The sequence below is a fragment of the Actinomadura chokoriensis genome (assembly GCF_039529475.1).
Lineage (GTDB): Bacteria > Actinomycetota > Actinomycetes > Streptosporangiales > Streptosporangiaceae > Spirillospora > Spirillospora bangladeshensis.
The window spans coordinates 1-56,222 of sequence record NZ_BAAAMW010000009.1 but is presented as its reverse complement, the minus strand read 5'-3'; the positions used below and the strand labels follow the sequence as shown (position 1 = coordinate 56,222).

The window sequence follows — 56,222 nt, the reverse complement described above, 5'->3', positions numbered from 1 at the left end:
GTCGTCGTCTTGCCGTTGGTGCCGGTCACCGACACGATCGGGATCCGCGACGGCGTCCCCGCCGGGTACATCAGGTCGAGGACGTCGCCGGCGACGTTGCGGCCCGCCCCCTCGTGCGGCGCCAGGTGCATGCGCAGCCCCGGCGCGGCGTTGACCTCCAGGATCCCGGCCGCGCCGCGCTCGGCGGGCGGCGGCGAGCCGATGTCGGGCAGCCGCAGGTCGATGCCGCACACGTCCATCCCGACGGCCGCGGCGGCGCGCACGCACAGGGCGGCGATGTCGGGGTGCACGTCATCGGTCACGTCCCGGCTGGTGCCGCCGGTGGACAGGTTCGCGTTGCGGCGCAGCCACACCCGCTCCCCGTCGCCGGGCACCGTCTCGGGGCCGTGCCCCTGCCGCGCCAGCAGCGCCAGCTCCGTCGGGCCGAGCACCAGCCGGGTCAGCGGCCGGTCGTGGCCCTCGCCGCGCGCCGGGTCGGCGTTGACCCGCTCCACCAGCGCCGCGACCGTCGCCGCCCCGTCGCCGGTGAGGCAGGCGGCGGTCAGCTCGGCCGCCGCCGCGACCCGGCCGCCGACCACCAGGACCCGGTAGTCCTTGCCGGGGATGTAGGACTCGACGAGGACCTCGCCCTCCTCCCCGGCCGCCGCCGTGAACGCGGCCAGCACCTCCGGCGGCTCGGTCAGCTCGATGTGGACGTTCTCGCCCTGGTGCCCGGCGAGCGGCTTGACGACCACCGGCCCGCCGATGCCGCGCAGCGCCTCCAGGGCCTCCGCCGGCGACGCCGCGACCCGCCCCTCGGGGACGGGGACGCCCGCGTCGGCGAGCACCCGGTGCGCGAGCCGCTTGTCGCCCGCGACCTCCATCCCGATCGCGGAGGTGGCGTCGGTCATCGCCGCCCACACCGTCCGCCGGTACCGCCCGTACCCGAGCCGCAGCAGGTTGAGGCCGCCGACGCGGCGGACCGGCACGCCCCGCTCCCGCGCTGCGCGCGCCAGCGCCGCCGTGCTCACCCCGAGCCGCTCGCCCTCGTGCGCGGCCGCGACCTCGGCGAGCTCGGCGGAGGTGTCGGGCACCGCCCCGGTGAGCGCGCCCGTCACGATCCGCACGGCGAGCGCGATCAGCCGCTCCACGACCGGGCTGTCCGGCGGCTCGTCCCGCGGGCATTCGAGGATCACGTCGTAGTCGCCGGGCCCGCCCGCCCGGACGGTCCGCCCGAAGAACACCTCGCGGCCGATCAGCCCGGACAGCTGCAGCGTGACGTGCTCGGTGACATGGCCGAAATAGGTGCCGCGCGCCATCGCCTCCAGCAGCCCGCCGGGGCGGCCCGCCGAGCAGTGGTGCTCGGCCAGGCCCGGCAGCGCCTCCACCAGCCGCTCGGCGAAACCGGGATGGTCGGTCGTCTCGTGCCCGGTCAGCGCCTGCAGGTCGAGGCGGGCGATCGCGACGGGACGGGAGAGGTAGGTGTTGGGGCCGCTCAGGCGGCGCACGTGGTCGAGCCGCACGGCTACTCCTCCTCCCCGTCCGGGCCCCGCATGTCGCCGATCGCGGGCAGCTTGTCGTTCATCTGGAACGTGCAGCCGGCGGGCAGCAGGTGCAGCGACACGTCGAACATCGCCATCGGCTCGTCGTCGGAGGCGGCGTAGGCGATGGTGGACTGCCCGGCGTCCACGACCGTGACCACGCCCGTCCCGACGACCTGGAACTGGCCGTCGCCGACGACGATCGCCGTGTCCTCGTCTATCCCGACGCCCAGCAGGCGGGTGTCCAGCGCTATGCCGCTCATCAGCCGCGGCAGCCGGCCGCGCTCGTTGAAATGCATGTCGATCAGCACGTTGTCGAGCAGGCCGAGCCCGGGGCCGACCTTCACGCTGGACGCGGCGACCTCGTGGCCGTGCCCGCCCAGGATCATCCAGTGGCCCATCGCGGTCGCGCCCGCGCTCGTCCCGGCGATGACGAGGCCCTCCTGGTCCAGCCGCCGCTTCAGCAGCTCGTTGGTCTTCGAGCCGACCAGGGTCCGGATCCGCGACTGGTCGCCGCCGCTGAACAGCACGCCCGTCGCCGCGTCCAGCGCGCGCAGCGTCGCCGCGTCGTCGGCCGCGGCCCGGCCGAGCAGCCGCAGCTCCCGGACCGACGGCACGCCGAGCCGCCCGAACACGGCCGTGTACTCGTCGGCGACCTCCTCGGGGACCTCCGTCGCCGTCGTCACGACCACGATCCGCGCGTCCTCGGCCCCGGCCAGCTCGACGAACGTCTCCAGCGGCCCCGACCCGCAGGTCCGGTTCTCCGCCCCACCGATGATCAGCAGCCGGCCCTTGCGTCCGGCACCCCCATGTTTGTCCTTCACACCAGCTGACTACCCTTCGATCACGCCGGGTAGTCGCGCGATCGCGAGGAGCCCCGGCCGGGCCGGCCGCGGCGCTGTGCCATGCTGTGCGGATGAGCGGCAGCCCCGTTCCCCCGGACGTTCCCGCCCGGTCCCCGGCCGGGCCGGCGGCCGCGCTCGCCGCCGCGTCCGCGCACTACCTGCGCGGGGAGCCGATCGACATGTCGGCGCTGGCCGCCGAGCTCGGGGTCGGGCGCGCGACGCTCTACCGGTGGGTCGGCAGCCGCGAGCAGCTCCTCGGGTCGGTGCTCGCGGAGATGACCGAGCGCACCTACGAGGTCGCGGTGCGCGGCGTGGGCGGCACCGGCGCGGCGCGGATCCTCGCCGTCCTGGAGCGCTTCATGCGCGCGGTCGTGGAGGCGGCGCCGCTGAAGGCGTTCACCGAGCGCGAGCCCCGGCTGTTCATCCGGCTGGCCACCATGCCCGGCACCATCGAGGACCGCGCGACCGAGCTGCTGGCCCGCGAGCTGCAGGCGGAGATCGACCGCGGCGCGCTGCGCGTCCCGCTGCCGACCCGCACGCTCGCGCAGGCGATCGTCCGGGTCGCCGACTCCTTCATGTACGCCCACTACCTGGGCGGGAACCGGCCGGAGATCGACCAGGCCCTGGAGGTCGTCGAGCTGCTGCTGCGCCCGTGCGCGCCGGGCGGCGGCCGGGAATCTTCGGGCCCCGCCGGACGCTGAATCTTTGACGGGGGATGACCACTATGTGGCGTCCGCCCGCCATGAGAGGCTTAGTCATTGGACGCATCGTCGAAAGAGGGACGGCCGGGCCGTGAGCGACATCCCCCGCCGCGCGGTGACGCGCACCGCGAAGCTGGCGAGCCTCCCGCTGGGGTTCGCCGGCCGCACCGCCCTCGGGCTCGGCAAGCGGACCCTCGGCCGCCCCGCCGAGGCCGTCGCGCTGGAGGTCCAGCGCCGCACCGCCGAGCAGCTGTTCGCCGTGCTCGGCGAGCTGAAGGGCGGCGCGATGAAGGTCGGCCAGCTGCTGTCGATCTTCGAGGCCGGGCTGCCGGAGGAGATCGCGGGCCCGTTCCGCGCCAGCCTCACCCGGCTGCAGGAGGCGGCGCCCCCCATGCCCGCCGCCACGACCCGCAAGGTCCTCGCCGAGGGCCTCGGCGAGGACTGGCGCGACCACTTCGCCGAGTTCGACGACCGGCCGGCCGCCGCCGCGTCCATCGGGCAGGTCCACAAGGCCGTCTGGCACGACGGCCGCGCGGTCGCGGTGAAGGTCCAGTACCCCGGCGCCGCGCAGGCGCTGATGAGCGACTTCAACCAGATCTCCCGGCTCAGCCGGCTCTTCACCCCGCTGTTCCCCGGCGTCGAGGTCAAGCCGGTCGTCGCCGACCTCAAGCGGCGCCTGGAGAAGGAGCTGGACTACGCCGACGAGGCCCGCGCGCAGACCGCCTTCCACGACGCCTACGCCGGCGACCCCGACTTCGCCGTGCCCGCCGTCGTCGCGCAGGCCGGCAACGTGCTCGTCACCGAGTGGCTGGACGGCACCCCGCTCGCCAGGGTGATCGCCGAGGGCGGCCAGGAGACCCGCGACCGCGCCGGCCTGCTGCTGTTCCGCTTCCTGCTGTCCGGCCCGGCCCGCTGCGAGATGATCCACATCGACCCGCACCCGGGCAACTTCCGGCTGCTGGACGACGGGCGCCTCGGCGTCCTGGACTTCGGCGGCGCCGCCCGCGTCCCGGCGGAGCTGCAGTGGTCGATCGGGCGCCTGCTGCGCATCGGCACCCTCGGCGACCCCGACGAGATCGTCGACGCCCTCTGCGACGAGGGCTTCCTCGTCCCCGAGGCCGAGGTCGACCCCGAGGAGATCGCCGACCTCGTCGCCCCGCACGCCGCGCCGTTCGCGGTGGAGCGCTTCCGCTACTCCCGCGAGTGGCTGCGCGAGCAGACCGCCCGCGGCCTCGGCCTCGCCTCCGACATGCGCCCCGGCGCCCTCGCCCGCGCGTTCCGGCTGCCGCCGCAGTACCTCGCCGTCAGCCGCGCCCTGTCCGGCTGCGGCGGCGTCCTCTGCCAGCTGGAGGCCGAGGGCGCCTTCCGCGCCGAGGCCGAACGCTGGCTCCCCGGCTTCGCCGACGACGGCGAGGACCCCGGGGACCTGCCCGACCAGACCCAGGCCACCGCCTGACCCGGGCCGCCTAGCCCCGCAGGGCGGCGGCCTCCTCCTGCTCCACCTGGAGGTTCCACTCCCGCTTGCCGGACTGCCAGCCGTCCTCGTCGCGGCCGAGGCGCCAGTAGCCGGAGATCGACAGCTGCTCCAGCGGCAGGCCGCGCTCGACGCGCAGGTGGCGGCGCAGCGCCTTGACGAAGCCCGCCTCGCCGTGGACGAAGGCGTGCACCTCGCCGCCGGGGAAGTCGAGCTTCTGGACGGACTCGGCCAGCAGGTCGCCGACCGGGCCGCCGCCGCGGTGCAGCCAGACGATCTCGGCGCCGTCCGGCGCCGCGAGGTCCTGCTCCTCCTCGGGGCCGGCGACCTCGATGAAGGCGCGGACCGGGACGCCGCCCGGCACGCGCTCCAGCGAGGCGGCGATCGCGGGGATCGCGCTCTCGTCGCCGGCGAGCAGGTGCCAGCCGGCCCCGGCGCGCGGCGCGTAGGCGCCGCCGGGGCCGTTGAAGAGGATCTCGTCGCCCGGCCGGGCGCCCGCCGCCCACGGCCCGGCGAGGCCCTTGTCGCCGTGGTGGACGAAGTCGATCGTCAGCTCGCGCGCCCGCTCGTCCCACGCGCGGACGGTGTAGGTGCGGGTCGCGGGCCACTGCTCGCGCGGCATCTCCGCGCGGACCCGCTCCATGTCGAACGGCTCGGGGTAGGCGACGCGGGGCCGCGGGAACAGCAGCTTCACGTAGTGGTCGGTGAACTCGCCAGCGCCGAACTCCGCGAGCCCGGGGCCGCCGAGGACGACGCGGATCATGTGCGGGGTGAGGCGCTCGGTGCGCAGCACCGCCCCCCGGTGGAGCCTGCGTCCCCTGCGCGCCGGTTCCGTCGCCATGCGTCCTCCGATGATCGGGATCACAGTACTTAGGTAACCCTAACCTGCCGGGACGGCCGCTTTGTTCCAGATCCTCGATCGCGGCCCGGCGCCGGGTCACCGTCTGGGGGGCGGCCCGGCGACGCGAACGGTGATGAGAATGGCGCTCAGCATGCGGACCAGCCACGGGGAGCACCGGGACGGGCCGTGGCGGGCGGGCGTGCCCGAGTGGGGCGCCGGCCGGTGGTGCGACGTGTTCGAGATCCGCGACTGGAGGATCCAGCGCGTGTTCATCTACCTCGACCCCGACTACGCCGGCGCCGACACCGCCCGCTACCCCTGGCTCGCCGGTGAGTGACCGGTACCCGCGCGGACCGGGCCGGACGGCCCTCCGAGCAGGGCCGTCTGCGGTACGTTCGGGGGACCTCGCGACCCCCACAGCCGCCCCCGTGCCGGAGGAACGATGTCCGTGCTCGCCCAGTTGCTCACCGCCGTCGCCGACGGCTCGGTGGAGATCGTCGACCTGACCGCACCGCTGTCGGAGCGGACGCCGATCCTCCAGTTGCCCGAGCCGTTCGCCAACACCGTGCCGTTCCGGCTCAGGGAGATCAGCCGGTACGACGACCGCGGGCCGGCCTGGTACTGGAACGACATCGAGACCGGCGAGCACGTCGGCACCCACTTCGACGCGCCCGTGCACTGGGCCACCGGCCGCGGCGGCGAGGACGTCGCGCAGGTCCCGCCCGGCCGCCTGGTCGCCCCCGCCGTGGTGCTGGACGCCTCCGAGCACGCCGCCGGCGACCCCGACTTCCTGCTGGAGATCGACCACGTCCGCGACTGGGAGAAGGCGAACGGCCCGCTCCCGGACGGCGGCTGGCTGCTCTACCGGACGGGCTGGGACGCCCGTTCCGGCGACCAGGACGCCTTCCTCAACGCCGACGAGAACGGCTCCCACACGCCGGGGATCTCCGCCGAGTGCGCCCGGTGGCTCGCCGAGGAGACCCCCGTCCTCGGCCTCGGCACGGAGACCGTCGGCACCGACGCGGGCGGCGCGCACGCGTTCGACCCGCCGTTCCCCTGCCACTCCTACTTCCTCGGCGCGGGCAAGTACGGCCTCACCCAGCTGCAGAACCTGGAGCGGCTGCCCGCCCGCGGCGCCGTGCTGGTGGCGGCGCCGCTGCCGATCGTCGGCGGGTCCGGCAGCCCCGCCCGCGTGCTCGCGCTGATCGAGCGATGAACGTCGCGGAGGCCGTGGGGCGGGCGCTCGCGCGGCTCGGCGCCGACACCGTCTTCGGGGTCGTCGGCAGCGGCAACTTCCACGTCACGAACGCGCTGGTCGCGAACGGCGCCCGGTTCGTCGCCGCCCGGCACGAGGGCGGCGCCGCGACGATGGCGGACGCCTACGCGCGGGTGAGCGGCGGCCTCGGCGTCGTCACCGTCCACCAGGGCCCCGGCCTCACCAACGCCGTGACCGGCATCGCCGAGGCCGCCAAGAGCGGCACGCCGCTGCTGGTCGTGGCGGGCGAGACGGCCGCCGCCGCGGTCCGCTCCAACTTCCGGATCGACCAGGCGGCGATCGCCGCGGCGGTCGGCGCCGTCCCCGAGCGGGTCCACTCGCCGCAGACCGCGCTCGACGACGTGGCGCGCGCCTGCCGGACGGCGGTCGCCGAGCGCCGCACCGTGCTGCTCGGCCTGCCGCTGGACGTGCAGGGCGCCGCCTTCCCGGACGAGGAGTCGCGCCGGTCCGCCGCCCGGCCCGCCGGGTACCGGCCGCGGCCCGCCGGCGCGCCGCCGGTGCCGGTGCCGCCGCTCGTCGCGGTGACCCGGCTCGCCGACGCGCTGCAGGCAGCGCGGCGCGAGGTGTTCGTCGCCGGCCGCAGCGCCCGGCTGTCGGGCGCCCGCGAGCCGCTCGCCGGCCTGGCCGAGCGCTGCGGCGCGCTGCCCGCGACGTCCGCGGTCGCGCGCGGCCTGTTCGCCGGCGACCCGTTCGCGCTGGACGTCAGCGGCGGCTTCGCGACGCCCGCCGCCGCGGAGCTGATCCGCGGCGCCGACCTGATCGTGGCCTGGGGTTGCTCGCTGACCATGTGGACGACCCGGCACGGCGCCCTCATCGGCCCGGACGCCAGGGTCGTGCAGGTCGACGTCGACGCCCGCGCCCTCGGCGCGCACCGCCCGGTCGACCTCGGCCTGATCGGCGACGCCGCCGAGACCGCGCGGGCCGTGCTCGCCGAGCTGGAGTCGCGCGGCCACCGCGCCACCGGCCACCGGACCCCCGAGACGGCGGAGCGGCTCGCCCGCGAGGGCCGCTGGCGGGACGTCCCGTACGAGGAGTACCCGGACGCCAAGGACGGCGGCGGCCCCCGCATCGACCCGCGGACGCTGACGATCGCCCTCGACGACCTGCTGCCCCGCGAGCGCACCGTCGCCGTCGACTCCGGCAACTTCATGGGCTACCCGGCGATGTTCCTGGACGTCCCCGACGGCGACGGGCTCGTGTTCACCCAGGCGTTCCAGTCGGTCGGCCTCGGCCTCGCCACCGCGATCGGCGCCGCCGTGGCCCGGCCCGACCGGCTCACCGTCGCCGCGCTCGGCGACGGCGGCGCGCTCATGTCGGTCGCGGAGCTGGAGACCGCCGTCCGGCTCGGGCTCGGGCTGCTCGTGGTCGTCTACGACGACGAGGCGTACGGCGCGGAGGTGCACCACTTCGGCCCCGGCGGGCACCCGCTGGACACGGTGACGTTCCCGCCGGCGGATCTGGCCGCCATCGGCCGCGGCTTCGGCTGCGCGGCGGCGACCGTCCGGCGCCGGGAGGACCTGGCCGCGGTGGCCGACTGGCTGGCGGGGCCGCGGGACCGGCCGATGGTCGTGGACGCCAAGGTCGCGCGGGGCCGGCCCGCCTGGTGGCTGGCGGAGGCATTCCGCGGTCACTGACCGTGTAGCGCGGCTCTCACTGGGAAGCATCACGCCACGATCATGGACGGGTGCGGAGCGCGCGGCGGCACGGCCGGCGCGGGGCCGCCGGCCCGTCCCGCGGGCGTGCTCGCGTCCGCGGCGGCCGGGCCTCAGGCCACGCACCCCGAAGGAGAAGACGATGCGACGCCCATGGGACTCAGAACTCGCCCGGGAGATGATCGCGGAATTCTTCGGCACGATGATCCTGATCCTCTTCGGCGTGGGCGTCGTCGCCCAGGTCGTCGCGGGGAGCGGCCTCGGCGAGGCGCAGAGTCTCGGCGGCCACGACGCCATCACGTGGGCGTGGGGCTTCGGGGTGACGCTGGGCGTGTACACCTGCGCGCGGATCAGCGGCGGGCACATCAACCCGGCCGTGACCGTCGCGTTCGCCGTCTTCTGGGACTTCCCGTGGCGCAAGGTGCTGCCGTACTGCTTCGCGCAGACGCTCGGCGCCTTCGTCGGCGCGCTCATCGTCCGGTGGAACTACACCGAGATCCTGCACAAGTTCGACCCGGGCCTGACCGCCAAGACGCAGTTCGTGTTCTCCACGATGCCCGGCAACGGGTCGCTGCCGATCCACACCTGGGGCGCGTTCCGCGACCAGATCATCGGCACGGCCATCCTGCTGTTCCTCGTGCTCGTGCTCGTCGACCCGCGCAACGCGCCGCCGCTGGCGAACCTCGCCCCGCTCATCATCGGGTTCATCGTGGTGGCGATCGGGATGGCGTTCGGCTCCGCCGCCGGGTACGCGATCAACCCGGCCCGCGACCTCGGCCCGAGACTCGCGCAGTACATCACCGGATACGAGACGGCGTGGCGGGACCAGTACGGGGACTTCTACTTCTGGGTGCCCATCGCCGCACCCCTGATCGGCGGCCTCCTCGGCGCCGCCCTCTACGTCCTGTTCATCGGGCGCAACATCCCGCCCGAGCCGGAGGTGACCGAGACGCTCGAGCCGCCGCTGAACAAAGATGACATCTGACGGGGTCCCGCCCCCGCCGGCAGAAAGGGCAGAGCAATGGCCGACTTCGTCGGAGCGCTGGACCAGGGCACGACCAGCACCCGCTTCATGATCTTCGACCACGGCGGGAACGAGGTCGCCCGCCACCAGCTGGAGCACGAGCAGATCCTGCCGCGGGCCGGCTGGGTCGAGCACGACCCGACCGAGATCTGGGAGCGGACCCGCTCGGTCGTCCAGTCCGCGCTGAACAAGGCGAACCTGCACCACGGCGACTTGGCGGCGTTCGGCATCACGAACCAGCGGGAGACGGCCGTGGTGTGGAACCGGCGCACCGGCCGCCCCTACTACAACGCGATCGTCTGGCAGGACACCCGCACCGACCGGATCGCGTCCGCGCTCGAGCGCGACGGGCGCGGCGAGACGATCCGGCACCGCGCCGGGCTGCCGCCGGCGACCTACTTCTCCGGCGGCAAGGTCCAGTGGATCCTGGAGAACGTCGACGGGGTCCGCGAGGCCGCCGAGAACGGCGACGCCGTCTTCGGGAACATGGACACCTGGGTGCTGTGGAACCTGACGGGCGGCAGGAACGGCGGCGTGCACGTCACCGACGCGACCAACGCCAGCCGGACCATGCTGATGGACCTGGAGACCCTCGACTGGGACGACCAGCTCCTGTCGTTCTTCGGCATCCCGCGGTCGATGCTGCCCGAGATCCGGCCGTCGTCCGCCCCCGAGCCCTACGGGACCACCACCGCGGACGGCCCGCTCGGCGGCGAGGTGCCGCTGACCGGCATCCTCGGCGACCAGCAGGCGGCGACGGTCGGGCAGGTGTGCTTCGCGCCCGGCGAGGCCAAGAACACCTACGGCACCGGCAACTTCCTGCTGCTCAACACGGGCGAGGAGCTCGTCCGGTCCAAGGCGGGGATGCTCACCACCGTCTGCTACAAGTTCGGCGACCAGCCGACCGTGTACGCGCTGGAGGGCTCGATCGCCGTGACGGGGTCGGCCGTGCAGTGGCTGCGCGACCAGCTCGGCATCATCTCCGGCGCCGCGCAGAGCGAGTCGCTGGCCCGGCAGGTCGACGACAACGGCGGGGTGTACTTCGTCCCGGCGTTCTCCGGCCTGTTCGCCCCGTACTGGCGGTCGGACGCCCGCGGCGCGATCGTCGGCCTGTCCCGGTTCAACACCAACGCCCACCTGGCCCGCGCCACCCTGGAGTCGATCTGCTACCAGTCGCGCGACGTGGTCGAGGCGATGCGCGCGGACTCCGGCGTCTCCCTGGACGTGCTGAAGGTCGACGGCGGCGTCACCGCGAACGAGCTGTGCATGCAGCTGCAGGCCGACATCCTGGGCGTCCCGGTGTCGCGTCCGGTCGTCGCCGAGACCACCGCGCTCGGCGCCGCCTACGCCGCCGGCCTCGCCGTCGGGTTCTGGAACACCACCGACGAGCTCCGCCAGAACTGGAACGAGGACAAGCGCTGGCAGCCCACCTGGGACGAGGAGCAGCGCCGGACCGGCTACGCCGGCTGGAAGAAGGCCGTGGAGCGCACCTACGGCTGGGTGGACGTCGACTGACGCCGTTCCGCACCGGGGGTCCTTCTCATCGCGGCCGGGTTGATCTAGCATCCGGTCGGTGACAGCGCGTCACCGGCCGGGGTGCCCTCCGGCCCAGCCGAGAGGAATCCCCGCATGCCCCCACGCCTCGCCGCAGCCGTCCTCGCCGCCGTCGCCGGTGCGGGGACGCTCACCGCGAGCACCGCGCAGGCCGCCCCCGTCCCGCCGAAGGCGCCGCACCAGGGGAGGGCGGCGGTCGACTTCACCGGGATCGTCGCGCTCAGCAACTGCTCGGGGTCGCTCGTGCGCGGGCCGCGCTCGCGCGACACCGACGCGGCGCTGGTCCTGACGAACGGGCACTGCCTGGAGTCCGGGATGCCGAAGGCCGGCGAGGTCGTCGTGGACCAGGCGTCGTCCAGGACGTTCAAGCTCCTCGACCGGACGGGCCGCGGCGACCTCGGCACGCTCCGGGCGACCCGCGTCGAGTACGCCACGATGACCGACACCGACGTGACCGTCTACCGGCTGGACACCACCTACGCCGCGATCCGGCAGCGGTACGGCGTCACCGCCCTGCCGCTGTCCACGGCCAGGCCGCACGACGGCACCGAGATCCGGGTCGTCTCCGGCTACTGGCGGAAGATCTACGGCTGCACGATCGACGCGGCCGTGTACCGGCTGCGCGAGGCCGGCTGGACGTGGAAGGACTCCCTCCGCTACACGCCGGAGTGCGAGACGATCCACGGCACGTCCGGCTCCCCGATCGTCGACGCCCGGACGCACCGCGTCGTCGGCGTCAACAACACCGGCAACGACGACGGCGAGCGCTGCACGCTGAACAACCCCTGCGAGGTCGACCGCGACGGCCGGATCACCGTCCGCCACGGCAGCCACTACGGCCAGCAGACGTACCCGCTCGCCCGCTGCCTCGGCGCCGGCAACGACGTCGTGCTGGACGGGAACTGCGCCCTGCCCCGGCCGTGACGGCCGCCCGCCGCGCTCCAGGGACGCCGCCGTGGTGCCGGCGGCGGCGCGCAGCGCGCTCTCGGCGACGGAACGTCCGGTAGACGCCCGCCGCCGTCAGCGCCATGCCGTCGCGCAGCGTCCGGGCGAACCAGGTCTCCAGCGCCGCGCCGGGCAGGCCGATGCCGGTGAGGCGCGGGCGCCCGGTCACCCCTCGGCCAGCAGGCCCATGCGGAGGCGGTCCAGGGTGGCGCGGAGCAGGCGGGACACGTGCATCTGGGACAGGCCGATCTGCTCGGCGATCTGCGTCTGGGTCTTGTTGCCGAAGAAGCGCAGCAGCAGGATCGTCCGCTCGCGCTCGGGCAGGTCGTCGATCAGCGGGCCGAGGGCGTGGCCGTCGATGAAGGCGTCGAGCGCGGGGTCGTCGGAGCCGAGGTACTCGCCCACCGTGCCGTTCTCGCCGCTGGGCGACCCGTCCGCCGGCGCCTCCAGCGACAGCGGCCGGTAGGCGTCGCAGGCGATGATGACCTCGACGGTCTCCTCCTGGGTGATGTCCATGAGGGAGGAGATCTCCGCGGTGGTGGGGGAGCGGCCGTGCTCGCGGGTGTACTCCTGCACGGTGCGCTGCAGGATCGGCCGCAGCTCCTGGATGCGGCGCGACACCCGGATGCCCCACGTCTTGTCGCGGAAGTGCCGCTTCACCTCCCCGGTCACCACGGGGTAGGCGTAGGTGACGAAGCGGTCGCCGATGCCCGGGTCGAACCGGTTGATGGCCTTGACCAGCCCGAGATAGGCGACCTGCTGCAGGTCGTCGAGCGGTTCGCCGCGGTTGGCGTACCGGCGTGCCACCCCGCGGACCAGCGGCGCGTGCATGTCGACGATGCGCGCCCGCAGCCGCTCCCTGCGGGGATCGCCCTCCGGCAGCCGGTTCATCTCCGCCAGCAGGAGCTCGGTCTGTCCGTCGTTGAACCGGGTGGTCTGCGCCGACGTCATGCGGATGCTCTCCTTTGCGGACGAGGCCGGCGAGGGCAGGGGGCTATCGCTCGGTGCGCTCCCTCTACCCGCGAGCGGGGCGATCACACGGCGCCGCCGGGATCGCGCGGATAGACGCACGTCAGGCGGGTAACCGGGCGGTGAGGCAGGAGGTGGGCCCGTGAGCACGATCACCGAATCGGTCAACGTCACCGTCCCGGTCCGGACCGCCTACGACCAGTGGACGCAGTTCGAGACGTTCCCGGAGTTCATGGACGGGGTCGAGGAGATCCGGCAGACCGACGACACGACCCTGCACTGGAGGACCCGGATCGCGGGCGTCACCCGCGAGTTCGACGCGCGGATCACCGAGCAGCTGCCCGACGAGCGCGTCGCCTGGAAGTCCCTGGACGGCCCGACCCATGCCGGCGTGGTGACGTTCCACCGCCTGGACGAGACCACCACCCGCGTCACCGCGCAGCTGGAGATCGACCCGGCGGGCTTCGCCGAGAAGGCCGGGGACCGCGTCGGCGCCCTGACGCACCGGGTGCGCGGCGACCTGCGGCGGTTCAAGACCTTCATCGAGTCGCGCGGCGTCCAGACCGGCGGCCGGCGCGGCCAGGTCGACCGCCCCGAGCCCTGACGCCCCGGACGGGCGGCCTTCGGTAGACTCGGAGAGGCCCCGGCGGACGGGGACGCGGCGGTGGGGCCCGCCGTGCCCGATACGGGGTGAACCGCGGACGCAGTCCGCCAACGGTCCCTACCGGTGAACGCGGTCGCTACTGGTAGGAGTACGCCATGCCCGTGCCCCCCGTCGATCCCCCTGCCGGTCCCCCTGTCGACCCCGACGTCGACCTGCACGTCCCGCGGCAGCGCGCCGAGCTGAGCCGCGCGCCGTGGGAGACGCTCGGCGCGATCTCGGCGGGCGGCGTGCTCGGGGCGCTCGCGCGGTACGGGCTGAGCACCGCGTTCCCGTACGGGCCGGGCGACTTCCCCTGGCCGGTGTTCTGGACCAACGTCGCGGGCTGCCTGCTGATCGGCGTGCTGATGGTGCTGATCACCGAGGTGCGGCCGGCGCACCGGCTGGTCCGGCCGTTCCTCGGGGTGGGGGTCCTCGGCGGGTTCACCACGTTCTCGACCTACACCGTCGACGTCCAGCGGGCGGTGGAGCACGGCGCGCCGCGGGTCGGCCTCGCCTACCTCGCGCTGACGCTGGCCGCCGCGCTGGCCGCGGTCCTCGCCGGGACGCGGCTGACCAGGTCCCTGGCGGGCCGCCGGGCCGCGGAGGACGGCGAGTGACGCTCCTGCTGATCGCGCTGGGCGCCGCGCTCGGCGCTCCGCTGCGCTACCTGACCGACCGCGCGGTCCAGGCCCGGCACGACTCGGTGTTCCCCTGGGGGACGTTCACCGTCAACGTCGCGGGCTCGTTCCTGCTGGGCCTCCTCGCGGCGCTCCCGGCGGACGGCGGCGTGATGGCCTTCGCCGGGACGGGCTTCTGCGGCGCCCTCAGCACCTACTCCACGTTCGGGTACGAGACGCTGCGGCTGGCCGAGACGGGGGCGCGCTCCTACGCGCTGCTCAACGCGGCGGCCGCCATCGCCGCGGGGCTCGGCGCCGCCTACTGCGGGACGGTCGTCGCGCAGGCGCTGCCCGCGTCCTGGGCGTGACCGCGACCTGGGTGAACAGGGGGTGGAACCTGGCGCGGCCCAGGCTCGCAGTTCGAGGCACTTGGCTCCGAGCTGACGAGTGGGCCGCGAGGTGACTCTGCCCATAAGGCCGTGTCCGTAAACCGGAAGGTGTCTGAAGTGTCACGTGAGGGGCAGGGCGACCTGCTGTGCGGGGCACATGGGACGGGCGGCCGCGGGTAGCAGGAAGTTGAACGCCCCTTCTCCGGAGACGGATCCGGCCAGGGCCGAGGCGGGGCGGGGAGGCATGGCGGATGCGCGTCCTGGTGACCGGATGGCCGAGCTTCGTGCACGGTGAGGCGACGGCGGGCGACGTGCTGGCGATGGAGGCCGTGCGGCGCGGGCTGGCCGAGGCGGGGGTCGAGTGCCGGCTGGCCTGGAGCCCCGTCTTCCGGCCGGGCGGACTGCACCTCGACCGGGCCGACCCCGCCTCCTTCACGCATCTGGTGTTCGCCTGCGGGCCGCTGCACGGGCCGCAGATCGAGGAGCTGCACCGCCGGTACGCGGGCTGCGTGCGCATCGCCGTGGGCGTCTCGGTCATCGACCCGGACGATCCGGCGGTCACCGGGTTCGACGCCGTGCTCGCGCGCGACACCCCCGCCGCGGCGCCCCGGCACGACCTGGCGGCGCTGCCGGCGACCCCGTCGGTGCCGGTGGTCGGGGTCGTGCTCGCGCCCGGCCAGCGGGAGTACGGCGGCCGGGGCCTGCACGAGCGGGTCGAGCGGGAGCTGGCGGAGTGGCTGGGCGCCCGCGAATGCGCGCGGCTGCCGCTGGACACGCGGCTCGATCCGCGCGACTGGCGCCTGTTCCGCACGGCCGCCGAGCTGGAGTCGGCGCTGCGCAGGCTCGACCTGGTGGTGACGACCCGGCTGCACGGCCTCGTCCTGGCGCTGAAGAACGGCGTCCCGGCGATCGCCGTGGACCCGGTCGGCGGCGGCGCGAAGGTCACCGCGCAGGCGCGGGCCTGGTCCTGGCCCGCCGTCGTCACCGTGCCGGACCCGGCCCCGGGGCGCGCCACCGCGCCGCCGGACGCGCCACTGCCGGACACGCCACTGCTGGACACGGGGGAGCTCGACCGGTGGTGGGACTGGGCGCTCTCGCCCGAAGGGGCCGGGCGGACCTCCTCGCTCGCGCCGGACGGCGCGGTGATCGGCGAGCTTCTGGACGTCCTCGGCGCGCGTTAAGGACCGGACAAAACGGGCAGTCTACGCATTTCAGACGCAGGAAGGAGCGTCCGTCATGCGGCACGAAGAGTTCATCGGACAGGTCCAGAACCGCGCCCACCTCTCCGGCCACGGCGAGGCGGAGCGGGCGACCCGGGCCGTCCTGGAGACCCTGGGCGAGCGGATCCCGGAGGGCCTCGCCGACAACCTCGCGGCGCAACTGCCGCACGAGATCGGCGAGCATCTGCGCCGGACCGAGGTCTACGGGGGCGCGGGGACCGGCGAGCGGTTCGACCGGCACGACTTCATCGAGCGGATCGCGGTCCGGTCCGGCGCCGACGAGCCGCGCTCGGCGTACCTGGCGCGCGTCGTGCTGGAGGTGACCGACGAGGCCACCCAGGGCGGGATCGCGCAGAAGGTGCGCGACAGCCTCCCCTCCGACCTCCGCGACCTGGTGTCGGCCGGACACAACGGCTGACCGCGCGGACGGCGCGCGGACGGCCGCGATGAGCGGTTCATCGCGGCCGTCGCGGTACGGGCGCGGTCAGGCGGGACGGGCGATGAGCAGTTCCCTGCCGAACCACTCGATCGTGCCGCGCAGGCCCTCCTCGACCGTGATCCGCGGCTTCCAGCCGAGCACCTCCTCGGCGAGGCCGGTGTCCGGGCGCCGGACGCGCGGGTCGTCCTCGGGCCGGCCGATGAACCGGATCCCCGACGGCGAGCCGGTCAGCTCGATGATCAGCTCCGCGAGGTCGGCCATGGAGATCTCGTACGGGCTGCCGATGTTGACCGGCCCCGGGTGGTCGGCCATGGCGAGGGCGAGGATGCCGCGGACGGTGTCGTCCACGTGGCAGATCGAGCGGGTCTGCGCGCCGTCCCCGGTGACCGTGAGGTCCTCGCCGGTGAGCGCCTGCCGCAGGAACGTCGGGATGGCCCGCCCGTCGTCGGGGCGCATCCGCGGCCCGTAGGTGTTGAAGATCCGCACGATCGCGGCGTCGAGGCCGCGCGAGTGCCGGAACGCCGACGTCAGCGCCTCACCGAACCGCTTGGCCTCGTCGTACACGCTGCGCGGCCCGACCGGGTTGACGTTCCCCCAGTACGACTCGGGCTGCGGGTGCACGAGCGGGTCCCCGTACACCTCGGAGGTGGAGGCGAGGACGAACCGGGCGCCCTTCGCCTCGGCCAGCTCCAGGGCGTTGCGGGTGCCCTGGCTGCCGACCTCCAGGGTCTGGATCGGGAACCGCAGGTAGTCGGCCGGCGAGGCGGCGGAGGCGAGGTGGAACACGTAGCCGACCTCGCCGGGCACGCTCACCGGCTCGGTGAGGTCGCGCTTCAGGAAGCGGAAGTCCCGCCGCCCGGTCAGGTGGGCGATGTTGCGGGACGTCCCGGTGAGCAGGTTGTCCAGGCACACCACCGAGATCCCCCGCGCGAGGAGCGCCTCGCACAGGTGCGAGCCGAGGAAGCCGGAGCCCCCGGTGACGACGGCACGTGGATGTCTCATCATTCCCCCTCATCGGTTCTCGTGGGCGCTCACCAGGGTGAGCACGGTCCCGGCGGCCTCGACGGCCTGGTCCGCGGAGATCTCCAGCAGCCCGGGACAGGGCGCGCGGCCGTGCGGGTCGCCGTGCCGGCCCGCCCACAGGACGCGGTGCTCGGGGCGGCGGGGCGGCCCCCAGCGGCCGGGCGGCGTCGGGCCGAACAGCAGCACCGACGGCGTGCGGAAGGCGGTCGCGAGGTGCGCGACGCCGGTGTCGCCGCACACCACCAGCCGGGCCGCCGCGACGAGCGCGGCCAGCTCGGGCAGGGGCGTGCGGCCGGAGAGGTCGGCGGCCGGGCCGAGCCCGGCGAGGTCGGCGACGCGGCGCGCCAGCGGCCTCTCGCCGGGCCCGCCGGTGACGACGACGCGCTCGCCGCGGTCCCGCAGCGCCGCCGCGACCGCCGCGAACCGCTCGGCGGGCCAGCGGCGCGCCGGGTACGCGGCGCCGGGGTGGACGACGACGGCGCCCGGCGCGGGCGAGGCGGCCGCCGGGACCGGCAGGTCCAGGTCGCCGGGGTCGGCGTCGAAGCCGTAGGAGGCCGCGAGCCGGCACCAGCGCGCCACCTCGTGCTCGCCGGGGTCCCAGGCGGGCCCGCCGGTGTGCGGCGCGGCGGGGCAGTCGAACGCCAGCAGCCGGCCGGGCGACACGGCCGCGAGGAGCCGGTGGCTTTGCGGCCCCGAGCCGTGCAGGTTGACGGCCGCGTCCACCGGGCCGGCGGCGCGCAGCGGGGCGTCCAGGCCGTCCGCCGGGAGGACCTCGTCGACCGCGCCGGACGCGCGGGCCAGCGGGGCGAGCACGGCGGGCGCGGCCAGCGTGATCCGCGCGCCCGGCAGCCCGCGCCGCAGCGCCCGTAACGCGGGGACGGCGGTCAGCAGGTCGCCGAGCCCCAGCGCGCGCAGCACCAGGACGCGGCCGGCCGTCACGGCCACGACGGTTCCCGCGACGGGCAGACGACGAGCTCGCGCACCTCGCAGCCGGCCGGCTGCGCGAGCGCGAACGCGACGGTCGCCGCCACGTCCTCGGGCCGGTTCAGCACGGCGTCGGCGCCGGGCTTGTACCGGTCGGGGCGGTCGTCGAAGAACGCGGTGTCCATCCCGCCCGGCACGACCATGGTGACGCCGACCTTGCCGGCCAGTTCGGCGGCGAGGGCCCGGGTGAACCCGACGACCCCGAACTTGGACGCGCAGTACGCGGTGGCGTCGCTCAGCGCGCGGAACCCGAGCGTGGACGCGACGGTCACGATCCGCCCGTGCGGCTCGTTCTCCAGGTAGGGGAGCGCGGCCCGGACGACCGCGGCGGTGCCGAGCAGGTTCACCTGCACGACCCGCTCCCAGTCCTCGGCGGGCACGTCGCAGAGCGTCCCGCACGCGTCGATGCCCGCCGCGGTGACGACCGCGTTCAGGCCGCCCGCGGCCCGAGCGAGGCCGTGCACGGCGCGTTCGGTGCACCGCCGGTCGGCGAGGTCGGCCTGCATGTGCTCGAAGTCGTCCTTCGGCGGGTGCCGGTCGAGGACGAGGGGCCGTCCGCCGTCGCCGGCGATCCTGCGCGCGACGGCCGCGCCGAGTCCGGAGGCGCCGCCGGTGATGAGGACGTTCATGACGCGTTTCCCTTCGTGGTGGACAGCAGGCGCGTGGTGGAGCGCCCTTCCAGCAGGGGCAGCAGGACGATCTCGCCGTTGTGGGCGCGGACCGTCTCGGCCTCGGGCAGCGTGGTGCCGGCGTAGTCGGCGCCCTTCACCCACACGTCGGGGCGCAGCCGCTCCAGCAGCGGCGCCGGGGTGTCGTCGTCGAACACCACGGCGGCGTCGACGTCGCTGAGCGCCTCCAGCACCCGGACGCGGTCGGCGGCCGGCGTCAGCGGCCGGGTCGGCCCCTTGCGGCGCCGCACCGAGGCGTCGGAGTTGACGCAGACGATCAGGCAGTCGCCGAGCCGCCGGGCCTGCTGCAGCAGGCTGACGTGCCCGGCGTGCAGCAGGTCGAAGCAGCCGCCGGTCGCCACCACCGTCCCGCCCGCGCGCCGGGTCCGCTCCACGATGTCCCAGGCGTCCTCGCCGCGCTCGGGCACGAGCCGGGCGGTGCCGGTCTCGGCGAGCTGCGCCGACAGCGCCGCGGCGGCCCCCGCCCGGACGAACTCCGAGGCGTGGTGGACGCCCTCGGTGACGGCCGCGGTCAGCTCCGCGCCGTCGGCGAGCGCGCCGACCGCCCCGGCGGCGAAGCTGTCGCCCGCGCCGCACGAGTCGCCCCGCGCGGGCCGGGCGGGCGCGAGGAACGGCGCGTCGGACCCGTCGCACAGCAGCGCGCCCTCCGAGCCGAGCGTGATCGCGACGCCCTCGATGCCCCAGGCGCGGCCGAGGTGCCGCCCGCGCCGGCCGGCCGCCGACAGCCCGAACCCGCTGATGTCGGCGCCGTCGGCGGCGGCGAGGCGGGCGGCCTCCTCCTCGTTCGGGGTGAGCAGCCGCACGCCCGACACGGGCGGCTCGCCGCGCGGATGCGGGTCCCACACGACGGGCACGCCCGCGGGCAGCTCGCCGAGCAGCGAGCGGACGGCGCGGTGCCGGGCCACGCCCCGCCCATAGTCGGAGACCAGCACGGCGCCGGCCCCCGCGATCGCGTCGGTGACGCGCGGACCGACGGGCCCGTCGAGGGCCTGCCCTTCCCCGGCGTCCAGGCGCGCCACCGACTGCCCTCCGGACCGGATGCGCAGCTTGCAGGGGGTGCCGCCGTGCAGGTGGAACGCGGCGACCTCCAGGTGCCTCTCCAGCATCGCGCGCAGCCGCCGGCCCGGCTCGTCGTCGGCGAGGGCGGTGACCAGCACCACCTCCCGCCCGGCGGCCGCCGCCAGCAGCGCCGCGAGGCCCGCGCCGCCGGGGCGGGGCCGCTCCTCGGCCTGCTCCACGACGGGGACGGGCGCGTCCGGGCACAGCCGGCTGCTGGTGCCGACGATGTCGATGTCGAGCAGGACGTCGCCGACCACCACGAGTGGTGCGGTCATGTCACCCCCAGGGCTTCGTCGACCGCCCCGCACAGCAGGTGGATCGCCGCGAGGTGGATCTCCTGGACGGTCGAGGTGATGCCGGCCGGCACCGTGATCGCGTCGTCGCAGGCGTCGGCGAGCGGGTTCGGGCCCGGCCCGGTGACCGCCCAGGCGGTCAGCCCGAGCCGCCGGGCGCGCCGCGCGGCGGCGACCACGTTGGCGCTGCGGCCGCTGGTCGACAGGCACACCAGCACGTCGCCGGGGCGGCCGTGCGCCTGCACCTGCCGCTCGAACACGGTGACCGGTCCGTAGTCGTTGCCGATCGCGGTGACCGAGGAGGTGTCGCCGTGCAGCGGGATCGCCGACAGCGGGCACCGCTCGCTCTCGAACCGGCCGACGAGCTCGGCGGTCAGGTGCTGCGCCTCGGCGGCGCTGCCGCCGTTGCCGCAGGCCAGCAGGCGCCCGCCGCCGCGCAGCACGCGGGCGAGGCGGCCGCCCCACGCCTCGATCGTCGGCACCTGGTCGCGGAACCGCAGGGCCGCCTCGGCGAGGGCCTCCAGCCGCCGGTCGTAGACGGTGGACGCGCGGGTCCCGGTGCCGGTCGGCGCGGTCATGCGGCCACCTCGCTCACGGCGGCGGCGTGCTGGTAGACCTCGGCGGTGTCGGCGGCGACCCGCGCCCACGAGTAGCGGTCGCGGGCCCGCGCGGCGGCCGCGGCCCCCATCGCGTCCCGCTTCGCCGGGTCGTCGAGCAGCGCCCGGACCGCGCCGGCCGCCGCCCGCGGGTCGCGCGGTGCGACGAGCGTGCCGGTGACGCCGTCCACGACGGTGTCGAGGTGGCCGCCGACGGCGCTCGCCACCACGGGCGCGCCGCAGGCCATGGCCTCGAGCGGCACCATGCCGAACGGCTCGTACCACGGGAGCGTGACGACGAGGCTCGCCGAGCGCAGCAGCGGGGGCACCGCGCCGCGGCCGAGCCGGCCGAGGAACTCCACCCGCCCGGCGACGCCGGCGTCCCGCGCCACCCGGCGCAGCCGGCGCACCTCGGGGTCGGCGTCCAGGTCGCCGTGCGGCGGGCCGCCGGCGACCGCCAGCTCGGCGTCCGGCAGGTGCGCGAGCGAGCGGATCGCGGTGTCCACGCCCTTGCGCTCCACGAGCCGGGACAGCACCGCGATGCGGTGCGGCCCGCCGCCCGGCCCACCGCCCGGCGCGGCGGCGGCGCCGGGGGCGAACAGGCCCAGGTCGACCCCGCACGGCACCACCCGGACGCGGTCGCGCGGGACGCCCATCGCCGCCAGCTCGGCGACCTCGTCGGAGCAGGTCGCGATGACGGTGTCGGCGCCGCGCCCGATCGTGCGCTCCAGCCGGATGCGCGAGGCCGGGCTGGTGTCCCTGCCGCCCTGGTGGCGGCGCTTGACGGTGCCGAGCGCGTGGTAGGTCTGCACGACCGGCACGCGCCGCGCGCCCGCCGCCTGCGCGGCCTGGATCGCGGCGAGGCCGCTCATCCAGAAGTGGGCGTGCGCGACGTCGGGCGGGTCGGCGGCCCAGCGCCGCTCCAGGTAGGTCCCGAAGTCGTGCATCCACGGCAGCAGGTCGTCCTTGGCGATGCGCTCGGGCGGCCCCGCCGGGACGTGCTCGACGGCCACGCCGGGCGCGAGCCGCACCCGGTCCGGCAGGGCGGGCGCGTCCCGCCGGGTGTAGACCGTGACGTAGTGGCCTTGGCGGCCGAGCTCGGTGGCCAGTTCCGCGACGAACACGTTCTGCCCGCCGCCGTCCGCCCCGCCCAGCCCGCCGTCGGCGGCGAGCGGGCTGGCGTGCTCGGAGATCATGGCTATTCTCATCGCGCTACCTCCTGGAGAGTTCGCCGCCAGTCGCGCAGGAAGCGCGCCAGGCCGTACCGCTCGACGGCGTAGGCCCGCGCCTCCTTGCCCATCTGGCGTGCACGCGGCGGGTCGGCGGCCAGGGTCCGCGCGGCGTCGGCCAGCGTGGCGACGCGCGTGGACAGCACCCCGGCCTCCGGCGGCACCGCTTCGACCGCCTCGGTGGTGGCGAGCGCCACCACCGGCAGGCCGAGCATCATGGCCTCGATCAGCGCGAGGCCGAGCGAGGTCCACCGGTAGGGGTGGACGTAGACGCGGCGGCGGGCGAGTTCCCCGTGCATCCTCGCCTGCGGCAGGTCCTCGAAGGTCCACAGCGACTCGGGGGGGATGCCGAGCCGCTCGGGCGCCCCGGTGACGTTCATGCCGAACAGGTCGAGGGGGACGGCCGCCGCGAGTTCGGGGAGCAGGTCGGTGCCGGCGACGCGGCCGCGCCGCAGCGGGTCGTTGATGACGACGCCGGCGCGCGGCATGTCGGCGGTGCACCGGTAGCCGGGGTCGACGACGCCGTGCTCGATGACCGTGGTCGGGGCACGGCCGCAGTTCCAGAACAACTGGTTGAAGTGGGTGACGTGCACGACGGGGATGTCGGAGCGGTCGTGCAGGAGGTGCCGGCTGTCGGGGACGACCTCCTCGGGGAGCCCCACGTCGGACGGGGTCCGGCGCGGGGTGTCGTGCTCGACGTAGACGGCGGGGACGTCGCGCCCGGGGCGCCGGCCGAGCCATTCCTCGGCCAGCCGCAGCTCGTGGGGGCGCTGCAGGACGACCACGTCCACGTCCTCGCCGCGGAGCCGCTCGGGCGGCACCTCGACCGCGCGGTCGGGCCAGGTGAAGGTGTCGGGCCGGCCCCTGCCGTCGGGCCCGCGATCGGGGGTGACGGGGACGAGCGTGGTCTGCTCGCCGTGGACGAACGACGTCGCCCACGAGCCGTGCACGTGCCACATCAGGACTCTCATCGGGTGGGAACCTCCTCCACCGACGCCAGGATCTCCACGGCCGCGGCGACCTCGTCGGCGCTGACGGACGACAGGCAGGGGTGGCCGTCGACCGGGCATTCGCGGGCGCGGCTGTCCTTGCAGGGGGCCTGCTGGTCGCCGAGCAGCGCCAGCGGGACGCCGAACGGGGCCCACCGGGCGGCGGGCACCGTCGGCGCGAACAGCGACACGACCGGCGTGCCGACGGCCGCCGCGAGGTGCGCGGGGCCGGTGTTGCCGGCGACGACGGCGGACGCGCCCGCCAGCACCGACGCGAGCTCGGGCAGGCAGGTGCGGCCGCCGAGGTCGAGGCCGTCCTCGCCGGCGACGAGCGCGGTCAGCTCCTTCTCGTCCCCGTGGCCGGTGACGACCACCCGGTACCCGGCCGCCCGCAGCAGCCGGACCGCCTCGGCGCAGCGCGCCGGCGGCCACGCGCGGGCGGGCACGGACGTCCCGGGGTGCACGACCACGTAGCCGGGCCCGCCGGTCAGGTGGTCGGTGTCGGGCAGCGGCTCGCGGACCCGCAGCCGGGTGTCGGCCGGGGACGGGAAGCCGGCGTCCGCCGCGAGCGCGAGCATCCGCAGCGGCTCGGGGACGTCGCTGTCGGGCCGGTGCCGCAGGTCGAGCAGCGACCCCGGGTAGTCCTCGCTGATGCCGCCGATCCACGGCGTCCCGGCGAGCCGGAGCAGCAGCGCCAGCGGCAGCGGCGACTGGTGGAAGGAGGTCAGGACGAGCGCCCGGTCGAAGCCGCGCAGCTCGCCGACCAGCCGGTCGACGGCGGCCTGCTCCACGGGCACGTGGTCGGGGTCGATCCAGGGCGCGCGCCACTCGATGACCCGGTCCACGCCCGGCAGCAGGTCGGCGGCGGCGCGGCCGCGCGGCCCGCACAGCAGCACGACCTCGTCGGCGCGGGCGGCGACCGCCCGCACGGCGGGCCCGGCGAGCAGCACGTCGCCGAGGTTGTCCTGGCGTGCCACGAGGACTCTCATCGGCGCCGCCTCCCGCCGAGGACCAGGTCGACGGCGGCGTCCAGCGTGGGCGCCGTCTCCGGTGCCCGCGCGATCTCCGCCGGCCGGGTCCGCCCGGTCGGGACGAGGATGCCGCGCGCCCCCGCCGCCGCGGCGGCCTCGATGTCGCCGCCGATGTCGCCGATGACGGCGCAGTCGGACGGCAGCACCCCGAGGCGCTCGGCGGCGCGCTCGATCATGCCGGGCTCGGGCTTGCGGCACGGGCAGCCGTCGCCGTCGTCGTGCGGGCAGAACTCCCACACGTCGACGGGGCCGAGCAGCTCCTCGACGCGGGCGTTGACGCGCCGCACGTCCCCGGCGCCGATGAGCCCCTTGGCGACGCCGGACTGGTTGGACACGACGCCGATCCGGACGCCGTGGCGGCGGAGCCGGTCCAGGGCGCGGCGCGCGCCCGGCATCGGCTCGACCCGCGCCGGGTCCCCGTTGTACGGGACGTCCTGGATGAGGGTGTCGTCGCGGTCGAACAGCACGACGCGCGGCCCGCCCCAGCTCCGCGCACGCCGGTGGACGGCGAGCCCCCGGATCCGGTGCCAGATCGCGGCCGGCGGGATGACCGCGCTGGTGACCAGCATCTTCGCCATCTCGCCGGGAGCCTTCGGGCCCGGCCGGATCCGCTCGTGGGCGAACCGCGCCGTGAGCGCCGCCCACGTTCCTCCGGCGACCGCCGCGGCGGTCCGGTTCCTCGGCGCGGCCATGAGCGCCAGCAGCCCGGCCGCGGTCGTGAGCGCGTGCCGGGCGAGCAGCCCGCGGCCCTCCCCGGCGCGCGTCCGCCAGGACGGGCCGTGCACCCGCCACATGAGGACGTCGTCGGCGTTGCCCGCCTGCGCCCGCACCGACGCCCAGAACCCGGCGGGCCGGACGGGATGGGTGATGCGCCGGGTGCCGAGGACGAGGCCGTGCCCCGCGGCCAGGGCGCGCAGCGCCAGGTCGGCGTCCTCGCGGTAGGCGCGGCGGAACCGCTCGTCGAAGCCGCCCAGCTCGGCGAGGACGCCGCGCCGGTAGGCCATGTCGGCGGTGATCCAATCGGCGCTCGCGAGCCCGGCCGTGCCCCGCTCCCAGTCCGTGGGCCGCCGGTCGTCCGGCAGCGGGACGGCGACGCGGCCCTGCGACCCGCCGACCGAGGGCGGCAGCCCGGCGAGGTCGGCGGCGAGCCGGGCGGGCCAGCCGGGCTCGGGCACGACGTCGTCGTCGAGGAACGCGACCCACTCGGTCGCGGCGGCGCGCCAGCCCGCGTTGCGGGCGGCGGCGGGCCCGCGGCCCCCGGACCGGATCACCCGGATCCGCGGCCCGGCCGACGGCGGCAGCGGCAGCGGCGCGCCCGGCGCCGGCCGGTCGTCCACGACGATGATCTCGTGCGGTCCCGGGCCGGGGGCGCCCTCCAGCGCGGCGAGCAGCGCGTGCAGCGTGACGCGCAGGCTCTCCCGCCCGATCGTGGGGACGACGACGGTGCAGCTCATCAAGCGCGCACCTCCCGGCGGCGCACGACGAACGGCCCGATGGCGAGCAGGTCGACCGGCGCGGAGCCGAAGCACTCCAGCGCGTCGCGGGGGTCGTCGACCATCGGGCGCCCGGCGGTGTTCAGGCTGGTGTTGACGAGGACGGGCAGGCCGGTCCGGCGGCGGAACTCCGCCAGCAGGCGCGCCACGAGCGGCTCGCCCTCGTCCGACACGGTCTGGATGCGGGCGGTGCCGTCCACGTGCACGACGGCGGGGATCCGCTCGCGCCACTCCGGCCGGACGCGGTGGACGAACAGCATGTACGGGCTCGGGAGCGGGCCCTCGAAGATCTCGGGGGCGTCCTCCAGCGCCACCATCGGCGCGATCGGCCGGAACTGCTCGCGGCCCTTGACGTCGTTGAGCCGCTCCACGTTGCCGGCGTGGCCGGGATGCGCGAGCAGGGAGCGGTGACCGAGCGCGCGCGGGCCGAACTCCGAGCGGCCCTGGAACCACGCCACGATCTCGTTGCGGGCCAGTGCCTCGGCGACGGTGGCGGCCAGGTCGTCCGGACGTTCGTAGGGGATCTTGGCGGTGTCGAGCCGCCGCGCGATCTCGCGGTCGTCCCACCGCCGGCCGTGGTCCGCGCCGGGCATGCCGGTGAGCGGGTCCCCGGCGCCCTGCGCCACGTGCAGCGCGGCGCCGAGCGCGGTGCCGGCGTCGCCCGCCGCGGGCTGCACCCAGATGTCGTCGTAGGGGCCGGCCCCGGCGAGCCGCGAGTTGGCGACGCAGTTCAGGGCGACGCCGCCGGCGAGCATCAGCCGGCGGGACCCCGTCTCGCCGTGCAGCCAGGCCGCGAGGTCCAGCAGCACCTCTTCGAGCCGGGCCTGGACGCTGGCGGCGAGGTCGGCGTGGTCGCGGGTCCACTCGCCGTCCGCCCGGCGGGCCTTGGCGAGCGAGCCCCAGTCGATCGCGGCGACCGAGAACCCGCCGTCGCCGGTCGCGCGGACGTGCTCGCGCAGCTCGTCCAGGAAGCGCGGCTCCCCGTAGGACGCCAGCGCCATCACCTTGTACTCGTCGCTGGAGCGCAGGAAGCCGAGGTGCTCGGTGAGGTCCTCGTACATCAGCCCGAGCGAGTGGGGGAGGCGCTGGGACCGCAGCGGCGTCAGCACGCCGTCCGCGTACGTCCCGGCCAGGTGGGAGTGGGACTCGCCGCGGCCGTCCAGGACGAGCACGTCGCCGTCGCCGGGGCCGGGCGCGGCGAGCGCGGCCGACGCGGCGTGCGCCACATGGTGCGGGACGTACCGGACGATTCCGGGGTCCAGGCCGGGCAGCGCCGCTGCGAGGAAGTTCGGGGCGCGCTGGGCGTAGAGGGTGCGGAGCCGCTCCCACTGGCGGTCGTGCCCGTCGAGGCCCGGCTCGACGAGGGAGGGGTCGTAGGAGTACGCGACGGCGTCGAGGTCGCCGGGCTCCAGCCCGGCCTCCTCCAGGCACCAGCGGGCCGCCAGCTCCGGCAGCTCCCAGCCGGCGAAGGCCACCGGCCGCTTCCCGTGCTTGCGGCGGCTGAAGCGCTCCTCCTCCGCCGCGGCGACCACCCTGCCGTCAGCGACGAGCGCGGCGGCCGGGTCGTGAAAGATGGCGTTGATTCCGAGCACGCGCATATAAAGCCCCGTTTCGTCGCAGCTTTCTGTGGCGTGCCGATGACGTCGTCTTAGACATCGGCTCTTGGCGTTCCTCGCCGGGAGCGAATTCCCTATAGGTGATTTGGCATTGCCGGTAAGAGGGGACCTAAACGCTCAAGTCCGAAAAGTCGCTGGTGAACGAAGTGGCAGGTGGCGGGCCCTCCGTGCACATAGAGGGCGGGAAGCCGGGTACTGGCGGTTTCATGCGCTTCACCGTCGTCGTCATCACCCGGGACCGGCGGCAGTCGCTGCTCGCCGCCCTCGCGCGCATGCGCGAACTGACCGAGGACGCCCCGGTCATCGTGGTGGACAACGCCTCCCGCGACGGCACCGCCGACGCCGTCGCGGCGCAGCACCCGGAGGTCGCGCTGATCCGGTCGCCGGGCAACCTCGGCGCCGTCGGCCGCAACCTCGCCGTCGACCACGTCCGCACCCCCTACGTCGCGTTCTGCGACGACGACACCTGGTGGGACCCGGACGCGCCGTCCCGCGCCGCCGACCTGCTCGACGCGCACCCGCGGCTCGCGGTCGTCACCGGGCGGATCCTGGTCGAGCCCGGCGGGCGCGAGGACCCGATCGTCCCCGAGCTGCGGGACTCGCCCGTCCCCGGGCCGCCGTGGCTGCCGGGCCCCGCGCTCGGCTCGTTCCTGGCCGGCGCGTCCATGCTGCGGGCGGAGGCGTTCCGCGAGGCGGGCGGCTTCTCCTCGCGGCTGTGGCTCGGCGGCGAGGAGGAGCTGCTCAGCGCCGACCTCATGGCGCTCGGCTGGCAGCTCTGCTACGCCGAGGACGTCGTCGTCCACCACGAGCCGTCCCGGCTGCGCGAACCGCACCTGCGGCGCCGCCACGGCATCCGCAACACGCTCTGGTTCACCTGGCTGCGCCGCCCGCTGCCGGTCGCGGTCCGCCGCACCGCACGGCTGCTGCGCACCCTGCCGCGCGACCGCGTCACCGCCGGCGCGCTCGCCGAAGCCGCGGCCGGGCTCGGCTGGGTGGCGCGCGAGCGCCGCACGCTGCCGCCGGACGTCGAGTACCGGCTGCGCACCCTGGAGACGGCCCAGCGGGAGTCCAGGGCCCGCCGCTACGTGAGCTGAAGGGGACCATGACCGACGTGACGCCCGATGCGACGCCCGACGTGACGCCCGAGGGGACGCCCGATGTCACGATCGTGGTGGCGACCCGCGACCGCGCGGACGAGCTGGCCCGCAGCCTCCGCCGCCACACCGCCCCGGTCATCGTGGCCGACAACGCCTCCCGCGACGGCACCGCCGCCGTCGCCGAGGCGGCCGGCGCCACCGTCCTGCGGCTGCCCCGCAACCGGGGTGCCGCCGCCCGCAACGCCGGCGCCCAGCGCGCCGCCACCCGCTACGTCGCGTTCGCCGACGACGACTCCTGGTGGGCGCCCGGCTCGCTGGAACGGGCCGTGCGGATCCTCGACGCGCACCCGCGCACGGCCCTGCTGGCCGCCCGCGTCCTCGTCGGGGAGGAGGAGCGGCTCGAACCCGTGTCCGCGCAGATGGCCGAGTCGCCGCTGGGCCGGCCCGAGGGGCTCCCCGGACCGGCCGTCCTCGGCTTCCTCGCCTGCTCGGCCATCGTCCGCCGGGACGCCTTCCTCGCCGCCGGCGGCTTCTCCGATGTCCTGCACTTCGCGGGCGAGGAGGAACTGCTCGCCCTCGACCTCGCCTCCGCCGGGTGGGGCCTCGCCTACGTGCCGGAGCTCGTCGTCCACCACCACCCGTCCACGGCGGGCCGCGACCCGGCCCGGCGGCGCCGCCGGGAGGTCCGCAACCGGCTGCTCACCGCGTGGCTGCGGCGCCCGCTGCCGGAGGTCGCCCGCGCCGCCGCGTCCGCGCTGGCCAGCCGGGACGGCCGCGCGGGCCTCGCCGCGGCGTGCCGCGCGCTGCCCTCGGTCGCCCGCGCCCGCCGCCCCGTGCCGCCGGCGGTCGAGGCGGCCAGGGCGCGCCTCGCCGGGTACTGAGCGGTCAGGCCCGCGCCCGGTCGCGGGCGACGTGCAGCGCGCACAGGGCCCCGACGAGGGTCGAGGCGGCGAGCGCCCAGCCGGTGCCGTACTCGGCGTGCCGGGTGGAGCCGCTCGACTCGGCCAGGGAGAGGAACAGCGTGCCCGCGGTCGCGATGCCGATCACCTGCGCCAGCTGCATCAGCGTCAGCATCAGCCCGCTCGCGTCGGCGGCGTCCTCGGCGGGGACGTGCTGCAGCGCGGTCGTCATGGTGATCGGCATCACGCCGAGGCCGAACCCGATGACCGCGGTCAGCGCCTCGTAGGCCGCGCCGCCGCCGGCCAGCGGGCCGACGCACAGGTAGCCGGCCGCCGCGACCGCGAACCCGGCCGGGATCGCCGGCCGGTGCAGGCGGGCGGGCAGCCGCTGCCAGGTGAGCCCGACGGCCGCGAACGCCGCCACGCACGGCACGAACGCGATGCCCGACTCCAGCGGCGACATCCGCAGGTCGCCCTGCAGGTGCAGGGTGGTGGTGAACAGGAACGCCGCCCAGCTGCCCGGCCCGAACATGAGCGCGACGCAGGCCGGCACGAGCAGCGGGGCGCGCAGCACCCGCGGGGAGATCAGCGGCCGGCCGCCCGCGGCGCCCTCGCGGCGCTCCACCGCGACGAACGCGGCCAGGAGCACCGCGCTCGCGGCGAGCGACGCCCAGCCCCACGCCGGCCAGCCCAGCTCGTGCCCCATGACCAGCGGGACGACGAAGAGCAGCACCGCGGCGGACAGGGTCAGCAGCCCCGGCAGGTCCAGTTGCGCGCGGAGGTTCCGGAGGCCGGGCACGCCCTCCTCGCGGGGCAGGACGCGCGGCCCGGCGACCAGCAGCGCGATCCCGATCGGGACGTTGACCAGGAAGACCGTCCGCCAGCCGGTGCCGAACAGGCCGGCGCTGACCAGGACGCCCCCGGCGGCCTGCCCGACCACGATGCCGCCCGCGATCGCGGCCGAGGACAGGCTCAGCGCCCGGCCCCGCGCCGCGCCGGTGAAGTTCCGCTGGATCAGGGAGATGACCTGCGGGCCGAGCAGCGCGGCACCGGCGCCCTGCAGGAAGCGGAACGCGATCAGTGCGCCGGTGGTCGGCGCCAGCCCGCACGCCAGCGACATCACCGTGAACACGGCGAGGCCGAGGTGGAACACGCGGCGGTGGCCCGCGAGGGCGCCGAGCCGCGCCCCGGTGATCAGCAGGACGGCGTAGGAGATGATGTATCCGGCCACGACGAGCTGCAGCCCGGCGCCGGAGGCGTGCAGGTCCGCCCGCATCGTCGGCAGCGCGACGTTGACGATGCTCGCGTCGAGGAGGCCCATGAACTGGCCGAGCAGCAGCACGGTGAGCAGCAGCCCGCCGGACCGGTCCCGCGACCCCCGTTCGGGAACAATCCCGCGCAGATCGGTTGTCTGTGTCATGTGTCCAAGCGTGCGGCGGTGCCGGTACCCGTAACGAGAGCCTGCCGATACGGGTACTGACAGCACCTGGAAGCCGCCGCCGGCCGGAGGCAGTCTGGGGGACGTGACGATGAGCAGTACACGGACCATCGGCGGCCGGGCCCCGTCCGGGGCGGGCGGAACCCGCGGCGGCGCGGGGCCGCGCCGCCGCACCGAGCTGGCGGCGTTCCTGCGCAGCCGGCGCGCGCGCATCACGCCCGACGACGTGGGGATGGCGCCGGGGCTCCGGCGCCGCACGCCGGGGCTGCGGCGCGAGGAGGTCGCCCAGCTCGCCGGGGTCGGCGTGACCTGGTACACGTGGCTGGAGCAGGGCCGCCCGATCAACGCCAGCAGCCAGGTGCTGGACGCGGTGGCGCGGACCCTGCGGCTGGACGGCGCCGAGCGCGAGCACCTGTACCGGCTCGCCGACGTCCCCGACGGCTCGGTGGAGGAGGAGGTCGGCAGCCTGCCCGAGGACGTCCAGGCGATCCTCGACGCGCTCGTGCCCCTGCCCGCGTCGGTCGGCAACGGCCGGTGCGACATCCTCGCCTGGAACGCCGCCTACGCGGCGATCTTCCCGGTGGTGGAGACCGCGCGGCCCTGCGAGCGGAACTCGATGTGGATGGCGTTCACGCTGCCGCCGTGCTGCAACCCGGTCGCGAACCTCGCCGACACCGCGCCGAACCTCGTCGCGGCGTTCCGGCACCGCTACAGCCGGCATCTGGACGAGCCGGGCTGGAAGGACCTCGTCCGGCGGCTGCAGGAGGTGAGCCCGGAGTTCGCGCGGCTGTGGGCGTCGCACGACGTCGCGGTGTCGGGATCGAGCATCAAGATCTTCCGGCATCCCGGCGCCGGGGAGATCCGCACCCGGACCGTGCACCTGGACGTCACCGGCACGCCGGGCGCCCGGCTGGTCACCTACATGCCCACCGACGAGGAGAGCCGCGGGCGGATCGCCTGGCTGCTGGCGCATCCGGAGCAGGCCGCCCTCGATCACCGGCACTGACCACCGGCACTGACCGGCCGGCGGTCCGGGAGCGCGGGTCAGGAGCGGGCGCGCCGCGCGATCACGACGAGGTCGACCGCGGCGATGACGGCGACGGCCGCGCAGATGCCGGCCGCCGCCCACGAGCCGTCCCCCTGCGCGCCGAGGGCGAACACGATCGCGGCGGCGACGGCGATGACCAGCGCGATCCCCGACAGCACCGCCCGCAGGCCGAGCGGGCTGCGGGCGTTCAGCGGCTCGCTGCCGCGCGGCTGCTCGTGCGGGTAGGGCCCGCGCGATCCCGGGCCGTGGAAGTCCGGGCCGTAGGGCTCGGGGCCGCGGCCCTCGGGGTCGAGCCGGTCGCCGTCCCGCGGGTCGGGGTCGCGCCGCTCCGGGGAGCCCACGCCATCACCTCACGAAGGTGCCGACGAGGGTCCCGGACGCCGTGATCCGCTCCTGGAGGGCGTCCCGCAGGTCCTCCGCGGTGAAGCCGTCCCTCAGCCCGGACGGCTCCGACAGCCCGTAGAGCCGGAAGAAGTACCGGTGCGGGTCGTCGCCGGCCGGCGGCTTCGGCCCGCCGTACCCCTCGGTGCCGTAGTCGTTGCGGCCGGCGACCGCGCCGGTGGGCCGCTCCCCGGCGTCCAGGCCGGTGGTCGACGGGTCGATCCCGGCGAGCAGCCAGTGCGCGAACGTGCCGGTCGGCGCGTCCGGGTCCTCGCAGGCCAGCGCGAGCTCGACCACCTCCTCGGGGGCGGGCGACCACTCCAGCGGGGGCGAGACGTCCCCGCTGTCGTGGGAGTACTCCGACGGGATCAGCGTGTGGTCGTTGAACGCGGCGCTCCGCAGCATCATCTCTTCCATGCGCTGGTCGTGCCCGGTCGCGCCCCGTCGATGCAGACGTGATCAGTGCGCGCTGGAGGACGCCCAGATGTTGATGCCCGCCTCGACGGCGTTCCGGTCGATCTCCGCCAGCTCGTCGGCGGTGAAGTCGAGCCGGTCCAGGGCCGCGAGGTTCTCCTCCAGCTGCCGGACGCTGCTCGCGCCGATCAGCGCGGAGGTGACCCGCCCGTCCCGCAGCGACCAGGCCAGCGCCATCTGCGCGAGGGACTGGCCGCGCCCCCGGGCGAGCTCGTTCAGCGTCCGGACGTGCCGCAGGTTCTCCTCGCTCAGCAGGCTGGAGGAGAACGAGGTGCCCTTGCTGGCCCGCGACCCCTCCGGGATCCCGTCGAGGTACTTGTCGGTGAGCATCCCCTGCGCGAGCGGCGAGAACGCGATGCAGCCGGCGCCCTCGCGGCCGAGCGCGTCGAGCAGCCCGCCCTCGATCCAGCGGTTGAGCATCGAGTAGGACGGCTGGTGGATCAGCAGCGGCGTGCCCATCTCCCGCAGGATCGCCGCGGCCTCGGCCGTCCGCTCGGGGGAGTACGACGAGATCCCCGCGTAGAGGGCCTTCCCGGACCGGACGGCCCGGTCCAGCGCCCCCATCGTCTCCTCCAGCGGCGTCTCCGGGTCGAACCGGTGGCTGTAGAAGATGTCGACGTAGTCGAGGCCCATCCGGCGCAGCGACTGGTCGAGGCTGGCGAGCAGGTACTTGCGCGACCCCCACTCACCGTACGGCCCCGGCCACATGTCGTAGCCGGCCTTCGTCGAAATGATCAGCTCGTCGCGGTACGGCGCGAGGTCCTCGCGCATGATCCGGCCGAAGTTGGTCTCCGCGGAGCCGTACGGGGGACCGTAGTTGTTGGCCAGGTCGAAGTGCGTGACGCCGAGGTCGAACGCGCGCCGCAGGATCGCCCGCTGGACGTCGACGGGCCGGTCGTCGCCGAAGTTGTGCCACAGCCCCAGCGAGATCGCCGGAAGCCGCAGGCCGCTGCGCCCGCACCGCCGGTAGGGGATCCGCTCGTACCGCTCATCGTCCGCCACATAGGTCATGGTCATGAGTATTTCAGCCCCGCGCGCTTGCCGGGTTCGGCCCTGGTCTGCCACGATCTGCCCCATGATCTTCAGGAAGGGCGGTCTCCGCCCGGGCCGTTGAGCCCCATCGAGCCGGTCCTGGAACCGGCCCTCGAATCCCTGCCCCATCCGCGGCGCATGCGGGAGCTGGCACTGCGCGCCCGCGCCCTGGCCGGGACACCCGAACTGCAGGTACTCCTCGCCGATCTGTCGGGCCGCGGACGCTACGAGCGCCGCACCGCCCTGCACATGGCCATGGCCGCTCGCGACCTCCCGTACATCGAGCGCGTCCTCGCCGGGCCCGACATGGACCTGCGCCGGGCCGCGCTGCGGGCCGTCCGGACCCTGCCGGTCTCCGACGGCGCCGCCGCGGCGGTTCTGGACGACGCGCCCGCCGACCTGCGCCGCGCGTTCTACCGGACGCTCCGCCATGCCCGCCGGGCTGCGCTCGCCGACCGGCTCCTGCCGGACGTCCGCGCCCGCTGGGGCGACCGCGAGGCCGCCGCGCTGCTGCCCGCCTGCACGACCGGGACGGTCGCGCGGCTCCTCCCGGAACTGGAGCACGCGGTTACCGCCTGGCGCGCCGTGGCTGGCCGCCATCCCGGGGCCTTCCTCGCCCGCGGCCGCGCCCGCGGGGCGGACCGGTCGTGGTGGCGGCGGTGCAGGGCCGGCCTTCCGGTGGTGGCGGGGAACGACCCGGCCGGCCTGCTGGACCTGCTGGAGGAGCACGGCTCCGTGCTCGCCGCCGCGCGGGTGCCGCAGGTCCTCTTCCCGGTGCTGTTCCGGGCGGACGCCGTCCGGGCGGCACGTGCGGCGCGGCACGTGCGGCGCCGCAACCGCGTTCCGCGTGCGTTCTACCGGTACGTGAGCCGCCTTCCTCCGGCCGACCTCCGCGAGTTTCTGCCGCACGAGGCGTACTGGCTGCGGGACTTCCTCGTCCATGTCCCGCCCGGCCGCCGGGCGGAGGTCTACGACCTCGCGGCCGGACGCACCGGCCACCACGGCGTGTCCGCGCTCCCGGTGCTGGCGCTCCTGCCCCCGGACCGGGCGGCCGAGGAGGCCCGCCGGATGCTCGACTGGCACGGCTCGGTCCGGCACTCCGCGCGGTCCCGGCCGGGCGACCATGGCATCCCGCTCCGCCTCACCGCCCACCTGCCGTACGCGGAGGCGGCCGGCCCCCTTCGGGAGGCGGCCGCCGGCGGCGACCCCGGGCGGCGCGGCCTCGCCCGCTCGCTCCTGATCGGGCTGACCGCCCGCACCGGCGACCCCGCGCTCCTGTACGCCCTGGTCGCCGACCTCGCGCACCGCACGCGCAACGAGCGGGACCCGCTCAGGGGGACGTTCATCGCGGCGCTGGCGTCCGTGCCGGTCGCGCTGCTGGACGACACGTTCGCCGGACCGCTGGACGAGGTCGCCGCCGCGGCGGTCGACGCGCGCGACTCCTCGCCGGTCACCCGCCGGAGGCTGCGCGACCTCGCGGACCGCGTCCTCGCCCACGCGGCGTCGCCCGGCCTCGTCCGGTGGGCCCTCGGCGCCTACGGCCGGCTCGTCGCGGCGCACGGGGCGGAGCCGCTCCACGGCCACCGCCTGGACCGGGTGCTCCGCCGCGGCCGGGAGCGCGACCTGCTCGACGTGCTACGCCCCCACCTGGGCGAATACACGGTGGCCATGGCGCTGGCCAGGTCGCTCGGACGGCGGGCCTTCGCGCTGCCGGACCTCCAGGACGCCCTGCGGGCGGCGATCCCCGAGGCACCCCACTCGGCGGCGGGGCTCTGGCTCGCCGATCCCGCCCGGCGCGAGGCGCGCGCGGTGGAGCTGCTGGCCGGCGACGCCTCCGCGATCGTCCTGCCCGAGGTCTGGCGCGTCGTCGCACGGCGCCGCACCGACCTCCTCCTGGCCGCTCTGGACCGCGACCGGACGGGCCGGTTCGCCACCGCGCCCCAGCCTGTCTCCGTCGGCCCGCAGGAACCGGGGCGCTGGACGCCGCCGCAGATCGAGCACGTGCGGGCCCTGCTCAAGGCGTCGGCCGGGGTCACCGCGGCCGCGTCCCTCGGACGGCTGCCCGGAACCCTCGACGACCTCGCCGCCCGGGCCGGCCGCAGCGACGAGACGACCCTCGCCGAGGCGGCGCTGGAGGCGATGGCGGCCGCCGACCGTCCCGCCGAGGCCCTCGCGCTTCTCCTCGGCCATGCGCGGGGCCCGCACTCGGCGGTGGCCGTGGCCGCGATCGCGGCGTGCGGGGAGCGGGTGCCGCCGTCGGCGCTCGGCCCCGTGCTGGCGGAGGCGCTGACCGGCACCGGCGCCAAGACCACCGTCCGCAAGCAGGCGGCCCGGCTCCTGGAACGGCTGCGGCCGCCGGGTGCGGCGGACGTCCTCCTCCGGACGTGGGACGACCCGGACCTGCACCGGGACGTCCGGGTGGCGGTCGCCTCCGCACTGCGCCGCATGCCGGAGGACCCGCGCGCCATCGCCGCGCTGGCCGATGCCGCGGGCCCCTACGCCGGCGAACTGATGCATCGCACGCTCTTCCAGGCGAAGCCCTCGGAGTACGCGCCCGAGCACCGTCCGGCGTACGCCGCGCTGGTGCGGCGGCTGGGCAAGGCGGCGGACGACCCCGGCGTCCGGTTCCGGGCGGCGAAGGCGTTCGGCGCCTGGGTGCCCTGGTACGCGGAGGGGTTCGGCGACGTCCTCGCCGCCGTCGCCGACCCCGCCGACCCGGCCGGGGACGACGAGCTCCCCATCCTCCGCGCGCTCCTGTGGGAGGGCGCCGTGGCGGACGAGGCCCTCGGCGTGCTGGCCTCCCTGCTGGCGGCCGAGCCGGGGGAGACCGCCCGGTCGAGGGCGGTGGCCGTCGCGGAGGTGATCGCCAACCTGCCGTCCCCGGACCGGCTCGCCCGCCGGGCGGTCCCGATGCTCGCCGCCCATCCGCTCTACGCCGCCCAGGCGGTGGACGTCGCGCTCGGCTCGGCACGGCTGACCGGCGGCGACGTCACGGCCCGGCGCCTGGCCGATGGGCTGGCGGCCCTCGCGGACCTCCTCCGCGACCGGCCCGCGCTGGCGGCGACGGTCACCGAGAGGCGGCTCGCCGACGCGGTCGGCGGGTACGCCGCGCTGCGGGAGGGCGGCCCGGAGCGGCTGCTGCCCGCCCTGCGCCTCCTCGCCGGGCGTGCGGACTTCGCGGCGCAACTGCTCGCGACCGGCCTGCTCCGGACGGGCGGGCCCGCCGCCGAATGGCCCGGCGAACTGCGGGACGTCCTGGAGGGCCTGCGGCGGTCCGCCCATCTGGAGGTCCGCCAGGCCGCCTGGGACATCCGCCTGCCGGTCACCCGGTCGGCAGGGCGCGCTTGAGGACCTTGCCGGCCGGGTTGCGGGGGAGGGCGTCCAGGAAGACCACGTCGCGGGGGACCTTGTGGCGGGCGAGGTTCGCCGCGACGTGCGCCCGGACGTCGTCCTCGGTGAGGCCGGGCGCCACGACGTAGGCGCGCAGCCGCTGGCCGAACTCCTCGTCGGGGACGCCGGTGACGGCGGCCTCCTCGATGCCGGGATGGGCGGCGAGGAGGTCCTCGACCTCGCCCGGGTGGACGTTCTCGCCGCCGGACACGATCATGTCGTCGGCGCGGCCGTCGATGTGGAGGCGGCCGGCGGCGTCCAGGTGCCCGAGGTCGCCGACCGCCATCAGGCCGCCGACCTCGTCCCTGCCTCCGCCGCCGGTGTAGCCGCCGAACCGGGCCGGGGTGTCGGCGAAGACCCGCCCGGTCGCGCCCGGCGGGACCGGGCGGCCGTCGTCGCCGAGGACCGCGACGCGCGTGCCGGCGGGCGGGCGGCCGACGCAGCCGGGCGCGGCGGCCAGCTCGTCCGGGGTGGCGATCGTGATGCAGGACGCCTCGGTCGAGCCGTAGAAGTTGTAGAGCACCGGCCCGAACGCGGCGAGGACGCGGCCGCCGAGCCCCGCGTCCAGCCGCGCCCCGCCCGTCATGACCACGCCGAGCCGGGACAGGTCGCGGGTCTCCCTCCCGGGGACGGCGAGGACGCGGCTCAGCATCACCGGGACGGCGATGAACGACGTGCAGCGGTGCTTCTCCAGGTCGTCCAGCACGCCCGCGGCGTCGAAGCGGCGGCGCAGCACGAGCGTCGACCCGAGGCCGAGCGCGAGGAGGGCCATGGTGAGGCCGAGGCCGTGGAACAGGGGCGGGCCGACGAACATCGCCTCGCCGCCGCGGAGGGGCACCTTCGACAGGATCCCGCCCGGCAGCGCGAGCGACCGCGGCTGCGCGCGCGGCGCGCCCTTCGGCCGCCCCGACGTGCCGCTGGTGAGGATCACCATCGAGCCGTGCCGGGACGGGGCGGGCGGGGGAGTGCCGTCGCCGCCGCCGATGAGGCCGTCCATGTCCGACTCGGTGAAGCGCGGCAGGTCCAGGCCGTCCACGGCGGGGGCGAACTCGTCGTCGTGCAGGAGCGCGGTGACGCCCTCGCGCCCGACGGCGTCGCGGAGCTGCGGCGCGGCGAAGTCGGTGTTGAGGAACAGGACGGACGCGCCCGTCTTCGCCGCCGCCGACATGCCCTCCAGCAGGCCGCGGTGGTTGCGGCACAGGATGCCCACCGTGCTGCCGACCCCGATGCCGCGCGCGAGGAGGGCGCAGGCGAGGGCGTTGCAGCGCCGGTCGAGCTCGGCGAACGTGAGGGCGCCGCGGTCGTCGACCAGGCCCGTCCGGTCGGGGAAGCGGTGCGCGGGCAGGGCGGTGGCGGCGCCGAGCGGGCCGTAGGCGCGCATCGCCCGCGCCGCCGCGGCGAGGGCGCGCGGCGGCATCGGGCCGATCATCCCGGCGCGGGCGGCGGCGCGCAGCGCGGTCAGCTCGGCGCGGGCCCGGGTGCGGAGGAGCATGCGCGCAGCGTAGTGAATCGAGGAACAGATCCACAAGAAATGTTCCTCTGATTCACCCCAGATCGCTCATGAGTACACAAACAGCACCCGTCGCGGCTGTCATCTCTGCGAGGCGTGAACGAAGCTCGAAGGTGGCAGGAAGACTCAGGAGATATGGACGAGGAGGTCCCGGTGGTCGTGCTGCGCAGTTATGTCTCGGGTTCATGGCGTGCTCCCGACGAGGAGGGCGTCCCGTTGCACGACGCCGTCACGGGGGAGGAGGTCGCCCGGATCTCGTCGTCGGGCGTCGACATGGGGGCCGCGCTGGAGTACGGGCGGGCGGTCGGCGGCCCGGTGCTGCGCGAGCTGACGTTCCACCAGCGGGCGGCGCTGCTGAAGGCGCTCGCCTCGCACCTGAGGGAGCACCGCGATGAGCTGTACGCGCTGTCGGCGCGGACGGGCGCGACGTTGAACGACGCGAGGTTCGACGTGGACGGCGGCATCGGCGTCCTGTTCGCCTATGCGAGCAAGGGGAAGCGGGAACTGCCGAACGACCGGGTGCTGATCGAGGGGGACGTCGAGCCCCTCGGCAAGGGCGGGACGTTCGTCGGCCAGCACCTCTGCACCCCGTCGCGGGGCGTCGCGGTGCAGATCAACGCGTTCAACTTCCCGGTGTGGGGGCCGCTGGAGAAGCTCGCGCCCGCCTTCCTCGCCGGGGTGCCGAGCCTCATCAAGCCGGCGAGCCAGACCGCCTACCTGACGGCCCGGCTGGTCGAGCTGATCGTCGAGTCGGGCCTCCTGCCCGAGGGCACCGTGCAGATGGTCTGCGGCGAGCCGCGCGACCTCCTGGACCACCTCACCGAGCAGGACATCGTCGGGTTCACCGGGTCGGCGTCCACGGCCCGGCTGCTGCGCACCCACCCGGCGGTCGCCGGGAACGCGGTCCGGTTCAACGCCGAGGCCGACTCGCTGAACTGCTCGGTCCTCGGCCCGGACGCCGCGCCCGGCACGAAGGAGTTCGACCTCTACGTCGAGCAGCTCGTCGCGGAGATGACGGTGAAGGCGGGCCAGAAGTGCACCGCGATCCGCCGCGCGCTCGTGCCCGCCGCGCTGATGGACGACGTCGCCGACGCCGTCCGCGACCGGCTGGCGGAGGTCACGGTCGGGAACCCGGCGGACCCGGCCGTCCGGATGGGCGCCCTCGCCACCCTCGACCAGCGCGAGGAGGTGCGGCGCTCGCTCAAGGCCCTCATGGACGCCGGCCGCGTGGTCTTCGGCGACCCCGAGCACGTCGACGTCGTCGGCGCGGACGCCGAGCGCGGCGCGTTCCTCTCGCCGGTGCTGCTGCGCGCCGACGACGCCGCCCGCGCCGAGCCGCACGAGGTGGAGGCGTTCGGCCCGGTCAGCACGCTGATCCCCTACGAGGGCGCGGACGGGGCCGTCGCGCTGGCCGCGCGCGGGCGCGGCAGCCTGGCCGGCTCGGTGGTGACCGGCGACGCCGGCTTCGCCCGCGACGTCGTCCTCGGCGCCGCGCCCTGGCACGGGCGCCTGCTCGTCCTGAACACCGAGGACGCGGGCGAGTCCACCGGGCACGGGTCGCCGCTGCCGCCGCTCGTCCACGGCGGCCCCGGCCGCGCCGGCGGCGGCGAGGAGATGGGCGGGATCCGCGCGGTCGTGCACCACATGCGGCGCACCGCCGTCCAGTCCGGGCCCGCGATGCTCACCTCGATCACCGGGCGCTGGGTGCCCGGCACCGACCGGACCGTCACCGACGAGCACCCGTTCCGCAAGTACCTGGAGGACCTGTGCGTCGGCGACACCGCCGTCGGAGGCCCCCGCACGGTCACCCTCGACGACGTCGAGCACTTCGCCGAGTTCACCGGCGACACCTTCTACGCCCACACCGACGAGGAGGCCGCGAAGGCGAACCCGTTCTTCGGCGGGCGCGTCGCGCACGGCTACCTCGTCGTGTCGTTCGCGGCCGGGCTGTTCGTCGAGCCGTCCCCCGGGCCCGTCCTGGCCAACTACGGGCTGGAGCGGCTGCGGTTCCTCACCCCCGTCAAGCCGGGCGACGAGCTGACCGTCACCCTCACCGCCAAGCAGATCGGCCCGCGCGAGGGCGCCGACTACGGCGAGGTCCGCTGGGACACCGACGTCACCAACCAGGAGGGCGCCTCGGTCGCCAAGTACGACGTCCTGACGCTGGTGGCCAAACGGCCGAGACACGACTAAGCATGTAAGGAGGGCGCCTGCGGGGGAGGCGGTCCAGGCACTGGTGAACGGGGTGCTCCCATGATCAGTCCCCTGCACATCCGGACGGTGCGCGAGGTCGTCCGCACCGGCTCCTTCGCGGACGCCGCCCGCAACCTCGGGTACACCGCGTCCGCCGTGTCCCAGCAGATCGCCGCGCTGGAACGCGCCTGCGGCCTGCTGCTGTTCGAGCGGCGGGCGCGCAGCGTCCGGCCGACGAGCGCCGCGTTCCTGCTGGTCAGCAAGGGCAACGACGTGCTGTCGGCGCTCGACACCCTGGAGCGGGAGCTGCGCACCGTCGCCAGCGGCGAGCGAGGCGCGCTGCAGCTCGGCAGCTTCCCGACCGCCAGCGCACGCATCCTGCCGCGGGTGCTGGCGGAGCTGTCCCGGGTCCGGCCCGGCATCGAGATCACGCTGTCGGAGGGCGAGCCGGACGAGCTGCTGCCCGAACTCCTCGACGGCGACCTCGACCTCCTGCTCGTCTACCGGTACGACCTGTTCCCGCGCACCTGGCCCGACCAGGTCATCGAGGCGCCGGTGATGGACGAGCACCTGGTGCTGTGCGTCCCCGCGGAGCACCCGCTGGCGGAGGGCGGCACCGTCCGGCTGCGGGACCTGCGGTCGGAGACCTGGATCGCGAGCCGCCCCGGCAGCCGCGGCGCGCAGGCGCTGCTGCGGCTGTGCGGCACCGCGGGGTTCACGCCGAACATCGCGTTCCGCAGCAACGACTACGCGGTGGTGTGCGGGCTCGTCGGCTGCGGCCTCGGCATCGCGCTCGTCCCGGCGCTCGGCTGCGTGCCCGCGCCCGGCCTGCGGACGCTGCGGCTCGGCCGGCGCGGCCCGCGCCGCCACGTGACGGTGCTGCGCCGCGCCACCAACACCAACCCGCTCGTCAAGGACGCGATGCGCGGCCTCGCCGACGCCGCCCGCGGCGTCCAGGCGGAGATCAGACCCGGTTGATCTCCGGGCGGAGCCGGTCGCCGGTGAACCGCGCGGCGTGCAGGGGCGCGACGCCGACGGACGGCTCCCGGCCGAGGTACAGGTCGCGGATCACCTCGCCGACGGCCGGCCCCTGCAGGAACCCGTGGCCGGAGAAGCCCGTCGCGTACAGGAACCGGGACACGCGCCCGTCCTCGCCGATGAGCGCGTTGTGGTCCGGGGTGACCTCGTACAGGCCCGCCCATCCGCCGGTCAGCCCGACGTCGAGCAGCCGCGGCGCGCGGGCGCCGATCGCCTCGGTGAGCCGGGGCAGCCACGCGTCCGAGACGTCCAGGGAGAACCCCGGCGCCTCGTCGGGATCGGACATCCCGAGCATCAGCCCCTCGCCCTCGGCGTGGAAGTAGAACGACGAGGCGAAGTCGATCGTCATCGGCACCGGGCGCGGCAGGTCCGGCATCGGCTCGGTGAACACGATCTGGCGCCGCAGCGGCACCACCGGGAGCTCGACCCCGGCCATCGCGCCGACCGCCGCCGACCAGGCCCCGGCCGCGCAGACGACCGCGGGCGCCGCGATGCGGCCCCGGGACGTCTCCACCGCCGTGATCCCGCCGCCGTCCGCCTCGATGCCGAGGACCTCGCAGCGGGTGCGGATCGCGGCGCCGTGCCGCCGCGCGCCCGTCGCGTACCCGAGCACGACCGACTCGGGCGTGCAGTGCCCGTCGTCGGGGGAGTACGCGGCGGCCAGCAGCCCGTCGCCGCCGATCAGCGGGGAGAGCCGCCGCGCCTCGGCCACGGAGATCATCCGGCTGGGCACGCCCAGCTCGTTCTGCAGCGCGACGCCGCGCTCGAACGACGCGACGTCCTCGGGCCGCGACAGCAGGAACAGGTACCCGACCCGGTGCAGGTCGATCTCCTGGCCGGGACGCTCGCCGAACCGGGCGAACGCCTCCAGGCTGCGGGCGCCGAGCCGGATGTTGACCTCGTCGGAGAACTGCGCCCGGACCCCGCCCGCCGCCCTGCACGTCGAACCGGAACCCAGCTCGTCCCGCTCCACGAGCACCACGCGCCGCACCCCGGCCTCGGCGAGGTGGAACGCGATGCTCGTCCCCATGACCCCGCCGCCGATGACGACGACGTCCGCCTCGGTCTCCACGCCCGCGGCCCTAGAGGCGGAAGCCGAGGTCGGGGGCGATCTCCAGGACGTCCATCTGCGCCTTCTGCAGCCGTCCCGAGTAGTCCCAGTTCATCGACTGCCAGCGGGTGAACTGGTCGAGCACCCAGAGCCCCGACTGGCGGCCGCCGTTGCCCGACCGCCCGTTGCCGCCGAACGGCAGGTGCGCCTCCGCGCCGGACGTGGAGTTGTTCACGCTCACCATCCCGGCCGAGATCCGCCGCCGGAACGCGAACGCCTTCGCCGGATCGGTCGTGTAGATGGACGCGGACAACCCGTACCCGGGCGCGTTGGCGAGCGTGACCGCCTCGTCGAGCGTCCGGTACGCGGCCACGCCGATGATCGGGCCGAACGTCTCGTTCATGAACAGCTCGTCGCCGGGGCCGACCCCGTCCACGATCACCGGGTGGTAGTACAGGCCCTCGGCGGCGTCGCCGGTGAACCCGGCGCGCGGGTTCCCGTCCGTGATCCGCCCGGTCCCGGTGGAGCCGTGGACGGTGTGGCCCGGCCCGATCCAGCCGAGCACCTTCTCGAACCCGTCCGCGAACCGATCGCTGATCATCGGCCCGTACAGCACGTCCCCGGCCGGGTCGCCGACGACCGCGGCCCGCGCCGCCCCGTCCAGCAGCCGCACGAACTCCGCGTGCACGGACTCGTGCACGATCGCCGTGCCGAGGGACGTGCAGCGCTGCCCGGCCGTCCCGAACCCGGAGAACAGCGCGCCCTCGACGGCGAGCGGCAGGTCGGCGTCCTCGGTGACGACCATCGGGTTCTTGCCGCCGAGCTCCAGGCACGGCGTCTGGAGGTGGCGGCCGCACAGCTCGCCGATCCGCGACCCGACCTCGGTGGAGCCGGTGAAGCCGACCTTGTCGACGAGCCCCTCGCCGAGGGCCCGCTCCAGGCCGGTGAAGGTCTCCGGGCCGTCCGCGTAGACGACGTTGAGGACGCCGTCCGGCAGCCCGGCGTGCGCGAACAGCTCGTAGAACGCCTCCGCGCAGGCCGCCGCGTACTCCGCCGGCTTCCACACGACCGCGTTCCCGCACAGCAGCGCCGGGACGATGTACCAGGACGGCACCGCGACCGGGAAGTTCCCCGCCGTGATGACGGCGACGACGCCGACCGGGTCGCGGAAGGTGAACAGCTGCTTGTCCGGCATCTCGGACGGGACGGTCTGCCCGTAGAGCCGCCGCCCCTCGCCGAGGAAGAACGCGCAGGTGTCGGCGATCTCCTGGACCTCGCCGAGCGCCTCGGCGTACGGCTTGCCGACCTCCCGGGTCACGACGCGGGCGAGCGCCGCCTTGTTCGCCTCGACGAGCCGGCCGATCGCGGCGACGGCCTGCCCGCGGACGGGCGGCGGCACGTCCCGCCAGGCGTCCTGCGCCGCGCGGGCGGCGCGGCAGGCGGCGGCCAGGTCGCCCGCGTCCGCCAGGGACACCTCGGCGACCGCCTCGGACGTGCGGGACGGGTCGGTGGAGCGGTACACGCGCGGCCCCGCCGGAATCCGGGCGCCGCCGATGACGGAGGAGAGCACGACACCAGCGTGGACGGACCACGGCGCCCGAGCCAAGATCGGGAAGAGCGCGGCTTGCTTACCGCGAGCCCAAGCCCGGCTGGGCCTCTCGCCGGCGCCGCGTTAAGCGATCCTTGGCCAAGTCCCAACGGGTTCGCGCCCTCGTCTCGCTCGACCCCGGCCCGGCCCGCGTCCGATGCTCGACCCATGGCCGAACCCGCCGACGTCCACTTCCTGGAGAGGGCCGCCTCGCTGACGCGGCAGGGCTCGCCCGTTCTCGCGGGCCCGCTGACCGGTGAACGCGCCCTGCAGTTGTTCGACGCCCAGCTCGGCAGCCGCCACCTCGACCTGGCGGCGCGGCGCCTCCGGGCACAGGGCCGCGGCTTCTACACGATCGGCTCGGCCGGCCACGAGGGCAACGCGGCCGTCGCCGCCGCGCTCCGCCCCGGCGATCCGGCGCTGCTGCACTACCGCTCCGGCGCGTTCTTCCTGGAGCGCGCACGCCAGGTCCCCGGCCAGGCGCCGCTCCGGGACGTCCTGCTCGGCCTGGTCGCCGCCGCGGACGAACCCATCGCCGGCGGACGCCACAAGGTGTTCGGCAGCCGCCCGCTGAACGTCATCCCGCAGACGTCCACGATCGCCTCGCACCTCCCGCGCGCGCTGGGCGTCGCGTTCGCGATCGAGCGGGCCGCCCGCCTCGGCCTCGAGACGCCGTGGCCGCGCGACGCCGTCGCCGTATGCAGCTTCGGCGACGCGTCCGCCGACCACTCCACCGCCGCGGGCGCCGTCAACGCGGCGGCCAACTGCGCCTTCCAGGGCCTGCCCCTGCCGCTCCTGCTCGTCTGCGAGGACAACGGCATCGGCATCAGCGTCCGCACCCCGCCCGGCTGGATCCACGCCGCCTACGGCTCGCGCCCCGGCCTCGCCTACTTCCACGCCGACGGCTGCGACCTCGCCGACGCCTACGCCGTGTCGGTGCGGGCCGCCGCGTGGGTCCGGGAGCACCGGCGCCCCGCGTTCCTGCACCTGCGCACCGTCCGCCTGATGGGCCACGCCGGCTCCGACGTCGAGTCGGGGTACCGGACGCCCGCCGAGCTGGTGGCCGACCTCGACCGCGACCCCCTCCTCCAGACCGCCCGCATCCTCGTCGACCACGGGGTGGCGGCCCCGGCCGAGATCATCGACCGCTACGAGGCCAAACGCGCCGCGGTCGCGGCTCTGGCCGAGGAGGCCGCCGGAGCCCGCCCGCTCTCGTCCGCCGGCGAGGTCATGGCGCCGCTCCGGCAGGGCGGCCCGCGCCGCACGGCCTCCCCCGGCGCGGGGAAGGGGGACGCGGGAAAGGGGGCCGGGGAGAGGGTGACGGTGGCGCAGGCGATCAACCGGACGCTCGCCGAGCTGCTGGACGAGCACCCCGGCATGGCCGTGTTCGGCGAGGACGTGGCGCGCAAGGGCGGCGTGTACGGGGTGACCCGCGGGCTGATGAAGAAGGCCGGGGCGGCGCGCGTGTTCGACACGATCCTGGACGAGCAGTCCATCCTCGGGCTCGCCCTCGGGTTCGGGCTCGCCGGGCTGCTGCCGGTACCGGAGATCCAGTACCTCGCGTACCTGCACAACGCGGCCGACCAGATCCGCGGCGAGGCGGCGACGCTGCCGTTCTTCTCCTCGGGCCGGTACCGCAACCCGATGGTGGTGCGCGTCGCCGGCTACGCCTACCAGAAGGGCTTCGGCGGCCACTTCCACAACGACAACGCCGTCGCCGCGCTCCGCGACATCCCGGGGATCATCATCGCCTCACCGTCCCGTCCCGACGACGCCGCCGGAATGCTGCGCGCCTGCGTGGACGCCGCCGAGGCCGACGGCCGCGTCTGCGTGATCCTGGAGCCCATCGCGCTGTACCACGTCCGCGACCTGCACGACGAGGGCGACGGCGGCTGGCTCGCCCCCGCCGGGGGAGCGGTGCCGATCGGGCGCGCCCGCGCCTACGGGGACGGCCGCGACCTCACCATCGCCACGTTCGCCAACGGCGTGCGCATGAGCCTGCGCGCCGCGCGCCGCCTCGCAGGGAGGGGCGTCCGGTGCCGGGTGCTCGACCTGCGCTGGCTGGCGCCGCTGCCCGTCGGCGACCTGCTGCGCGAGGCGCGCGCGACCGGGGCCGTCCTGGTCGCGGACGAGACGCGCCGCACCGGCGGCGTGTCCGAGGCCGTCCTGGCCGCGCTCACCGACGCGGGATTCCGCGGACGCGCGGCCCGCGTCACCAGTGAGGACAGCTTCATCCCGCTCGGCGGCGCCGCCGAGCACGTCCTGCTGTCGGAGAAGGCGATCGAGGACGCCGCGGAGAAGCTGGTCAGGTCGGGTCCGTGACCGGGTCGCCGCCGAGGTAGGCGGCCTTCACCCGGTCGTCCCGCGCGAGCGCGGCGGCGCGGCCCTCCAGCACGACCCGGCCGGTCTCCAGCACGTAGGCGCGGTCGGCGAGGCGCAGCGTCTGGTGCGCGTTCTGCTCCACGATCAGGACCGTCGTGCCCTGGTCGCGGATGTCCCGGACGACCCGCAGCACCTGCTGCGCCGTCTGCGGCGCGAGGCCCATCGTCGGCTCGTCCAGCGCCAGCAGCCGGGGCCGCAGCATCAGCGCCCGCCCGATCGCGAGCATCTGCTGCTCCCCGCCCGACAGCAGGCCCGCGAGCTGCCCGCGCCGCTCGCCGAGCCGCGGGAACATCGCGTAGACCTCCTCGCGGCGGGCCGCGACCGCGGCCCGGTCGCGGCGCCGCAGGTAGCCGCCGAGCAGCAGGTTCTCCGCGACGTTCAGCGCCGGGAACACCCGCCGCCCCTCCGGGACGTGCCCGAGCCCGGCCGCGACGACCTTGTGCGCGGCGAGCCGGGTGATGTCGCGGCCGCCGAACTCGACGCGCCCGGACCGGGCCCGGTGCAGGCCGGTCACCGTCCGCAGCGCGGTGGTCTTGCCGGCGCCGTTGCTGCCGAGGAGCGCGACGATCTCGCCTTCGCCGACCTCGAACGAGACGCCGGACAGCGCCTCCACCGACCCGTAGCGGCTGTGCAGGCCGCTCACCCGCAGGAGCGTCACCCCAGCACCTCCGTGACGAGGTCGGTCTCCGGGTCGTCGGGGACGCCGAGGTAGGCGGCGATGACGCGCGGGTCCTCCCGGATCGCGGCGGGCGGCCCCTCGGCGATCGTCCGGCCGTACTCCAGCACGGTCACCCGGTCGGAGATCGACATGACGAGCGCGACGTCGTGCTCGATCAGCACGACGGCGGTGCCGAGCGCGCCGATCCGGGCGATCAGCGCCATCAGCGCCCGCTTCTCGGTCGGGTTCGCGCCCGCCGCCGGCTCGTCCAGCAGCAGGACGCGGGGCTCGGCGGCGAGGGCCCGCGCGATCTCCAGCCGGCGCCGGTCGCCGTACGGGAGCCCGCCCGCCGGGCGGTCCGCCGCGTCCAGCAGGCCGACGAAGTCGAGGCAGCGGCGCACCGTGTCCAGGTCGGCGCGCGTCAGCGGGCGCAGCAGCCTCCGGTCCCGGGCGAACCGGCCGACGAGGACGTTCTCCGCGACCGTCATCCCGTCGAACAGCCGGATGCTCTGGAACGTCCGGGCGAGCCCGGCGGCGGCCACCCGGTGCGGCGGCAGGCCCCGCACGCTCCGCCCGGCGAGCGCGACCGTCCCGGCGGACGGCGGGATCATCCCGGTGACGCAGTTGAACGCGGTGGTCTTGCCCGCGCCGTTCGGGCCGATCACGCTCACCACCTGCCCGGCGGCGGCGCGGAGCGCGAGGCCGTCCAGGGCCGTGACGCCGCCGAACGACCGGGACAGCCCCGCCACCTCCAGCAGCGCCCCCGGCGCGGGCGCCCGCTCCGGCGCCGGGCCGGCCTCGGCGGGGAGCCGCAGGCGGCGGGGCCGGTACGGCCACACCCCCTGCGGGCGCAGGATCACGATCGCGATGAGCAGCAGCGCGAAGAACAGGCCCCGGTACTCCTGGACGGTCCGCAGCACTTCGGGCAGCGCGACGATGACCACCGCGCCGATCATGACGCCCGGCCGGGAGCCCATCCCGCCGATGATCACCACGAGCAGGATCATCAGCGAGGTCAGGAACGTGAAGCTGGACGGGTCCACGGTGCCGAGCTGCGCGGCGTTCAGCGGCCCGGCCACCGCCCCGACCATGGCGCCGAGCACGTAGGCGAGCAGCTTCACCCGCCGGGCCGGGACGCCGACCGCCTCCGCCGCCGTGTCGTCCGCGCGGATCGCCCGCCACGCGTAGGCGAGCCGCGACCGGGCCAGCAGCGCCGTCGCGGCCAGCACCACGGCGAAGAACGCGAGCGCCAGGTAGAAGAAGTCCCGCGGCAGGACGATCTCCCGGCCGCCGACCGCCACCGGCGGGATGCCGGTCAGCCCGTTCGGGCCGCCGGTGACCTCCAGGTTCACCACCGTGATCCGGATGATCTCGCCGAAGCCGAGCGTGACGATCGCGAGGTAGTCGCTGCGCAGCCGCAGCGTCGGGTAGCCGATCACGACGCCGGCGACCGCGGCGGCGGCGATCGAGGCGGGCAGCGTGAGCCAGAAGTCCCACTCCAGCTTCAGCATCAGCAGCCCGGAGGTGTAGGCGCCGATCGCGAAGAACGCCGCGAACCCGAGGTCCAGCAGCCCGGCGTACCCGACGACGATGGTGATGCCGAGCCCGAGGATCGCGTAGATCAGGATCGTCCCGGCGACCGTCAGCGCGTAGTCGTCGAGGGCCGGCCCGGCGGCGAGCGCCGCCGCGAGCAGCAGCGGCCAGCCGCCGTACCGGGCGGCCGCCGCCGCGCGGGGCCTCACACGCGCTCCACAACGCGCTCGCCGAACAGCCCGGTCGGCCGCAGCGCCAGCACCGCGATCAGCAGCCCGAAGATGATCACGTCCGTCCAGCGGGACGAGACGTACCCGGCGGAGAACGACTGGACGAGCCCGATCGCGACGCCCGCGACCATCGTCCCCGGCAGGTTCCCGATGCCGCCGAGCACGGCGGCGGTGAACGCGCGCAGGCCGATGAGGAACCCCATCCCGAAGCTGATCTGCACGTAGTACAGCCCGTACATGACGCCCGCCGCGCCCGCCAGCAGCGAGCCGATGAAGAACGTCGCGAGGATGAGCCGCTCCACGTCGATGCCCTGGAGCCGGGCGGCGTCGCGGTCCATCGCCAGGGCGCGCATCGCCGTCCCGGTCACCGTCCGGGTGACGAACAGCCAGAGCCCCGCCATCAGCGCCACCGACAGGACGACGAGGGCGAGCTGGCCCCAGGTGACGCGGACGGCGCCGCTGAAGATCCGCCCGCCGTCCAGCGCGACCGGGTAGGACTTGAACCGGGCGCGGGTGAGCACCTTCACGCCCTCCTCCAGCGCCAGCGACACCCCGATCGCCGAGATCAGCAGCGCCAGGCGCGGCGAGGACAGCAGCGGCACGTAGGCGGCCCGCGCGATCCCCGTCCCGACGACGCCGGTGGTGAGGGCGCCGACCGCGACGGCGGCGACGATCGCGGGCAGCGCCGTCCCGCCCGTCGCGCCGAGCGCGGTCAGCGTCCCGAACCCGGCGAACGCCCCGATCATGAACACGTCGCCGTGCGCGAAGTTGATCAGCCGGACGACCCCGTAGATCATCGAGTAGCCGAGCGCGATCAGCGACAGGAACGCCCCGATCGTCAGGCCGTTCACCAGGTACTGGACGAACTCGCTCATGTCCCGGGTCTCGTCATGAGGCCTTGGCGTCCACCCAGGTGGCGCCGCTGTCGTCGAGCTTCTTGTAGGCGGTGAACGCGCCGCCCCGGACCCGGACGGTGATGTAGAGCGGGTCGGTTCGGTCGCCCTTCGCGTCGAACGTGATCGGCCCGGTGATGCCGGCGAAGTCCTTGATCTTGTGCAGGGCCTCGGTGATGTCCGGCCCCTCGGTCGACCCGGCGTCGTCGATGGCCTTGGCGATGACCTTGACCGCGTCGTACTCGTACACCGAGAACGGTCCGGGGTCGGCGCCGTTCGCGGCCTTGTACGCCGAGACTAACTTCCCCGCGGCGGGCAGGTCCTTGGCGAGCGGCGCGGTCGTGGCGATGTAGCCGTCGGCGGCCGATCCCGCGGTCTTCAGCACGGTCGCGTCGGTCGTCGCGTCCCCGCCCATCAGCGTGAACTTCAGCCCGAGCCGCCTGCGCTGCTTCATCAGCAGCCCCGCCTCGGCGAAGTACCCGGTGAAGTACAGCACGTCCGGCCGGGTGGAGGCGATCTTCGTCAGGACGGGGCTGTAGTCGGACTGGCCGGGCTGCAGCGCGTCCTCGTAGACCACCTGCCCGCCGACCTGCTCGAGGGAATTCGCGGTCGCGTCCGCGAGGCCCTTGGCGTAGGTGGTGTTGTCGTGCAGCAGCGCGATCCGCCGGGCGCGCAGCTCGCCCGTCATGAACTTCGCGGCGACGACGCCCTGGTTGTCGTCGCGCCCGCAGGTGCGGAACACCTTGCCCTTCCCGGTGTCGGTGAGGGACGGGTTCGTGGACGCGTCCATCACGAACGGGACGTTCCGCCGCCCGTAGATCGGGATGGCCGGCACCGCCGCGCCCGAGCAGTACCCGCCGGCGACCGCGACGACCCCGCTGTTCAGCAGCTTCTGCGCGGCCTGCGCGCCCTGCTGGGCGCTGCACTGGTCGTCGGCCTGCACGATCTGGATCGAGCGGCCGTCCACGCCGCCGGCCTGGTTGATCTCCGCCGCGGCGACCTCGGCGGCGGCCAGGATGTCCTGCCCGGCCGACGCGGAGTCCCCGCTCAGCGGCGCCGGCACGCCGATCTTGATCGCGCCGGAGCCGCCGGAGCCGCCCGAGCCGCAGGCCGCGGCGAGCGGGGCCAGCAGCAGGCCGGCGCCGGCCGCGGTGAGGAGGCGGAACCGGTGCCCGCGGTCCCGCGGTGTCGGTCGCTTGGTCGGCGGGGTCATCTGCGCCTCTCCGTCGCTCGCGGGCCGGATGATGCCAGCGTGAGACGTCCCGGGACGGCCGTCGAGTCGGCCGAGCATGCGATCTCATGTAGTGATCGATAAGAACCGCTTGCCCTTCCGCCCTCGACAGCGCGGCGGCGGGCTGGCGAAGATCGCCTCATGGCCGATGTCCTGCTGCTGTCCGGCGCCGAGGTGCGCGCGGTGTTCGACCTGCCGGCGGCGATCGCCTCGCAGCGGGCCGCGTTCGGCGCGCTCGGCCGCAAGGAGGCGCGGCTCGCGCCGCGGGTGCTGCTGGACGGCCCGGACGGCGACGTCGCGTTCAGCTACGTCTCGCGCCTCCCCGGCACCGGCGCCGTCGCCAAGTTCGGCAGCGTCAACCCCGGCAACGCGGCGCGCGGGCTGCCGACCGTCGCCGCGCTCGTGACCGTCCAGGACGCGATCGACGGGCGCCCCGTCGCGATCATCGAGGGCGAGGCGGTCACGACGCTGCGCACCTCGGCGGCGAGCGCGGTGGCCGCCGACCACCTCGCCGCTCCGGGCGCGTCCCGCCTCGCGGTGGTCGGCTGCGGCGTCCAGGGGCGCGCGCACGTCCGCGCGATGGCGGCGGTCCGGCCCATCGGCCGGGTCGCCGTGGCCTGCCGCCACCCCGACACCTGCGCCGTCGCCGCCGGGCTCGCCGACGAGATGGGCGTACCGGTCGAGCGGGCCGCGTCCGTCCGGGCGGCGGTCGAGGGCGCGGAGATCGTCGTCACCGCGACCACCAGCGCGGAGCCGGTCGTCCTCGGCGCGTGGCTCGACCCCGGCTGCACGGTGCTGAGCGTCGGATCGTTCGCCCCGGGCCGGACGGAGGTCGACGACGAGGTCCTGACGCGCGCCGCGGCCGTCGTCGTGGACGACGTGCCGACCGCGCTGGAGCACGCCGGCCCCGTCGTGGCCGCCGTCCGCGCCGGGCATCTGAGCCCGGCGGAGGTGCGGCCGCTCGGGCCGATCGTCGCGGGCCTGGCCGAGGGCCGGGACGGCCCCGGCGACATCGTCTTCTACAACAGCGTCGGCATCGGCGTGCAGGACACGGCCGCCGCCTCCGTCATCGTCGAGCGCGCCCGCGAGGCCGGCGTGGGCCGGCACGTGGAACTGTGAGGGGTCAGCCGACCCACACGGTCTTGGCGTTGCAGAACGCGCGGAGGCCGTCCGCCGACAGCTCGCGGCCGTAGCCGGAGCGCTTCACCCCGCCGAACGGCAGCTCCGGGTACGAGGTCGTCTTGCCGTTGATGAAGACCTGCCCGGCGTCCAGTTCGCGGACGAACCGGTCCCGCTCGGTGTCGTCCCGCGTCCAGGCGTTGGAGCCGAGCCCGAAGCCCGTCGCGTTCGCGACCTCCACCGCCTCCGACACTCCGCGCACCCGGAACAGCGACGCGACGGGCCCGAAGACCTCCTCGTGGTACATGCGCATCCCGGGCGTCACCCCGGAGACCACGGTCGGCGGGTAGAACCAGCCCGGACCGTCCGGGCGCCGCCCGCCGCACAGCACCGTCGCGCCCTTCCCCACCGCGTCCGCGACCAGCTCCTCGACCTCGGCGCGGCCCTGCTCGCTGACGAGGGGGCCGACGTCGGTCGCGTCGTCCATCGGGTCGCCGACCTTCTGCGCGCGCATGTCCGCCACGAACAGCCGCTCGAACTCGTCGGCGCAGCCGATGTCCACGATGAACCGCTTCGCCGAGATGCAGCTCTGCCCGTTGTTGAGGCACCGCGACTCCGCCGCCGTCCGCGCCGCCGCCTCGATGTCGGCGGACGGCATCACCACGAACGGGTCGCTGCCGCCGAGCTCCAGCACCGTCGGCTTGACCTCGTCCCCGGCGATCGAGGCGACCGACCGCCCGGCGGGCTCGCTGCCGGTGAGCGTCGCGGCCTTCACCCGCGGGTCGCGCAGCACCCGCTCCACGTCGGCCGAGCCGATCAGCAGCGTCTGGAACGCGCCCTCGGGGAACCCGGCGCGGCGGAACAGGTCCTCCAGGAACAGCGCCGTCTGCGGGACGTTCGAGGAGTGCTTCAGCAGCCCGACGTTCCCCGCCATCAGCCCCGGCGCCGCGAACCGGACCACCTGCCAGAGCGGGAAGTTCCACGGCATGACCGCCAGCACCGGCCCGAGCGGCTCGTAGCGGACGTAGGCGTCGGACGCCCCCACGCCGCCCGGCTCGGCGGGGCGCCGGTCGGCGAGGAACTCCGCCGCGTGCGCGGCGTAGAACCGGCACGCGGCCGCGCACTTCTGCGCCTCCGCCCCGGCGGCCTTCAGCGTCTTGCCCATCTCCGTGGTGAGCATGGCGCCGATCTGCTCGGACTCCCGGTCGAGGATGCCGGCCGCCTCGTTCATCCATTCCGCGCGCTGCTCCAGCGGGGTGCGCCGGTAGGAGGCGAAGGTCTCCGCCGCCCGCGCGATGCGCCGGTCGACCTCCTCGTCGGTCAGCGCGTCGAAGGTCTTCTCGACCTCGCCCGTCGCGGGGTTGGTCGTGGCGATCGTCGTCATGTCGGGATGCTCCCTGAGTGTCCGGTCTATTGACCGGGACGTGCCCGTGAGCCCCCGGAGGAAACGCCGGTCAGGCCGGGACGACGCACACCGGCGACGGGACGCTCAGGGCCGCGCCCGCCGGTTCGGGAACGCCGTTCCCGCCGATGCGGAACGTCGTGATCGTGCCGCTCCGCTCGTTGGCGACGTGCATCCACTCGCCGTCCACGTGCAGGTCGCGCGGCCAGTGCCCGCCGGACGGGACGTCGGCGACGGGTTCGAGCGCCGCGCCGCCGTCCCGCACCCGGTGGGCCGTCACCACGTCGGTGCCGCGCATCGAGGTGTAGACGAACCGGCCGCCGTCCCCGAGCTTGATCGCGGCGCCCTGCGCCGGGTCGCCGGCCGGACCGGCCGTCGCGGGCGACTCCGCGACCACCTCAAGGGCCGCGTACCCGTGGACCGGGCGCAGGACGAGCACCGCCGCGGCGAGTTCGGTCAGGACGTGCACGTACCCGCCCGGGTGGACCACCAGGTGGCGCGCCCCGTACCCGGCCGGCAGCCGCGTCTCCCCGGCGAGCCGCAGGGCGCCGTCCTCGATCCGGAACGAGCGGACGAGGTCGGCGCCGAGGTCGGTGGTCAGCACGGTCCCGTCCGGGGCGTGCGCGGTCATGTGGGCGTGCGGGCCCTCCTGCCGGCCGGTGCGCGGCCCGCCGCCGTGCCCCTCGGCCACGTCGGCGCCGCCGGCGAACCCGCCGCCGCCGTCGAGGGGATACGCCCGGACCGTCCCGGACCCGTAATCGGCGACGACCAGGTGCGCGCCGTCCGGCGCCACGGACAGGTGGCAGGGGAGCGCTCCGGCCCCGCGCCGCCCGATCTCCCGCAGCCCGGCACCCGTCGCCTCGTAGGCGGCGACTCCGCCCTCGTCCTCCTCGCGCACCGCGTAGAGGACGTCCCTGCCGGGGTGCACCGCCACGTAGGAGGGGCTCACCGCCTCGGCCGCGAGTTCCAGCGCCTCCAGGGCTCCGCCGGTGCGCCGCGTCATGCGGTAGATCCCGGCGCCGTCCCCGGCCCCGCCGGTGTACGTGCCCACCCAGAACGCCCGCTCGCCCACCCGGTCCCACCCCGATCGTGTTCCGTCCGCCCCGCGGCGGCCGAGGGCGAGCCTAGCCCCGGCGCCGCGGGGGTTCCCGCGCCTCGCCGCCGGTCCTGCCGCTGACCTGGTCGAACGTGATGTATCTCGCATCCATTCGTGGTTTGGAACGTGCCTGATCGACCCGGCGTTCAGATCCCTTTGGTGTGACCTTGGGGGGAGAAGGACCTTGGCGATTCCGGTGATGCTGCGTTCGCTGCGCCATCACAACTACCGGCTGTGGGCCGCGGCGGACTTCGTCTCGATCACCGGGACGTGGATGCAGGTGCTCGCGCTGAACTGGCTGATCCTGACGATCACCGGCTCGGCGACGAGCGTCGGGCTCGGCCTCGTGCTGCAGGCCCTGCCGACGATGCTGCTCGGGCCGTGGGGCGGAGTGGTCGCCGACCGGCTGCCCGCCCGGTACGTCGTGGCGGCGGGCCAGGCCGCCCAGGCGGTGCTGTCCGGCGTCCTCGCCGCCATCGCGGCGGGGGACCCGTCCGGCACCGGCGGCCTGTACGCGATCATGCTGGTCTCCGGCGTCGCCACCGCGCTGACCTCGCCCGCGCTCGGGCGGTTCGGCGCGGAGGTCGTCGGGCCGGAGGACCTGTCGAACTGGCTCGCGCTCGGCTCGCTGCTCAGCTCCGGCGGCCGCATCCTGGGGATGAGCCTCGCCGGGGTCGTGATCCCGCTCGCGGGGATCCCCGGCGCGTTCGCGGTGAACTCGGTGAGCTTCCTCGGCGTCCTCGCGGCCATCGCCCTCATGCGCGGCGGCGAGTTCCACCGGCTGCCGCCCGCCGGACCGGGGGAGCGCGGCATCGCGGCCGGCTTCCGCCACGTGCTCGGCTCGCCGCGCCTCCTGATCATGTTCGGGCTCGCGTTCGTGCTCGGCAGCCTCGGCCGCAACTACCAGGTCACCATGGCCGCGATGGCCGAGGGGCCGCTGCGGGCGGGCGCCGGCGGCTACGGCGCCCTGTCGGTCGCGTTCGCCGTGGGCACGGTCCTCGGCGGCGCCTTCGCCGCGTCCCGCGCGCGCCTCCCGCTCCGCCTGCTGCTGATCACCGCGTCGCTGTGCGGGGCCGGGCAGATGCTGAGCGGCGCCGCCCCCGGCCTGCTGCTGTTCGGCGCCGCGATGCTGCCGATCGCGGCCTGCGCGGTCGTGTTCGACACCACCGTCGCCACCCGCGTCCAGCTGGACAGCCCCGGCCACCTGCGCGGCCGCGTCATCGCCGCGCAGGGCATGGTCGGCGCCGCGTCCGGCGCGTTCGGCGGCCCCGCCCTCGGCGCGCTCTGCGACACCATCGGGCCCCGCGGCGCGCTGGTCCTCGCCGGCGCCGCCGACCTCGACGCGGCGGTGGCCGCCGCCTGCGGCCTGGCCCGCGTCCGCCGCGCCCGCGCCGCCGCGGCGCCACCCGCGGCGGCGCCGCCCGGGAC

The 56,222-nt window shown here is 75.5% G+C and carries 49 protein-coding genes (1 of these 49 running past the window's edge); 22 read left to right on the top strand and 27 right to left on the bottom strand.

The features are described 5' to 3' along the window. Positions 1-1,502, bottom strand: partial view of a cyanophycin synthetase gene (gene cphA / locus ABFX46_RS20695; RefSeq protein WP_346044315.1) — the 5' portion only. Its footprint begins 1,138 nt before the window's first position; 1,502 of the gene's 2,640 nt are visible here — the first part of the coding sequence; the start codon lies at positions 1,500-1,502; its stop codon lies beyond the left edge, outside the window. A 2-nt stretch (positions 1,503-1,504) separates the two neighbouring features. Further along, a complete protein-coding gene (locus tag ABFX46_RS20690; RefSeq protein WP_346044313.1) occupies positions 1,505-2,344 on the bottom strand; it encodes a cyanophycinase in 840 nt (279 codons plus the stop codon). Between the two features lie 92 nt (positions 2,345-2,436). Here ABFX46_RS20690 and ABFX46_RS20685 point away from each other — a divergent pair, with 92 nt between their 5' ends. Next, positions 2,437-3,066, top strand: a complete 630-nt coding sequence (locus ABFX46_RS20685) for a QsdR family transcriptional regulator (protein WP_346044311.1) — start codon at positions 2,437-2,439, stop codon at positions 3,064-3,066. Positions 3,067-3,157: 91 nt separating this feature from the next. Next, complete coding sequence (locus ABFX46_RS20680; protein WP_346044309.1) at positions 3,158-4,522, top strand: ABC1 kinase family protein; 1,365 nt, start codon at positions 3,158-3,160, stop codon at positions 4,520-4,522. 10 nt (positions 4,523-4,532) lie between these two features. Here ABFX46_RS20680 and ABFX46_RS20675 read toward each other — a convergent pair whose 3' ends face one another. Further along, complete coding sequence (locus ABFX46_RS20675; RefSeq protein WP_346044307.1) at positions 4,533-5,381, bottom strand: siderophore-interacting protein; 849 nt, start codon at positions 5,379-5,381, stop codon at positions 4,533-4,535. 139 nt (positions 5,382-5,520) lie between these two features. Here ABFX46_RS20675 and ABFX46_RS20670 point away from each other — a divergent pair, with 139 nt between their 5' ends. The 6 genes from ABFX46_RS20670 to ABFX46_RS20645 all read left to right on the top strand — a co-directional run bounded on the left by ABFX46_RS20670 (position 5,521) and on the right by ABFX46_RS20645 (position 11,811). Further along, entirely contained in the window at positions 5,521-5,718 is a 198-nt protein-coding gene (locus ABFX46_RS20670; RefSeq protein ID WP_346044305.1) for a hypothetical protein, read from the top strand. A 105-nt stretch (positions 5,719-5,823) separates the two neighbouring features. Continuing rightward, positions 5,824-6,597, top strand: coding sequence for a cyclase family protein (locus tag ABFX46_RS20665; RefSeq protein WP_346044303.1), 774 nt, complete (start codon positions 5,824-5,826; stop codon positions 6,595-6,597). Then, the gene (locus tag ABFX46_RS20660; protein ID WP_346044301.1) at positions 6,594-8,291 is read left to right on the top strand and encodes a thiamine pyrophosphate-binding protein; all 1,698 of its coding nucleotides are present in this window, start codon (positions 6,594-6,596) and stop codon (positions 8,289-8,291) included. The genes ABFX46_RS20665 and ABFX46_RS20660 overlap by 4 nt, the downstream gene beginning before the upstream one ends. Positions 8,292-8,451: 160 nt before the next feature. Then, a complete protein-coding gene (locus ABFX46_RS20655; protein WP_346044300.1) occupies positions 8,452-9,294 on the top strand; it encodes an MIP/aquaporin family protein in 843 nt (280 codons plus the stop codon). Between the two features lie 36 nt (positions 9,295-9,330). Beyond that, entirely contained in the window at positions 9,331-10,848 is a 1,518-nt protein-coding gene (glpK, locus tag ABFX46_RS20650) for a glycerol kinase GlpK (protein WP_346044298.1), read from the top strand. A 114-nt stretch (positions 10,849-10,962) separates the two neighbouring features. Then, positions 10,963-11,811, top strand: coding sequence for a S1 family peptidase (locus tag ABFX46_RS20645; protein WP_346044296.1), 849 nt, complete (start codon positions 10,963-10,965; stop codon positions 11,809-11,811). Between the two features lie 186 nt (positions 11,812-11,997). Here the strand turns inward: ABFX46_RS20645 and ABFX46_RS20640 are convergent, their stop codons facing one another. After that, a complete protein-coding gene (locus ABFX46_RS20640; RefSeq protein ID WP_131937947.1) occupies positions 11,998-12,783 on the bottom strand; it encodes a SigB/SigF/SigG family RNA polymerase sigma factor in 786 nt (261 codons plus the stop codon). Between the two features lie 160 nt (positions 12,784-12,943). On the opposite strand from ABFX46_RS20640, the gene ABFX46_RS20635 reads away from it, so the two are divergent. The 5 genes from ABFX46_RS20635 to ABFX46_RS20615 all read left to right on the top strand — a co-directional run bounded on the left by ABFX46_RS20635 (position 12,944) and on the right by ABFX46_RS20615 (position 16,088). Next, entirely contained in the window at positions 12,944-13,405 is a 462-nt protein-coding gene (locus ABFX46_RS20635) for an SRPBCC family protein (RefSeq protein ID WP_346044294.1), read from the top strand. 155 nt (positions 13,406-13,560) lie between these two features. Then, the gene (locus ABFX46_RS20630) at positions 13,561-14,061 is read left to right on the top strand and encodes a fluoride efflux transporter FluC (protein ID WP_346044293.1); all 501 of its coding nucleotides are present in this window, start codon (positions 13,561-13,563) and stop codon (positions 14,059-14,061) included. Then, positions 14,058-14,429: a fluoride efflux transporter FluC gene (locus ABFX46_RS20625; RefSeq protein ID WP_346044291.1), complete on the top strand. Its 372-nt coding sequence runs from the start codon at positions 14,058-14,060 to the stop codon at positions 14,427-14,429. The genes ABFX46_RS20630 and ABFX46_RS20625 overlap by 4 nt, the downstream gene beginning before the upstream one ends. Positions 14,430-14,701: 272 nt before the next feature. Beyond that, on the top strand, positions 14,702-15,631 hold the full coding sequence (locus tag ABFX46_RS20620) for a polysaccharide pyruvyl transferase family protein (protein ID WP_346044289.1): 930 nt from the start codon (positions 14,702-14,704) through the stop codon (positions 15,629-15,631). A gap of 55 nt (positions 15,632-15,686) precedes the next feature. Next, positions 15,687-16,088, top strand: a complete 402-nt coding sequence (locus ABFX46_RS20615; RefSeq protein WP_346044287.1) for a DUF2267 domain-containing protein — start codon at positions 15,687-15,689, stop codon at positions 16,086-16,088. Positions 16,089-16,154: 66 nt separating this feature from the next. On the opposite strand, the gene ABFX46_RS20610 is transcribed toward ABFX46_RS20615, so the two are convergent. The 10 genes from ABFX46_RS20610 to ABFX46_RS20565 are packed head-to-tail and all read right to left on the bottom strand — an operon-like array spanning position 16,155 to position 27,093. After that, the gene (locus ABFX46_RS20610; protein WP_346044642.1) at positions 16,155-17,111 is read right to left on the bottom strand and encodes a UDP-glucuronic acid decarboxylase family protein; all 957 of its coding nucleotides are present in this window, start codon (positions 17,109-17,111) and stop codon (positions 16,155-16,157) included. 9 nt (positions 17,112-17,120) lie between these two features. Continuing rightward, positions 17,121-18,077, bottom strand: coding sequence for a glycosyltransferase family 9 protein (locus tag ABFX46_RS20605; RefSeq protein ID WP_346044285.1), 957 nt, complete (start codon positions 18,075-18,077; stop codon positions 17,121-17,123). Beyond that, positions 18,068-18,745: an SDR family oxidoreductase gene (locus ABFX46_RS20600; RefSeq protein WP_346044283.1), complete on the bottom strand. Its 678-nt coding sequence runs from the start codon at positions 18,743-18,745 to the stop codon at positions 18,068-18,070. The genes ABFX46_RS20605 and ABFX46_RS20600 overlap by 10 nt, the downstream gene beginning before the upstream one ends. Continuing rightward, the gene (locus ABFX46_RS20595; RefSeq protein ID WP_346044281.1) at positions 18,742-20,139 is read right to left on the bottom strand and encodes a PfkB family carbohydrate kinase; all 1,398 of its coding nucleotides are present in this window, start codon (positions 20,137-20,139) and stop codon (positions 18,742-18,744) included. The genes ABFX46_RS20600 and ABFX46_RS20595 overlap by 4 nt, the downstream gene beginning before the upstream one ends. After that, on the bottom strand, positions 20,136-20,735 hold the full coding sequence (locus tag ABFX46_RS20590; protein ID WP_346044280.1) for a D-sedoheptulose-7-phosphate isomerase: 600 nt from the start codon (positions 20,733-20,735) through the stop codon (positions 20,136-20,138). The genes ABFX46_RS20595 and ABFX46_RS20590 overlap by 4 nt, the downstream gene beginning before the upstream one ends. Further along, positions 20,732-21,961, bottom strand: coding sequence for a glycosyltransferase (locus ABFX46_RS20585; protein ID WP_346044278.1), 1,230 nt, complete (start codon positions 21,959-21,961; stop codon positions 20,732-20,734). The genes ABFX46_RS20590 and ABFX46_RS20585 overlap by 4 nt, the downstream gene beginning before the upstream one ends. Further along, complete coding sequence (locus ABFX46_RS20580; protein WP_346044277.1) at positions 21,958-22,953, bottom strand: glycosyltransferase family 4 protein; 996 nt, start codon at positions 22,951-22,953, stop codon at positions 21,958-21,960. Before ABFX46_RS20580 ends, ABFX46_RS20585 begins: the two co-directional genes overlap by 4 nt. After that, positions 22,950-23,960 carry a glycosyltransferase family 9 protein gene (locus tag ABFX46_RS20575; protein ID WP_346044275.1) on the bottom strand — a complete coding sequence of 337 codons (1,011 nt, stop codon included), beginning with the start codon at positions 23,958-23,960 and terminating at the stop codon, positions 22,950-22,952. The genes ABFX46_RS20580 and ABFX46_RS20575 overlap by 4 nt, the downstream gene beginning before the upstream one ends. After that, positions 23,957-25,456: an HAD-IIIA family hydrolase gene (locus ABFX46_RS20570; protein WP_346044273.1), complete on the bottom strand. Its 1,500-nt coding sequence runs from the start codon at positions 25,454-25,456 to the stop codon at positions 23,957-23,959. Before ABFX46_RS20570 ends, ABFX46_RS20575 begins: the two co-directional genes overlap by 4 nt. After that, positions 25,456-27,093, bottom strand: a complete 1,638-nt coding sequence (locus tag ABFX46_RS20565; RefSeq protein WP_346044271.1) for a carbamoyltransferase family protein — start codon at positions 27,091-27,093, stop codon at positions 25,456-25,458. The genes ABFX46_RS20570 and ABFX46_RS20565 overlap by 1 nt, the downstream gene beginning before the upstream one ends. A gap of 224 nt (positions 27,094-27,317) precedes the next feature. Here ABFX46_RS20565 and ABFX46_RS20560 point away from each other — a divergent pair, with 224 nt between their 5' ends. Both ABFX46_RS20560 and ABFX46_RS20555 read left to right on the top strand, forming a co-directional pair. Beyond that, positions 27,318-28,205, top strand: coding sequence for a glycosyltransferase family 2 protein (locus ABFX46_RS20560; RefSeq protein ID WP_346044269.1), 888 nt, complete (start codon positions 27,318-27,320; stop codon positions 28,203-28,205). 8 nt (positions 28,206-28,213) lie between these two features. Beyond that, positions 28,214-29,089 carry a glycosyltransferase family 2 protein gene (locus ABFX46_RS20555; RefSeq protein WP_346044268.1) on the top strand — a complete coding sequence of 292 codons (876 nt, stop codon included), beginning with the start codon at positions 28,214-28,216 and terminating at the stop codon, positions 29,087-29,089. Positions 29,090-29,093: 4 nt separating this feature from the next. On the opposite strand, the gene ABFX46_RS20550 is transcribed toward ABFX46_RS20555, so the two are convergent. After that, positions 29,094-30,527, bottom strand: a complete 1,434-nt coding sequence (locus tag ABFX46_RS20550; protein ID WP_346044266.1) for an MFS transporter — start codon at positions 30,525-30,527, stop codon at positions 29,094-29,096. A gap of 109 nt (positions 30,528-30,636) precedes the next feature. Here ABFX46_RS20550 and ABFX46_RS20545 point away from each other — a divergent pair, with 109 nt between their 5' ends. Next, positions 30,637-31,551 carry a helix-turn-helix transcriptional regulator gene (locus tag ABFX46_RS20545; protein WP_346044264.1) on the top strand — a complete coding sequence of 305 codons (915 nt, stop codon included), beginning with the start codon at positions 30,637-30,639 and terminating at the stop codon, positions 31,549-31,551. A gap of 38 nt (positions 31,552-31,589) precedes the next feature. On the opposite strand, the gene ABFX46_RS20540 is transcribed toward ABFX46_RS20545, so the two are convergent. The 3 genes from ABFX46_RS20540 to mgrA are packed head-to-tail and all read right to left on the bottom strand — an operon-like array spanning position 31,590 to position 33,459. Continuing rightward, complete coding sequence (locus tag ABFX46_RS20540; RefSeq protein WP_346044262.1) at positions 31,590-31,934, bottom strand: DUF6343 family protein; 345 nt, start codon at positions 31,932-31,934, stop codon at positions 31,590-31,592. A 4-nt stretch (positions 31,935-31,938) separates the two neighbouring features. Beyond that, entirely contained in the window at positions 31,939-32,391 is a 453-nt protein-coding gene (locus ABFX46_RS20535) for a YbhB/YbcL family Raf kinase inhibitor-like protein (protein ID WP_346044260.1), read from the bottom strand. Between the two features lie 42 nt (positions 32,392-32,433). Beyond that, positions 32,434-33,459: an L-glyceraldehyde 3-phosphate reductase gene (gene mgrA, locus ABFX46_RS20530; protein WP_346044258.1), complete on the bottom strand. Its 1,026-nt coding sequence runs from the start codon at positions 33,457-33,459 to the stop codon at positions 32,434-32,436. 99 nt (positions 33,460-33,558) lie between these two features. Between mgrA and ABFX46_RS20525 the strand changes: the two genes are divergently transcribed. After that, positions 33,559-36,828 carry a hypothetical protein gene (locus ABFX46_RS20525; RefSeq protein WP_346044257.1) on the top strand — a complete coding sequence of 1,090 codons (3,270 nt, stop codon included), beginning with the start codon at positions 33,559-33,561 and terminating at the stop codon, positions 36,826-36,828. Here ABFX46_RS20525 and ABFX46_RS20520 read toward each other — a convergent pair. Next, positions 36,803-38,362: an AMP-binding protein gene (locus tag ABFX46_RS20520; RefSeq protein ID WP_346044255.1), complete on the bottom strand. Its 1,560-nt coding sequence runs from the start codon at positions 38,360-38,362 to the stop codon at positions 36,803-36,805. The genes ABFX46_RS20525 and ABFX46_RS20520 overlap by 26 nt on opposite strands. Before the next feature lie 153 nt (positions 38,363-38,515). On the opposite strand from ABFX46_RS20520, the gene paaZ reads away from it, so the two are divergent. Both paaZ and ABFX46_RS20510 read left to right on the top strand, forming a co-directional pair. After that, positions 38,516-40,573 (top strand): phenylacetic acid degradation bifunctional protein PaaZ, encoded by a 2,058-nt coding sequence (paaZ, locus tag ABFX46_RS20515; RefSeq protein ID WP_346044253.1) that lies wholly within the window; start codon positions 38,516-38,518, stop codon positions 40,571-40,573. 60 nt (positions 40,574-40,633) lie between these two features. Next, positions 40,634-41,551: a LysR family transcriptional regulator gene (locus tag ABFX46_RS20510; RefSeq protein WP_346044251.1), complete on the top strand. Its 918-nt coding sequence runs from the start codon at positions 40,634-40,636 to the stop codon at positions 41,549-41,551. Here the strand turns inward: ABFX46_RS20510 and ABFX46_RS20505 are convergent. After that, complete coding sequence (locus tag ABFX46_RS20505) at positions 41,538-42,683, bottom strand: NAD(P)/FAD-dependent oxidoreductase (RefSeq protein ID WP_346044249.1); 1,146 nt, start codon at positions 42,681-42,683, stop codon at positions 41,538-41,540. The two genes, ABFX46_RS20510 and ABFX46_RS20505, sit on opposite strands and share 14 nt — an antisense overlap. A 10-nt stretch (positions 42,684-42,693) precedes the next feature. Next, positions 42,694-44,232 carry an aldehyde dehydrogenase family protein gene (locus ABFX46_RS20500; protein ID WP_346044247.1) on the bottom strand — a complete coding sequence of 513 codons (1,539 nt, stop codon included), beginning with the start codon at positions 44,230-44,232 and terminating at the stop codon, positions 42,694-42,696. Positions 44,233-44,418: 186 nt separating this feature from the next. Between ABFX46_RS20500 and ABFX46_RS20495 the strand changes: the two genes are divergently transcribed. Next, positions 44,419-46,572, top strand: a complete 2,154-nt coding sequence (locus ABFX46_RS20495; protein WP_346044245.1) for a thiamine pyrophosphate-dependent enzyme — start codon at positions 44,419-44,421, stop codon at positions 46,570-46,572. On the opposite strand, the gene ABFX46_RS20490 is transcribed toward ABFX46_RS20495, so the two are convergent. From ABFX46_RS20490 to ABFX46_RS20475, 4 genes are read right to left on the bottom strand one after another with little or no spacing between them, the layout of a single operon-like run. Beyond that, positions 46,556-47,290 (bottom strand): ABC transporter ATP-binding protein, encoded by a 735-nt coding sequence (locus tag ABFX46_RS20490; protein ID WP_346044243.1) that lies wholly within the window; start codon positions 47,288-47,290, stop codon positions 46,556-46,558. The two genes, ABFX46_RS20495 and ABFX46_RS20490, sit on opposite strands and share 17 nt — an antisense overlap. Next, entirely contained in the window at positions 47,287-49,032 is a 1,746-nt protein-coding gene (locus ABFX46_RS20485; protein WP_346044242.1) for a branched-chain amino acid ABC transporter ATP-binding protein/permease, read from the bottom strand. Before ABFX46_RS20485 ends, ABFX46_RS20490 begins: the two co-directional genes overlap by 4 nt. Further along, complete coding sequence (locus ABFX46_RS20480) at positions 49,029-49,928, bottom strand: branched-chain amino acid ABC transporter permease (protein ID WP_346044240.1); 900 nt, start codon at positions 49,926-49,928, stop codon at positions 49,029-49,031. Before ABFX46_RS20480 ends, ABFX46_RS20485 begins: the two co-directional genes overlap by 4 nt. A gap of 13 nt (positions 49,929-49,941) precedes the next feature. Next, complete coding sequence (locus ABFX46_RS20475) at positions 49,942-51,159, bottom strand: branched-chain amino acid ABC transporter substrate-binding protein (RefSeq protein WP_346044238.1); 1,218 nt, start codon at positions 51,157-51,159, stop codon at positions 49,942-49,944. Positions 51,160-51,318: 159 nt separating this feature from the next. Here ABFX46_RS20475 and ABFX46_RS20470 point away from each other — a divergent pair, with 159 nt between their 5' ends. Beyond that, the gene (locus tag ABFX46_RS20470; protein ID WP_346044236.1) at positions 51,319-52,296 is read left to right on the top strand and encodes an ornithine cyclodeaminase family protein; all 978 of its coding nucleotides are present in this window, start codon (positions 51,319-51,321) and stop codon (positions 52,294-52,296) included. A 4-nt stretch (positions 52,297-52,300) separates the two neighbouring features. Here the strand turns inward: ABFX46_RS20470 and ABFX46_RS20465 are convergent, their stop codons facing one another. Together ABFX46_RS20465 and ABFX46_RS20460 are read right to left on the bottom strand one after the other, a co-directional pair. Next, a complete protein-coding gene (locus tag ABFX46_RS20465) occupies positions 52,301-53,680 on the bottom strand; it encodes an NADP-dependent succinic semialdehyde dehydrogenase (RefSeq protein WP_346044234.1) in 1,380 nt (459 codons plus the stop codon). Between the two features lie 70 nt (positions 53,681-53,750). Next, the gene (locus ABFX46_RS20460) at positions 53,751-54,770 is read right to left on the bottom strand and encodes a lactonase family protein (protein WP_346044232.1); all 1,020 of its coding nucleotides are present in this window, start codon (positions 54,768-54,770) and stop codon (positions 53,751-53,753) included. Positions 54,771-54,978: 208 nt separating this feature from the next. Here ABFX46_RS20460 and ABFX46_RS20455 point away from each other — a divergent pair. Then, on the top strand, positions 54,979-56,222 hold a 1,244-nt coding region (locus tag ABFX46_RS20455; RefSeq protein WP_346044230.1), incomplete at its 3' end, for an MFS transporter.

Excerpts from the sequence above, each read along its gene's own strand:
- ABFX46_RS20580 (WP_346044277.1), bottom strand. The coding sequence starts at position 22,953 with ATGAGAGTCCTGATGTGGCACGTGCACGGCTCGTGGGCGACGTCGTTC.
- ABFX46_RS20670 (WP_346044305.1), top strand. The coding sequence starts at position 5,521 with ATGGCGCTCAGCATGCGGACCAGCCACGGGGAGCACCGGGACGGGCCG.
- ABFX46_RS20560 (WP_346044269.1), top strand. The coding sequence starts at position 27,318 with ATGCGCTTCACCGTCGTCGTCATCACCCGGGACCGGCGGCAGTCGCTG.
- ABFX46_RS20545 (WP_346044264.1), top strand. The coding sequence starts at position 30,637 with ATGAGCAGTACACGGACCATCGGCGGCCGGGCCCCGTCCGGGGCGGGC.
- ABFX46_RS20470 (WP_346044236.1), top strand. The coding sequence starts at position 51,319 with ATGGCCGATGTCCTGCTGCTGTCCGGCGCCGAGGTGCGCGCGGTGTTC.
- ABFX46_RS20550 (WP_346044266.1), bottom strand. The coding sequence starts at position 30,527 with ATGACACAGACAACCGATCTGCGCGGGATTGTTCCCGAACGGGGGTCG.
- ABFX46_RS20495 (WP_346044245.1), top strand. The coding sequence starts at position 44,419 with ATGGCCGAACCCGCCGACGTCCACTTCCTGGAGAGGGCCGCCTCGCTG.
- ABFX46_RS20535 (WP_346044260.1), bottom strand. The coding sequence starts at position 32,391 with ATGGAAGAGATGATGCTGCGGAGCGCCGCGTTCAACGACCACACGCTG.
- ABFX46_RS20585 (WP_346044278.1), bottom strand. The coding sequence starts at position 21,961 with ATGAGAATAGCCATGATCTCCGAGCACGCCAGCCCGCTCGCCGCCGAC.
- ABFX46_RS20565 (WP_346044271.1), bottom strand. The coding sequence starts at position 27,093 with ATGCGCGTGCTCGGAATCAACGCCATCTTTCACGACCCGGCCGCCGCG.
- mgrA (WP_346044258.1), bottom strand. The coding sequence starts at position 33,459 with ATGACCTATGTGGCGGACGATGAGCGGTACGAGCGGATCCCCTACCGG.
- ABFX46_RS20660 (WP_346044301.1), top strand. The coding sequence starts at position 6,594 with ATGAACGTCGCGGAGGCCGTGGGGCGGGCGCTCGCGCGGCTCGGCGCC.
- ABFX46_RS20520 (WP_346044255.1), bottom strand. The coding sequence starts at position 38,362 with ATGCTCCTCCGCACCCGGGCCCGCGCCGAGCTGACCGCGCTGCGCGCC.
- ABFX46_RS20685 (WP_346044311.1), top strand. The coding sequence starts at position 2,437 with ATGAGCGGCAGCCCCGTTCCCCCGGACGTTCCCGCCCGGTCCCCGGCC.
- ABFX46_RS20645 (WP_346044296.1), top strand. The coding sequence starts at position 10,963 with ATGCCCCCACGCCTCGCCGCAGCCGTCCTCGCCGCCGTCGCCGGTGCG.
- ABFX46_RS20570 (WP_346044273.1), bottom strand. The coding sequence starts at position 25,456 with ATGAGCTGCACCGTCGTCGTCCCCACGATCGGGCGGGAGAGCCTGCGC.
- ABFX46_RS20630 (WP_346044293.1), top strand. The coding sequence starts at position 13,561 with ATGCCCGTGCCCCCCGTCGATCCCCCTGCCGGTCCCCCTGTCGACCCC.
- paaZ (WP_346044253.1), top strand. The coding sequence starts at position 38,516 with ATGGACGAGGAGGTCCCGGTGGTCGTGCTGCGCAGTTATGTCTCGGGT.
- ABFX46_RS20675 (WP_346044307.1), bottom strand. The coding sequence starts at position 5,381 with ATGGCGACGGAACCGGCGCGCAGGGGACGCAGGCTCCACCGGGGGGCG.
- ABFX46_RS20590 (WP_346044280.1), bottom strand. The coding sequence starts at position 20,735 with ATGACCGCGCCGACCGGCACCGGGACCCGCGCGTCCACCGTCTACGAC.
- ABFX46_RS20575 (WP_346044275.1), bottom strand. The coding sequence starts at position 23,960 with ATGAGAGTCCTCGTGGCACGCCAGGACAACCTCGGCGACGTGCTGCTC.
- ABFX46_RS20665 (WP_346044303.1), top strand. The coding sequence starts at position 5,824 with ATGTCCGTGCTCGCCCAGTTGCTCACCGCCGTCGCCGACGGCTCGGTG.
- ABFX46_RS20480 (WP_346044240.1), bottom strand. The coding sequence starts at position 49,928 with ATGAGCGAGTTCGTCCAGTACCTGGTGAACGGCCTGACGATCGGGGCG.
- ABFX46_RS20555 (WP_346044268.1), top strand. The coding sequence starts at position 28,214 with ATGACCGACGTGACGCCCGATGCGACGCCCGACGTGACGCCCGAGGGG.
- ABFX46_RS20600 (WP_346044283.1), bottom strand. The coding sequence starts at position 18,745 with ATGAACGTCCTCATCACCGGCGGCGCCTCCGGACTCGGCGCGGCCGTC.
- ABFX46_RS20620 (WP_346044289.1), top strand. The coding sequence starts at position 14,702 with ATGCGCGTCCTGGTGACCGGATGGCCGAGCTTCGTGCACGGTGAGGCG.
- ABFX46_RS20615 (WP_346044287.1), top strand. The coding sequence starts at position 15,687 with ATGCGGCACGAAGAGTTCATCGGACAGGTCCAGAACCGCGCCCACCTC.
- ABFX46_RS20475 (WP_346044238.1), bottom strand. The coding sequence starts at position 51,159 with ATGACCCCGCCGACCAAGCGACCGACACCGCGGGACCGCGGGCACCGG.
- ABFX46_RS20465 (WP_346044234.1), bottom strand. The coding sequence starts at position 53,680 with ATGACGACGATCGCCACGACCAACCCCGCGACGGGCGAGGTCGAGAAG.
- ABFX46_RS20610 (WP_346044642.1), bottom strand. The coding sequence starts at position 17,111 with ATGAGACATCCACGTGCCGTCGTCACCGGGGGCTCCGGCTTCCTCGGC.
- ABFX46_RS20595 (WP_346044281.1), bottom strand. The coding sequence starts at position 20,139 with ATGACCGCACCACTCGTGGTGGTCGGCGACGTCCTGCTCGACATCGAC.
- glpK (WP_346044298.1), top strand. The coding sequence starts at position 9,331 with ATGGCCGACTTCGTCGGAGCGCTGGACCAGGGCACGACCAGCACCCGC.
- ABFX46_RS20640 (WP_131937947.1), bottom strand. The coding sequence starts at position 12,783 with ATGACGTCGGCGCAGACCACCCGGTTCAACGACGGACAGACCGAGCTC.
- ABFX46_RS20655 (WP_346044300.1), top strand. The coding sequence starts at position 8,452 with ATGCGACGCCCATGGGACTCAGAACTCGCCCGGGAGATGATCGCGGAA.
- ABFX46_RS20510 (WP_346044251.1), top strand. The coding sequence starts at position 40,634 with ATGATCAGTCCCCTGCACATCCGGACGGTGCGCGAGGTCGTCCGCACC.